This window comes from Anabaena sp. UHCC 0451, assembly GCF_034931405.1.
Taxonomy (GTDB): domain Bacteria; phylum Cyanobacteriota; class Cyanobacteriia; order Cyanobacteriales; family Nostocaceae; genus RDYJ01.
In genome coordinates, this window is the sequence record NZ_JAYGHA010000006.1 from 153,811 (window position 1) to 205,868 (window position 52,058).

A 52,058-nucleotide genomic window follows, 5' to 3' on the forward strand; every position below is an offset into this window, starting at 1 on the left:
ATTGATCTGATCCGGCTTCATTTCCATCTCGCGGCTGGTAATCTCTACCAGTTTCTTTTCTAACAACCCTTGATCTACTTCATCGGTTGTGGTTGTAATTGGATGTTTTATTTGTGGGGATGGCTTAGACGTGAGGCGATCGCTTGCTTGTTGATAAAATACAGGCTCATCGAATTGACGCTGGTTGAATGCGAGCAATTCCTCCTTGCTTTGATCAGGATCAGCCTTACCGATGCTTAAGAGCAGATAACGCAAAACTTTTTTCTTGATTCCCTGCCCAAAGCTATACCAACCACGGTATTCCTGTTCAAATTGTTTGATAATGGGGTTAACGGAACATAAATAAGCAAAATTATGCTCAAATTCAGGATCATCTAGGAAATTAGCGATTTCCACACTAATGTCTACACACTCAATCAGTTTCAGTCCTACATCGCTGAGGATTTTACTGTACTGAGGAGCGGTGCTAGTAAACATCGCTAATTTAGGCATATTGATTTCGGTCACGGTATTGGCGACACAATCCGCTAAAAGAATACGCCCATCCTGGTTGAGATGTCGATAAATGTTCTCAAAGGTTTTTTGTTTATGTTCGATATGGGGGAAAACCTCAAAGCCGATCACCAAATCATACAGACCCGGAAAGGGGTCTTTGCTACTGTCTTTACAGAAAACACGTAGGCGATTGTCCAAACCTTTGTTGAGAATTCGGTTAGCCCCTTCTTTAGCCTGGTTAGATGCGATCGTAAAACCATCACCAGTGATATGGGGATAGGTCATGGACAGGTCTATTAAATCTGTCGAAAAACCACAGCCAATATCCATTACCTGATGGACTTTGGAAAAATCTACACCATGATAAAGAATCTGTTTGGCTTCTTTTTGTTTAGAAGCGATAATCGCTGCGTGTTCGGGATGTTTTTCTGGTTCGTTATAAATCAATACCCAGGAAAAACCTGCTATCTTTTCCGCTAGAGGAGAAAAAATCAAATGGGGATCTTCCGTCCCTAATAGCTCCTTCATGTAAGGAGTCATTTTATTATAGAACTCAGCGACTAATTCCCCTGTTTCCATTGGTTGATCGGCTGCGGACAAGGTTTCTTGAGCTACCCAACAACGTTTGCGTTCAAATGGATAGGTGGGCAGAGAAATACGCCTAGCATCGGAATGTTGATTCAGTTGTTCCCAATCCACATTAATATGGTGTGTCCACCAAGCTGCTGCTAACCGTAAATCTTTGTTTTCGTATAGCTGTTTTTGTTCATCGGGTTTGACTTCTAAGCGATGTGGAGATTGTTGCTTTCCGCCTCTAAAAATGACAGAAGAAGTCGCCCCTGATTCTAGGTAAAGAGTGAGTAAATTTAAAAGCTCTGATTTGGTTTTGACTATAACTGCAAATCTTTCATCAAAACTCTCTCTACCTGTCTGTAAGGTGAAAGCGATATCAGCCAAAGAGGCTGGAGTTTGAGAAGACGATAAATAATCTCTTAAAGTCGTCAGATATACCCTAAGCTGTTCTTCTGTTTTAGCTGAAACTACAATTAGTTCTTCACCCATGGTCTTTCTCCTATATGTCTAAGTAGGTAGGCGTTGAAATTTATCGTTGAGGCAAGGCAAGAGGCAAAAGACTTTGAGGGATTTTACATTTTGTAACATACCTCGTTTTTTTCAGTAGGGGCGAAGCATTCGGACAGAATATCAATGGTTTCAGCGATAGGTTATCACCCGAATGCTTCGCCCTTACTAATCTGTGCAAACCTCTTTGAGTTATTGATATTCCTCAACGATCATATGGGAGAGCATTCCGCCGCCGCCGCCAGAACTGATAGCAGCGCGTCTAGGAATTTCCTGCCACGAGCCGTTTTTCTTGACCCGAATTTTCTGCCAATGGCTCAGTTCTCGTTGGAGATAAAAAGGAGAATTTTCCAATTCAATGGCTGGGTCGAGTGCTGAGGAAAAGCGGGTTGGTAATAATTGTTGGTGTTTCATTTGCAGCAGCACTTTGGTTAATTGTGCTATACCCGAAGCTGTCTCCAAATGGCCGATATTCGGTTTCACTGAGCCATAAGCACAGAATTTGGTTTTATCAGTTAAGGAACGATAAGCCCGACTGATCCCCGCCCATTCGGCAGAGTCTACCACAGCAGAACCCATGGCCTGACTTTCAAAGTAACTGATGCTTTCAGCACTGAAACCAGCATTTTTAATCACCTGTTTCACCAACGATTCTTGTGCCTGTGGTGAAGGCAGAAGAAAATCATTGCTGCGACCTTTATGAAGCATCGCAGAAGCCTTAATTACACCATAGATATGATCCTTATCTTGTTCAGCCTGACGCAACGATTTTAATAAAACTGCCCCGGCTCCTTCTCCTGGAATAAACCCATCTCCATCCTGGGAAAACAAGCTGTAAGACGGTTGGGATGATAATAGTTTAAACTGGCTGAGAATCATGTACTTTGATGGATGTAAGTATAAATTAATTCCTCCGGCAATGGCCGCGTTGCACTCCCCACGTCTGATACTCTCACAAGCCAGATGCACTGCTGTCAGAGAAGAGGAACAAGAGGTGTCTATTGCCATGCTTGGACCAGTGAAGTTGAAAAAATAGGAAATTCGATTGGGTAAATTGTACGTGGTCAAATCGATGGCAGTATTAGTATTACCATTTATTTTTGTCAGCGGATATCCCAGGGCGTTTGCTCCTATATATACACCAACTTTTTGCTGATTCAATGTCTGCCGCAGGTAGCCAGCATCTTCCAGGGTTGCCCAGACTACTTCTAACATAATCCGTTCTTCTGGATTCATTGTCTTGGCTTCCAGCGGTGTGATCCCAAAGAAAATAGGATCAAATTTGTCGATATCCGTCAAAAAGCCTCCACGCTTGCAGTATATTTTATTTTCACGCCCCTTTTCAATGTCGTAAAAATCTCGATAATCCCAACGTTCCCTGGGTATTTCCGTAATAGAAACAGTATTAGATTTTAAGTTATCCCAGAACTGATCCAGATTTTCCGCTTGTGGATAACGTCCGTTAAGCCCGACAATGGCAATATCCTCGCCAGTGACTGTATCTGCATGAAGAATATCCCTATTGTTGTGGATTGTTAAAGTTTTGTCTGGGGTTTTGTCTGGGGTTTTTTCTAGTTCTAAGTCTTGATGTGAGCCACCTATAGCTTTGACAAGTTCCGTCCGGCGATGAGATAACAGATAATCTGTCAAATCCCCAACTGTCTGATATTCCAAAAGTAGGCTTTTTGATAAAACCCCAATTTCTTGTTGTAAAACGTAGTTAAAACGGTTAAGCAAAATTGAATCCATCCCGTAATCCACAAAAGCTGTGTCAGCATCAATTTCTTCCCAGGGCATTTTCAGAATTTCAGCCATCATCTTTTGCAAAAACAGCTTTGTTCTGTTGGACAAATCCTTTTGTTCTTGTAACTCTTCTTTTTGCTCGTGCCTCTTAGTTAAAACTGGAGTCATTGATTGACTTGTTGCAGAGTGGGACTTACGCAAAAACCCTCTCAAACTCTTATTCCTCTGTGTTCTCTGCGTCCTCTGCGGTTCGTTATTCCGTAAATTGTGCGTAATTCCTACAGACAAAGGAATCAATTCAACATTGTTATTCCCTGCGACTCCATCACCAATCCGTTGTTTGATTAAACCGTTACTTTCAGAAATAATCAAATGCTGACGCAGGTTGGCAAAATCTTCTTTATCATTCAGGAAAATACATTTGTGAAAGCCCTCTTTCTCTAAAACATTTTCCCACATACTTGTGCTGAGTAATGGCGCTCCTGGCAATCTGAATGTTTCATCTTCATAAAGCCACCAACCTGATAATAGACCGAAAGTCAGGGTGGCAAAATCCTGAACAGTGGTAGCCTCGTTGAGTATGAGCCAACCATGTTTCTTCAACAGCACCTTAGTATGGGCAAGAGTCCGACGAATATTTTGGGTAGCGTGTAACACATTAGTCGCCAATACTACATCAACGCTGCCTATATTAAAGCCTTGGTTCGACACCTCTTTTTCAATGTTGAGAACGCGGAACTCTGCAAAAGGATATAGTGCCTCAAACTGTTCTCTTCCATAGTTGACAAAAGCTAAGGAAATGTCGGTGTAAATGTAGCGAATCAGATGACTGTAGGGGGCTATGGCTTTTAAGACAACAGCACTCGTTCCCCCTGTTCCTGCTCCTATTTCTAGGATAGTAATTTTCTCATCGCCCTTCCTTTGTTGGAGACGAGCCAGAATATAAGCCACCAAGCTGTCAGTAACCAATTGATTAAAATGATTGGCTATCGGATGCCCTTTATAAATACCCTCTACCAAATCCATAGAGGAACGAGGAAACATGACATCGGTGGCTAAACATTGTCCTGTCAAAATTTGCCCAAATTGGCTGAGACATTTTTCCAGTAGGCGTATGTGTGCTTTGAGATTGGGATAATTGGACAACAATTGTTGTTTTTCTGTTTCTAGATTGTAGAGTTCACCATGTTGGCCATTATCTTGTCTCAAAGAAATGTTGCCTTGAGGATCAATTTGCGTCAAGCCCGCTCTGGATAGGATATCTAATATACAGTCATATAAGCGATAATACTGGGGCAGAAGCCGCAGATTTGTTTGATCAAGTCCTCCCATCTCTTGCCAGACTTGGAGTAGAAATCGTGCCGCCCACTGCTCTAATTGGATGAGAGCCTGACGGAATTTTAGTACCTCTGCATCGAGTGTGACAGATTGTGTGATTGTTGGTGCTAGGGTGGCAATTAAAGACGGGATGGATTTGGATTCAGGCAAGAGTTCTACGTGATATTGGCAATCTACACCCAGACTCTGTGCAAATACATTGTCGCTCTTCATGGCGATCGCTTGATTAGCGGTTGCACCCAATAGCCGCCGGATAGCTTCCATCCCTTCATCGGGTTCAATGGAATATATACCTTGTTTAGCTAAACGCTGTTGATAGGATTTTTGGGCGACTATGCCCACACTTCCCCAATACCCCCAATTAATGATATAGACGGGACAGGTTTTTGTGGCATGAAGATAGTGAGCATAGGCATCCTTGAACGCACAAGCTGCACCATAATTACTCTGTCCTGGATTGCCCATAAAAGTCTGAATGGAAGAGAAAAACATCATAAAATCCAAATCTTCTTCTCTAACCACATCATGTAAAACGACACTTCCTTTTACTTTAGGTTCTAGAGCAACTCGGAAAGTATCTTCATCCATTGCTGCCAGACTTTTATCCTCCAATATCAGAGCCGAGTGGAAAACCCCATGAATCGAGCCGAAACGAGCCTTAGCTTGGGCAATAACCTGTTTCATTCCATCTAGGTCAGTAGCATCTGCTTGTCCGTAAAATACACTACCCCCTCTAGATTCAATATCCACAATCTGGGCTTTTTTCTGGTCATCCAGCTGGCTTCTGCCGATCAGAATTAACCGGGCTTGATAGTTTGCTGCTAAATATTGACTTAAGGTTAATCCGATTCCTCCCATTCCCCCTAAAATTACATATACACCGTTTGTTCTCAGATGGTCATCTGCAAGGCTCGGCAGCACCAGTGGATGGAGGGTACGTACATATCGTTGTCCGGCTCTGAGGACTATCTCTTGCCCACGTTCATGAGCCGGCTCTGCCAAAATCGCTTGCAGGATAAACTCTCTTTGTTTCTGGGGGTAATTTTCGTCTAGAGCATGGGGGTCAATATCAAAACAGCTGACCTTGAGTGACGGATATTCTCTGGCAATTGTCATACCCATGCCATTCATACTAGCTGCGAAGGGATAGATATTGGTATCAGGTGGTATGCAGTGAACACCACAAGTAATCACTTTTAGGGACAGAGCCGAGCTACCCATTAACCGCCCCTGCAATGCTTTGAGCAGTCGGAATAAAGAAAAAACGCCCAACTCTTGGCTTTGCTCCAACTGGTCTAGATCATCACCAGGTCCAAAGTGTTGTATCCCACCGAGGAAATAAATAGTATCGAGATGATCAAGACGACCGAGACGGTTCAACCACTCCTGGGGGCTGTGAATGTCCCCTAATTTTATCAACAGGATTTCATCTTGAGTATGGGCTTGAGCTAACAGACTTTCGAGCCAGACACCTCCGGGCGGAGTTACCACGAGTATTTTTTTGCTAGTAACTTGCGAAGGTCTAGCTGCAACTGCATCTTTTAATTGTTGAACTTCTAAAGATTGTGGTATCCATTCTGGTCGATACAACTTCAAAAAGCGCGTCTCGACTTCCTGATTGCTGATGGTAGCAGATGGGGATTGATTTTCTTCTTGATCACCAGTAGGAAGCCAATAACGTGTTTTAGCAAAGGGATAGGTCGGTAGTTCAATCCGCTGTGGAGGTTGTGGATACAATAAGTTCCAATTAATCTGACTACCCGAAATCCAGAGTTGAGCCACTTTTTCCAGTGCTTTTTGCTGGACAGCTGGCTGAACTAAACTGCTATTGGTGGATATTTCTGATTTGCTCTCCAGTTTTGTGGGTGAGGGCTTGGCGATGCCATGAAATACTCCGGCTATGGGTGAAACTCCCTTTTGATAGGCATCTAATTTTTTGATTAAATCCTCGATGTTGGAAACGACTAAAGCCAATCTTTCCGGCATCCCTTCCCTGCCAACCTGGAGTGTATAAGCGATATCTGAGATGGCAACCCTGGAGTGAGTTTGAAGTTTGGCTGCTGTCAGATAATTAAACAGGTTTTTGACTACTTCTCCTAAACGCTCTTTGTTTTTTGCCGAAAGCACGATTAAATAATCTTGATTTTGGTGCGGATTCGTTAGCGCACTAGAGGGTTTTTTCTCCTGATACTCTTCCAAAACGACGTGTGCATTTACCCCGCCAAAGCCGAAAGAACTTACCCCTGCTCGTCGCAGTAGTGGCTGTCCGTCAATATTGCGTAGACGTTCCCAGTTTCTGGTCTGGTCAACAATATAAAACGGACTGTTGGTGAGGTTAATGAAAGGATTGAGTTTTTGGAAATGAAGAATACCAGGTAATTTCCCATATTTCATGGAAAGAACGACTTTTAAGATGCCGGCGATACCTGCGGCTGCTTCTAAATGACCGGTTTGAGTTTTTACAGAACCAATTCCGCAATAAACTGGCTGGGGAATTGGTGTTCCCCACCGTTTTTGCAATTCGGTAAATGACTTTTTCAAACCATTAATTTCAATCGGATCTCCTAAACTTGTCCCAGTGCCATGTGCTTCGATATAACTAACGGTTGCAGGATCAATACCTGCTTTTTCATAGGCATCAATTAATACCTGAGCCTGGGAATTAGGGTCAGGGGCAGTCAGTGAATTGGCATGACCTCCATGATTTACGGCTGTACTACGAATTACGGCATGGATGATATTGCCATCGGCCTCTGCCTGTTTTAACGGTTTTAACAAAATTGCCCCAACACCTTCGCCCCGAGCATAACCATCTGCTCTACTGTCGAAGGTTTTGCAGCGGCCATCTTCACTCAGCATACCGGACTTACTGAAGGAGAGGGTGAAATGCGGTGTGAGGATAATATTTACTCCTCCGGCGATCGCCATATCGCAACTCCCATTACGGATGGATTCAACAGCGTAATTCACCGCTACCAGTGAACTAGAACAGGCTGTATCTACCGGTAAACTCGGTCCGCGTAAATTAAACAAATAGGAAATCCGATTGGCTAATACCGAGGGACAAGTCCCTGTTGATGTATGGGCTTCTACGGATGGAGCATGAGCTTTGAGCAAATCGCCGTAATCAGTATTGGCTACACCCACAAAAACCCCGGTTTTTGTCCCCGATAACGCAGACATCTGTAACCCAGCATTCTCAACCATTTTCCATACAGCTTGTAAGAAAAATCTCTGTTGTGGGTCCATTAATCTGGCTTCGTGTGGTGAAATCCCAAAAAAAGCAGCATCAAAAGCATCTACCCCGGTCATGAATCCGCCCCATTTGGACTTAGTTTTGTTGTCCTCTGTCATGGGGTCGCCATAATAGGTCTGCCAATCCCAGCGACTGGGAGGTATTTCCACAATCCAATCTTTCCCTTCTACTAGTCCCTGCCAAAAAGACTCTAAATCCTGAGCGCCGGCGATTATACCACTGATGCCAATGATGGCGATTGGTTCGTTTGGGTTCTGCAATTCCCTGGTGTTAGGGTAAATCCGCTCCTGATTAATCTCTGCGTTTACATGATCGGGTTGTAATAATTCTGGTGTTGATCCCAGCTGATAATGTGCAATTAATTGACTGCGGAATTCCTGACATAGATGCTTGGCCAGTTGGTCTAATGAAGAATGCTCGAAAAACAGATCCGGTGTAATCTCTAGTCCAAATGTGGCGTTAATCGGATTCACTAATTCCATAAAACTGATGGAATCAAATCCGTAATCGCTCATATTTTTGGTAATGACAACTGTCTCTTCTGGCATTTTCAAGATAGCAGCAGCCATCCCTACCAAATCTTTAATTGTTGCATCTAATAAAGCCTGGTCATCTAAAACATAAGACGCTGCCACCGACGGTTTATTTTCATATTTAAAAGATGGTAATAATTCCGGTTCTGATCCCAGCTGATAATGTGCAATTAATTGACTGCGGAATTCCTGACATAGATGCTTGGCCAGTTGGTCTAATGAAGAATGCTCGAAAAACAGATCCGGTGTAATCTCTAGTCCAAATGTGGCGTTAATCGGATTCACTAATTCCATAAAACTGATGGAATCAAATCCGTAATCGCTCATATTTTTGGTAATAACAATTGTCTCATTTGGCATTTTCAAGATAGCAGCAGCCATCCCTACCAAATCTTTGATTGTCGCATCTAATAAAGCCTGGTCATCTAAAACATAAGACGCTGCCACCGACGGTTTATTTTCATATTTAAAAGGTCGTAATAGGAAATTTTTGATTCTGACGAGTTCCTTTCCCGTCTGATCGAGAATATAGGCATCATAGCGATCGCCAAACCCCCGATTATTCGTAGCTGTCCCTTGTTCTGAAGAAACCGCATATACATAACAGGATTGAGCTACCGATCCGAAAATTTCTACCTCGCCAATGGTATAGGGAATATGCAATGCAGAAGAAGTTAAACCCCATGGACCGCCAAGCACTGTCTGCAAAGCCCCATCCATTAAAGAAGGATGCAGCATAAACTTGTTTGCGTCTTCTTCTAAGGCAGGAGGTAATTGGAGGGTAGACAAAGCCTCTGTGCCGTTACTAAATAGCTCTTGCAGTGGTTGAAATCCGCTGCCTAATTCAAGCCCAAATATACGTAATTTAGCGTATATTTCCTCACCTTTTATATTTTGGGAACAGCGTTGTCTAATTGCATCAATATCTATGCTCCGGGCAGGATTTGCTTCTGCAAGTTCTTCTTCGTAAACTACCTTTCCCTGGGTATAAATCGCCCCCTTGTTTTGATCCCGAATCTCAAACATCACAGCCTGATCAGTCCGTCGCCAATGTAATTCCACATTCAAAGTGGCATCATTAACTAGGATTGGTCTTGCCCAAATAATTTGGCGAATTTTCCTGACTTTTTTGTCTGCGGCCATCTCTGCGGCGATGCGTGCCATTTCTATGGTAGCAACCCCAGGTAAAACTTTTTCTCCGTCAACAATATGATCACTTAAGTAAAAAGCGTCGGCTCTCAATATACTCGTAAAAATCTGTCCCCCATCTGTTGAAACCTGACCTTGAATTAAGGGATGGGAGTCAGGATGATTTCGCACCGGGCTGATATTTGGCAGTTTTAGATTTTGTGGTGTGATATTTGGCAACCAATAGCTGTCTTTCGCAAAGGGATAGGTAGGTAAATGTAACCGTTGTGGATCATCTTCTGGGGGATATAAAATTTCCCAGTTGATTAGACATCCCAGTACCCATAAGCAAGCTATATCCTGCCAAAGTTGCCCTTTTGCCAAATTTTGAATAAATGCGACTCCTTCTTTGCCCTCAAAGGTCGGGACTTTTTTACCAGACTCCGAATTTCCCCGAATACAAAGGTCTTCTTGTTTACCTTGAGCATAAGCCGAAAGTCGATCCCTTAACTCTTCTATTCCCGATACCACCCAAGCGGCTTTTTCTGTCATCGACTCTCGGCCTACTTGCAACGTGTAGGTTATGTCTCTCAGATTGAGCCTTTCTAAATCATGATTCTCGGTTTGATTGTTGAGGAAATCAGCCAATTTTTGGGCATAGGCTTTTAGTTGCTGCTCATTTTTTGCCGACAACACCGCCAAACAGGATTGGGAATTATTGATTCCGGGTTGTGGGTGGTGGCTCGATTGTTCGTGTAAATATTCCTCAAGCACAAGATGTACATTTGCGCCTCCAAACCCAAAAGAACTTACTCCCGCTCGTCTGGGTAATTCTCGACCCGCATCATCTTGGGGACGTTGCCAATTTTCATGATCTTTAATGATATGAAATGGACTTTGTTGTAAATCTATATAGGGATTTTGTTCTTGAAAATGTAGTGATTTAGGCAAGCGCCCAGATTTCATCGCCAATACAACCTTGAGTAAACTGGCGATTCCGGCGGCGCTCTCCAGGTGTCCAATATTTGTTTTTAATGCTCCCAGACCGCAGTGATGATTCTTCCCTTTTCCCTCTTTCCCCCATTTTTGATAAATGGTTTGGAACGCTTCTTTGAGGGCATTGATTTCTATCGGGTCGCCTAAACTAGTACCTGTGCCATGAACTTCGATATAACCCAAGGAATCGGGATCAATATTAGCCTGTTCATAAGCTGCAATTAACAAATCTTTTTGGGAGTCCACACTAGGCGCAGTTAAAGAATTAGTCCGACCGCTGTGGTTTTCCGCCGAGCCGCGAATCACAGCATACACTGGGTCTCCATCTGCCAATGCCTGATTTAGAGGGCGAAGCAAGACCATCCCCACGCCTTCTCCTCGAACATATCCGTTAGCTGATCGGTCAAATGTTTTGCAGCGGCCATCCTCACTCAAGTAACCTCCCTTGGCCAATGCCATCTGAAACAGGGGACTCAGCATCAGATTGACCCCTCCCGCCAGCGCCAATTTACAGGAGTTTGTTTTGAGTGCCTGTATGGCTCTATGGACTGCCATTAAGGAGCTTGAACAAGCAGTGTCTATTACAAGGCTTGGTCCTTTAAAGTTGAACAAATAAGAAATCCGGTTGGCAATTACTGAAGTTGAATAGCCAGAAAGGGTATAGCCGTCGATATTTTGCTTGCGTTGTTGCTGTAATTCCCAATAATCTGAGCCAGTTGTGCCAATAAACACTCCCATTTCTTGACCGGAAAAATCCGCAGGTTTATGGCCTGAGTCCTCGATGGTTTCCCAGACTGTTTGCAATAATAGCCGCTGACGCGGGTCCATCAATTCGGCTTCCCTGGGTGACAATCCAAAGAAAGCAGCGTCAAATTGATCAACATTGTCAATGAAGCCTCCCAAAACCTGATTGACCCCAATTTCTTGCATTTTCTGCCGATAATAATCGCCATCGTATCTGTCTGGCGGCAATTCTCGGATCATATCTTTGCCCTGGAGTAAGGAATCCCAGAATGCTGTTAATGTATTTCCCCCAGGCAGAATTCCGCCTATGCCGATGATGGCGATAGCATCATCAATAATTATACTGGGAGTTGGCTGTTGCTCCTGGTCAGACAAAGTTAAAACCTGCTTTTTGACTACGGATGGTGCTGAGTCAGGAGTCGATGTTTGCAGATATTGCTGATAATATGCCGTTAAAGTTTCTCGAAAATTATCTTCTAAATATTTGGCAATTTTTTTTATAGATGAATGCTGATAAAACATCGTTGGATTTGTCTGAATCTTGTATGTTTTATTCAGCTGCACACTTAAATTAGTAAAACGTAATGAATTATAACCATACTCTCCCATATTCAGATTTGCGTCTAAGGATGTAGGTTCGAGTTTTAAAACTCTGGCGGCGATTTGACGCAGGTCTTGTTCCAATACATGACTAAAAGACTTTTCTGCAAGTCCGTAATCTTCTTTGAGCTTATTAAGAGGATCTGTAGATAAGCATTTCCGATCTATTTTGCGATTCAGCGTTTGTGGGAAGGATTTCAAAACAATGAAGCTTGAGGGAATCATGTATTCGGGCAACCATGCTTTTAATTCTGTTGCCCATTCCCTGGTACGCGGTAAGAGACATCCGGGTTTATAGAGGACAAAGGCTACCAGTCGTTGGTCAAGTCCATCTTCTCTCAGCACGACTACGGCATCGTCTACATTTTCCAACTTTCTGAGCGTGCTTTCGATTTCTCCTAATTCAATCCGAAACCCTCTCAGCTTGACTTGAAAATCAATGCGTCCGGCATAGATAATCCGTTCATCAGGCAATCGTTTAACTAAATCACCAGTTCGATACAAGCGTGGCAAACCTGCTGGAGTAAAGGGATTGCTGACAAATTTCTTTTCGGTTTCCTCTGGTCGTCCCAGATACCCTCTAGCGACTCCTTCACCGCCAATATACAACTCTCCCAATTCCCCATCAGCAACAGGGTTTTGGTTCTCATCCAGGATATAACATTGGGTATTGGCTATGGGGCGGCCAATCGTGACTTGCTCTCCAGGATTTATCCGGGTTAAGGTAGACCAAATAGTTGTTTCCGTAGGTCCATACAGGTTCCATAATTGTATTTCTGATATTTCTGGCTTCAATAGCTGCTGTGTTAATTCTGCGCTCAGAGCTTCCCCACCGCACAAAAGTTTTAGAGGTTTTTTTGGTTCCCATCCCGCTGCCAGTAACATCTGCCAACTGGCCGGCGTTGCTTGCATGATGGTAATAGAATCACTGCTTTCTATTTTTTCTCGTAAGCGCAGTCCATCCCGTGGGACTTCGCTAGGCAATACTTCCAGACAACCTCCGCTAATCAGTGGCAAATATAGCTCCAACGCTGAGATATCAAAACAAAAGGTAGTCAGCGCCAACAAATAATCGTCCTGTCCACAATTGAATTCAGCCGCCATTGAATATAAAAAATTAGTCAAACTATGATGTTCAATTGCGACTCCCTTGGGTTTGCCAGTAGAACCGGAGGTATAAATAACATAGGCTAAGGAATCTCCGTGATTATAGGGCGGATTTTCTTCCTGTTCTAATTGCTGCTCAGGTTGGTCTGTGTGGTTTCTATCTTCTACGTATAAGGTTCTACTGTTACTAGGAGGGAGATTTTCTGCCAGTTCTTTTTGGGTGATTACCCAAGGTACTTGGGCATCCTCAAGTATATATGTAATGCGTTCCTGGGGATAGGAAGGGTCTAATGGTAAGTATGCGGCTCCGGCTTTCATGACACCCAGCAAGACTATCAGCATTTCTGGAGAAGGTTGCACAAACAGACCAATCAAGTCTCCTGCTTTTACGCCTTGGCTACGGATATAAATTGCTAACTGCTCAGTCTCTTCCGCTAACTCTTGATAAGTCAATTTCTGGTTTTTGTAAACCAAGGCCGTAGCGTTTGGTTGTTTTTGGACTTGTTCTGCAAACAAATCCACCGTCCTTTTGTCCCTGGGATAGTCGGTAGAGATAGTATATTCTTTGACGGGGTACACGTATTTTTCCTCTAGGGTGACTGTACTTTGAGATACTGTTCTGAAATTATTAATATTAGTTTTTTTAACTGTAGGTAATCTAAAAATTACATTAAAGTCGCCCAGAGTATTGGTTGGCAACCAATTCAGAGCCACAGTATAATCTTCTTCTTGAGCAAGAAGTTGCCAGTCCTGGGGGTCTTCTCCGGTTGTTTCTTGTTCTTTGAGCAGATGACGTAAATCTTCAACTGTTTGATCATTTGCAGATTTTATATAATTCAAGGCCATTACGTCTTTTGCAAGGCGACTATTGGGAATACTGGCAATTCCCAAATACTGTGGTCGTTGATGACGTAGGATGTGCTGAACTCGTTGCCGATTTAGGTTTTCCTTTCGCCAATCGAGCCAGGGAATCTCAACGGATGTTGTCTTTTTTTCTCCCAAGTGAATAACAACATCATACCGGAACTTGGTTAATTCATTGGCACTATTTCCTGTTTTTAACAAAACTTCAACATGATTAACTTCGGGGAACTCCTCAGCGATTTTGAGAAAAAATTCCGGCTTGACACAGAGTTCCTCTTCCTGAGTTTCGCGGATTTGTATTTGTTTACGCAATTGCTCCAAAGTAGTTTCTTTTGATGCTTTAAATAAAGCTACAGCAGAATGATAGACGGGCAATAAAAGGGCATTGCGAACATCGCCAATAAAACACTTTCCTTCTGAGTCTAGTTTTTCTACCACCCCTTTGATGACTTTCTTTAAATAAGCAAGACTAGGAAAATATTGAATAACGGAATTTAAAATTGCGGTGTCAAAGCTTTGTTCTGGCCATGCAGAAAAATCATCAGCTGTCCTGTGTGAGAGTTCTAAATGCTGGATATTATCCCTGTATTGATGGTAGGATTCTTGAATATAAGCGATCGCATTTTCGGAAAAATCTGTTCCGTAGTAATAGACAGCTTCAGGAAGAAGACGTGACAAAAGCATCCCTGTCCCACAACCAATCTCCAGGATGCGGGAAGGACTACATTCTGTTTGAATTCTTTGAATTGTACAATCAACCCATTCTCTCATTTCGTCATCGGAAATATTATTTCCGGTATAACTATCTTTCCAGCACTTGATGTTAAAGAATGGGTCTTGTCCTGGATCATTTCTATCTTCTTCATATACCTGATTATAAACAAGCCTCCATTTATCAACTTGGTCTTGATCTGATTCATTTTCTGCGGATGCTTTGTTAAGTAGCGAAATATGATTGTTTATCAAGTTATTGATGAGAAACAATTCAAAATTCCGCACAAATTTTTCTGCTTCGGGTCGTTCTAATACCTTGAGATTGAACTTAAAATAACCAGAGAGTTTTTGATTGTCGATGAGAAAAATAGCATTTCCTGCTGCTGGTTGATAATCTTCTGGATTGTTTATTTGTAGGACAACAATGGGGAAAGCTAATGATTTGGAGGCTGTTTGAAACTGAAGAGAATGATATCGGCTGCGAATATCTCGTGTGTAAGTATATTTTTGTCTAATCGATTTTAGGGTTGTCTGACAATGGGAGAGAAATTCGGCAAAGGTTTTGTTAAAATTGTCTACCCGGAGAGGAACATAGGGAACGAAGAAACCCATTGATTGATTAAAGGTTTCAATTAGCTTTTGATCCCCATAGCCGATATCAAAACATGATTGTTGGCTAATCTCAGCTAGGTAGTAAAAGAAGGCAATTGCTAAAAAATCACCATAATTTTCGGAATGATGATTATCTAAAAAAGCCGCTAATTTTGGGGGAATTTTTAGGGGTAAAGTTTCATAAATGATAGTGCGATCGCTAAAATTAATAAGTGTATTTTTAGGATCATGCCAATTTAACCTCAGCGGTTGATAATTTTCCCATTGTTTTAACCAAGCGGTTTCCTGTGGTGTGATCTTCTTTAGAACAACATCTATCTTATTAGTAATCTGGGCATCTAATTCCGTCAGCCCCATACCTTTATGAAGGCCAACACGGGCAACAAAATCTCCTATTGATAATATTTCTCCCTCAATTGTCAGGATTTTTTCTAGCAGAATATCCCCATTTTCTGTAGCGACTTGAATACCATGATCGTTTATATTCACAACCTCTCCGGGCTGCGCTTTTTTCTCCGATGGTATTAAGGAACAGGCTTTAATAATAAAAAACTCTTCTTTAACAAGGAATTTAGCAACACCAAGGGCATTGGGGTAAGGACCAAAGTCCAAAGCCCGGATTAAATTATGAATTTCTTCTGCGTTTGTTTTCCATGAAACAATTCCTCCTCGTGGCAGACGTTTATAACGGGAAAAATAGCTTCTCAGTGCTGGATTTTGCTCCTTAATATCTACAGTCCCAAGAACAAAATCATCTATTAGTTCCGCAAAGGATTGTATACCAGCCTGATAGCACTTCATATTAATTTCCAGTGCTGTTTCATTTTGACCAATATCAATAACCTGTTGTTTAATAATTCCTCCAGCATCTGCCTTTGGTGTCATCAGATGCCAACTTACTCCATGTTGCTTTTCTCCTTTAATAATTGCCCATGAGGTTGCATAAAAGCCAGCATATTTAGGTAGTAAAGAGTCGTGAAAATTAACAGCTTGTCTCCTTGGTAATAACAAAACCTCATCAGGTATTAAGGAAAAGCTGTAAATACTAAATAAATAATCGAAAGGAACTTTTTTTAAGGTTTCTATCCAATTCTCACCAGGATCGGTCAGAGTGATTTTTTGTTCTCCCGCCCACTGAGCAATTAACGGGTTTGCAGAGATGATCCCACAAATTTCGTGTCCTTGTTCAATCAAGTATTCACTACATGAAAGTAATAATGTTCCCTCTCCGATCAGATAACAGCGGAGCTTTTGAGTATTATTTTCAGATCGGATACGCAAAGGTATTGACGAAGTCTCTGCAATGTGCTTATCACTCATGTTATTCTGACGCATAGCATAGCATAGTAATCTGTAATCCGGTTTTAACGAGAATTTAATTTTAGTGTAAAAAATTGTGGTTATTTTTTTTTACCACAAAATGAAACTATTTAAGGTATTGTCAAAAAATGAAGTATTAGATTTAAATAACAAAAACCTAGTCAGATATAGTCAAATCTTAACATCTGTGGTACAAAAATATCATTAATTTTTGCCTATATGTTATGTTATGTGATGCAAGATGTGAATGTGATATACTTAGTCTGGAGTTCAAGAAGCGTAGATCCTTGAGAAGTGGTGAAAGTCCTGATCTGAGAGTGCGGAGAGTCAGAATTAACCTGACCATAGCTCCTGTGTGACAGGAAATCCTATAAATCAGACGAAATAAAACATTTTCAAGAGTAGCTAATTAAATCAGAACTGAAAAACGAGAAGTCGGAAAAAAGTATTTTACGTAAAGTAGTACCGACAGCTTTTAGTTTAGGGATAGGGTAGCCACTGCTTTGGGCGGGTTTCCCGACTTGTAGCAAGTGGCGTGGCGTTGTAGTTCACCCCGTCGGGGTTATTCCCGGCCAACAAAAGGCATGAGATATTTGTCTATGTTTTTTGGAACTATACTTGCATCGTAAATTGTCTCATTAAAAACGTAGCAATAGTAGCAATATGAGTAATTCTTTAGACCTATTGAACACAGAAAATATTCAAGTCGGCAAGATTGTTGTTAACTGTGACGAATGGACTTTAAGTAATAATGGCTTTCAACAAGCCCCAGACACGACAATTTTTGTCAGCAACATTGCTAAATGGTTTACTGGGGGACGTAATACAGGCAAATTCCATGCCTACTCCACTAACCTTGGCTTAACCGAATCTGTGTTAGCACAGACAATGGCTAAAGCTGGTTACACTTGGACTGTTGGTAAAAATATTAAATTTGACCTGCCAACTTTGTTAACGTTTGATGGCATCTTTCTCTGTGGAGACTTGGCTGATAATCAGGTATTAATTGATTATGTCAAAGCTGGGGGTAACGTTTATCTGGGTGCAGGAACAGGCGCTGGTGGACCTCAACAGGAAGCCGACCGTTGGAATACCTTTCTGGGTGTCTTTGGTTTCAAATTTTTGGGCGAATATAACGGTATTAGTGGGAATCAAACCATTAATAATACCCATCCAATTTTTGCGGGAGTGAAAGCGATTTATCTGAATAATGGTAACTCCATTGTTGATTTAGAACCAGCTTCTTCAGCCAATCAGGTTGTTCTTACCCATACAAATGGACAAGGGTTAATTGCTACGTTTGCGGGTAGCAAAAAGACAAATAAACTACAATGCGTACTATCATTTGACGGTAAAGACGATTATGTAGCCTTACCCGCAGCAAACACCGATTATTCTCAGGGATTCACCGTTGAAGCCTGGGCGCGGTACAGCAGCTTTCAACAATCGTGGTCAAGAATTATTGACTTCGGCAATGGAGCAGGACAAAATAGCATTGTTTTGGGTCATGTGGGAACATCTAACGCTCTGGGATTCCATCTGTATTCTAGTGCAGGGACATATTCCATTGAAGCGGTGAATGCCCTGGAAATTGGTAAGTGGATGCACTTGGTTGCAACCATTGACAAATCTGGTCTAGCTAAACTTTATAAAGATGGTCAATTAATCCAAAGTAAACCATTCCATCTTCCAGATAACGTCAACCGGACGCTGAACTTTATAGCGAAGAGTAACTGGTCAAATGATGGTTACTTTGAAGGTCAAATGGCGGACGTAAGAGTGTGGAATATTGCCCGTAGCCAAGAAGAAATTCAAAAGCGCATGAGCAGTCGTCTGGTAGGGAATGAATCTGGTTTAGTGGGTTACTGGCCTTTAAATGATTGTGCTGGGATTACAGTTGCCGACAAGATCGGTAAAGGCAACAATGGTACAATTAATGGTGCTATTTGGAAGCAAGAAGAATTGCCTTTAACATCAGAACCAGCAATTACTTCTAACACAGCATCAATCTTACAATTTGATGGTAAAGATGATTATGTAGAAATTCCTTATAGCCAGTCCCTTAATCCCGGTTTATTTACTGTTTCGGCTTGGGTAAAAGTTGCCGGAGGACAAGGAAGCTTTCGTTCTGTGATTACCAGCCGTGATCACTTTAAAGGTTATATTATCTACGCAGGAGATAATAATAAATGGCAAACTTGGGTAGGTAGCGGCAAAGCTTGGGAAGTTGTGAATAATAATGATATTCCTGTCGTTCTCAATGTTTGGACTCATGTAGCAAGTACCTTTGATGGTAAGCAACTAAAACTTTATATCAATGGCACAGAAGTTGGTAGCAAAAATGTGGGTTACACATTAAATACCCAATCGCCTCTGCGAATTGGTGCTGGTTTTACCGAAGCAAAACCACAATATTTCTTTTCTGGTCAAATTGCGGAAGTTAGTGTGTGGAATAAAGCCCTGACAGGGGCAGAAATTCAAGCAAAAATGAATCAGCGTCTGACTGGAAAAGAAGAGGGTTTAGTTGCTTATTTGCCATTAAATGAAGGTTCTGGAAATCTAGTGAATGACCAGAAAGGTAACGGCAACAACGGCACGATTAATGGCGCGATTTGGCAACAAGAGGAACTCCCTTTCAAATTAGAACCTGCAAAGGTTTCCCAACCTGTAGCCAAAAATATTCAATCCGTGTTAATGTTTGACGGCATAGATGATAATCTTACCCTTCCTAAAGGATTTCACACAATTGAGAAGGCAATCACCATCGAATTTTGGGCTAAAGGAGAAAATAGTCTTAGTCAACAAACCAGTGTAATTGAGGCTCATAATTCCCAAAATAATCGCGTTTTAAATGTTCATTTCCCTTGGCAGCATATCGCAGATTCACGCATTTTTTGGGATGCTGGTAACGAGAATGGGTATGATCGCATCGACAAAGGAGTGAAACTAGAAGAATACAATGTGTGGACACATTGGGCATTTGTCAAAGATGCTACCACCGGAAAAATGTACGTTTATCGCAATGGAGAAATCTGGCATCAAGGCGATGGAAATACCAAAAAATTAAGCGGAATTCAAAAATTTGTGATTGCTTCTTACGTCAATGGAGGTCACTATTGGAAAGGCTCTCTGACGGAATTACGAATTTGGAATGCTGCCCGCACTCCAGAAGAAATTAAGCAAAATATGAACTTCCGTTTGACGGGAGATGAAGCAGGATTAGTGGGTTATTATCCTTTAAATGGAGATAGTGATGATAAAACTGGTAACGGCAATAACGGTATAATTAAGGGCGCGATTTGGCAGCAAGAAGAACTACCAATTGAATCAGCAATATCTGATGGAATTGAGATCAATTTAATTACAGGTGGTAATACTCTCACTAAATATGGAATCTCGGATGGAGCCACCAATTTTTACTTAGTAGATACTAACAATGCTGTCAATGGCGATGGCGAATTAACTGAGTGGGAAATTTGTTCAGAAAAGACCTTACCTGTGCAACTAATTATTTACAGAAAAGAGGCAAATGTTTGGTCAGTTGTGGGGAAAAGTGAGCTTCAAACCCCTGTTGTGGGATTAAACCATTTTTCACTTCCTACACCGCTTAAAGTTAACAACGGTGACTTTGTTGGTTTATACCATCCACAAGCAGGTTCTGTGAGTTTCTTTCTAGCTGCTAATAGTCCTTCGTCTCTGGGCAACTTCAGTGGGACAGTTTTGTATACAGCATCAGGCGCTGCCCCGACAGCATTTTCTAATTCAACTAATCGCATTTATTCATTAAAAGTCAAGGGAAATTTAGTATCATTTCCTTCACAAGAGCAAACAACTCAAGTCATCCCTGAAGACGATGACACACAAATACTCTGGCAAATCGGCTACCCTGGTAAAATTGCTAAGGAGTCTTCACAACCAGGTGGATGGAAAAAGGAAGTTAACTATGTCGTCGGCTCAGATGGAGACTCGGTAAATAACTCTACTATGCCCTTCTTGTTAGTAAAACCAGGGTTAAAGAGGAAACCTAAGCTCAACGGGAAATCGCTTGCTGCAACCGATAAGCTAAATATTCGCTTCATGCTAGAGCGTAATTATGACGATGGGGAACTGATACTCGGCTACGATTTCTTTGGCTCAGAAACAGATACCCTATCTCTGGATGGAAATAACCTGACCAATATTGTAGGAGCCGGTGAAGGGATACTCAAACAAAACCAAATCCCTTTAGGTGCGCTTGATCAGGGTGAACATACGTTGACAATAACCACCGATGGGGGTGATGGTTTCCATTGGATTGATTATTTGCGGTTGCTATTTAAGAACGGAAGTCAGCAACATCCTGAAATAGAAGCGACTGAAGTAGAACCAACTGAAGTAGAACCGACTGATGATGAAGAATTAACTGATGATGAAGAATTAACTGATGATGAAGAATTGACTGATGATGAAGAATTGACTGATGATGAAGAATTAACTGATGATGAAGAATTGACTGATGATGAAGAACTGACTGATGATGATGAAGAATCGACTGATGATGAAGAACTGACTGATGATGAAGAACTGACTGATGATGAAGAACTGACACCACCTACAAGCTATACATTCCATCTGGTAGCCTTTAAAGTTCCTAACGGACAATATTTAGTAGCAGAAAATGGTGGCGGTGGTTCACTGTTAGCGAATAGTTCTCAAATTAGCGACTGTGAGGTATTCCAATTAATTAACCTGGAAAATGGCAAATTTGCCTTGAAAGCTCCCCTTCAAGAACAGTACCTCAGCATACATCCAGATGGTAACTTTACCTGGGTTGATTACATTCAAGAATGGGAAATGCTGGAATTGGTTGAATTGGGAGATAACAAGGTAGCAATCAAGGGTTGTCACGGTAAATACATCTCTATTCAACAAGGTGGCGGTGGCATAATTCTTGCTAACGGGCTAGGAATTAATGAGTGGGAAATACTGGAGTTAATCGCACTAGAAGCTGGGAAATCTAAGCAGAAGGATAAGAAGGACAAGAAGGACAAGAAGGACAAGAAGGATAAGAAGGACAAGAAGGATAAGAAGGACAAGAAGGACAAGAAGGATAAGCAGGATAAGAAGGACAAGAAGGATAAAGGAATCAAGAGTCAAAAAAGTAGACGTAAAAAAGCCAACACTATTATTCTTGAATTCGGCAAACAGAAAAAGGATGATAACCGCGATTTTACACAAGGCAGAGGTAGGCTTTTTAGAAAAGTAGCACAAACAATTTCGGCTCTAAAGGAAGTAAGGGAAATAGATAATTATGTACAGCCAGTGATTGTAATTATCCGTCCCAAAAAATCTAGGAGAAGAAGACTTTTTGACTAGTAACGCCAGGCTGTAATTAAAGCCGTGTGGAGTTATCCTATCCTCAGTGAGAAGTGATATTTGATGTTATCCTGCTGTTGTCACTTTCCGAGAACAACAATCGAATGCAATTTTAAACCTCTCACTGGGAATGGGTTTATGGTTTTATTTTCTAATGTGATGTATACAATCTAGGACTTACGCATTGACAGGAACAACCAAATATGAGGTATGGGTTTCGGGCATTTTAACGTGATTTTTTGATTATTTTTGAGCGATCGCTATTGATCGTAAGTTAATCGCCAAAAGCCTGAAACGACGGATTTTCGTTCATTCACATCATGGTGAATTTGTACAGTGCGTAAGTCCTACAATCATTAATTGGGAATAAAACTATTTTGTGAACAGGGTTAGGTCACTTTATTTAGTCAGGGAAAGTGACAGAAAAGGGATATGGTATTAAAAAGTTTCTGCACTCAGAGTAAGGGTTTGAGATGAATCAAAATTCCCAAAAAGATCAAGAGAATTTTTCTTCCAACCACGAGGAAGTTGAATTCCAAAAGCAAGCAAGCAACCAAACTGAAGAAATAGAGCAATATAAGAGTGAAGCTATCGCTATTATAGGTATTGGTTGTCGCTTTCCTGGAGCTAATAATTACGAGGAATTTTGGCTCAACCTGGAAGCAGGAGTCAATAGCATTACCGAGATTCCTCCCCAGAGGTGGGATGTTCAAAAGTATTATTCTCCCAATCCTCAAGAGCGAAATAAAACTATTAGTAAGTGGTCTGGATTTATTGAAGCTTCAGACCAATTTGATACCCAATTTTTTGGCATCTCCCCTCGTGAAGCTAAAATGCTCGACCCGCAGCAGAGATTGATGTTGGAATTAAGTTGGTCTTGTTTGGAAGACGCTGGATATTCACCATCTCAACTATCGGGAAGCCCAGTTGGGGTTTTTATTGGAGCTTGTAATTATGATTCAATTCTTAATTTTAATCAAGATCAAGAAAACATAGAAGGACATATTGGTACAGGAACTTGGACTTGCATGATTCCTAACCGCATTTCTCACTTCTTTGATTTTCGCGGTCCAAGTATTCCTGTAGACACAGCTTGCTCAAGTTCACTAGTAGCAATCCATCTGGCTATTAATGCTCTGAAAGAAAAGGAATGTGAAATAGCACTGGTGGGTGGAATTAGTGTTTTAAATATACCAACAATCTACATCCAGATGAGTCAATTAGGGATGTTGTCCCCCACAGGACAGTGTCACAGTTTTGATAGTCATGCGGATGGCTATGTGAGGGGGGAAGGAGCAGGGATAATTTTATTAAAACCTCTGGCAAAAGCTATTGAAGATCAAGATCATATCTATGGTGTGATTAAAGGAAGTGCTATCAATCATGGCGGAAAATCACGGACGCTGACTTCTCCGAATATTTATGCCCAAGCTCAAGTGCTGCGTACTGCCTATACCAAAGCTAATATCGCTCCTAATACAGTTTCCTATATTGAAGCTCATGGCACTGGAACTCCTTTGGGAGACCCAATTGAAATTAATGCCTTGAAACGAGCGTTTAGACAACTGTATCAACAGTATAAGCTGCCTGGATCTGCAAAACCTTATTGTGGAATAGGGACAGTTAAAACCAATATTGGACATTTGGAAGGAGCAGCAGGAATTGCTGGGGTGATTAAAGTCCTGTTGGCAATGAAGCAGAAAAAACTCCCTAAAATTCTCAATTTTCAGCAATTAAATCCACGCATTGAATTAGAGAATAGCCCCTTTTATATAGTCGCTGAAACTCAAGAATGGCAGCAGTTAAAGACAGAAGCGGGGGAAGTCGTACCTCGGCGAGCAGGTGTAAGTTCCTTTGGTGCCGGGGGTGTGAATGTTCATGTTGTTCTAGAAGAGGCACCACAATTAGAAATTCAGCGGGTAGGAGTTGATCGTCCTTTGCACATTTTAACTCTTGCTGCCAAGAATGAGCAAGCTTTGAGGGAACTGGTCAAAAAATATCAAGGATATTTGCAGTCACATCAAGAAGTATCAACAGCAAATATTTGCTTCACAGCTAATACGGGACGTAACCATTTTCAACAAAGATTAGCTGTAATAGGTGAATCTAATGTTGAATTACAGCAACAACTGTCAGCTTTTATCAAGGTTAATCAGACAACTCAACTGATGAGAGGACAAGCTAGAGGCGAAAGTCCGAAAGTAGCTTTTCTGTTTACAGGAGAAGGTTCTGAGTATGTAAATATGGGTTGGCAACTATACCAAACTCAACCTACTTTTAGGCAAGTTTTGGAGCAATGCGACCAAATTCTACGCTCATACTTAGATCAGTCTTTGTTATCTGTGCTTTATCCACAGTCAACAGCAATGGCAGAAAATTCCTCACTTCTAGACCAAAAAGCCTACAGTCAACCTGCGCTTTTTGCTATAGAATACGCTTTGGCTAAATTATGGCAATCTTGGGGTATCCAACCAGATGTGGTGATGGGTGATGGTGTGGGTGAATATGTAGTGGCAACTGTTGCTGGAGTATTCAGCTTAGAGGATGCAATAAAACTGATTACGACTAGGACAAGACTCGTAGAATCTAGACCAGGAGAATTGGCAGCGGTAGCTAAGGAAGTTAATTACAGCCAGCCTCAGATCCCGATAATCTCCCATTTAACTGGAGAAAAAGCCACATCAGAAATCGCCACTCCTGAATATTGGATTGACATCAAACAACCTATACATTTTGCTCAGAGTATACAAACTCTGCATCAGTCAGAATATAAACTGTTTTTGGAAATTAGTCCGAAGCCAATACTCATCAAAAAGGATGTGGGATTATATTTGCCTTCATTGAATCCTGATCAAGAAGATTGGCAACAGATGCTCTCTAGTTTAGGGCAATTATATGTGCAAGGAGTAAAGGTGGATTGGTTAGAGTTTGATAAAAATTATCCCCGTCGCAAATTAGCACTGCCTACTTATCCATTTCAAAGACAACGCTATTGGCCGGAAACTTCTGAAAAAAGAAATCAAGAAAATGGACATCAACAAGATATTCTGGAAAATGACCTAAATACAATTGCTGAATTCCTGAAAAAAATTAATACGGAGCAACTAGCAGATGAGTTGAATGTCCAGGAACAACTGACAGAGCAAGAGCAAAAATTGCTACCTAAAATCTTGAAGATTTTAACGGCTCGGTTTCAAGAATATAGTCAAGTTTCAGAACAAGTCGGGGGAATTTTACAACAACTTGAGAAAACACCCCAGAGAGAACGCCAGCAGTTAATGATACATTACCTGCAAGGTGTGGTTAGTCAATTGTTAGGATTTGATGATTCCCAAAGCCCAGATTCACAGTTAGGATTCTTTGATATGGGCATGAACTATGCAATCATGATTGAATTTAGGAATCTGTTAGAAACAAGTTTCAATTGTTCTATTGCAGTGACTACATTGTCTGAGCATTTTAATATTCAAAAGCTGGGCAAGTATTTAATAACCAAGATTTTCGGAGGGGAATTAGAGCAGAAATTGGAAATTGATAGCAATGAGAATCAACAAACTGTTGTTGATAGGGAACTCAAAGCATTAGATGAGGAGGCGATCGCAAGTGCCATGCAAGAGCAACTAATTGCGACTGCTCTTCAAGATGAACTGAAAGAAATTCAACTTTTACTTTACCAGGAAATATAAAATGACTAATAATTCAGAGACAGAACAACAACTTGTTTCCTCTCAACAAGTGCTTCAAACTATCAAAGAAATGCGAAATAGACTGGAAGCAGTCAACAAAGAAAAAACTGAACCTATTGCCATTATTGGATTAGGTTGCAGATTTCCCGGTAATGCTAATGATTCTTCCTCATTCTGGCGTTTATTGCATGAAGGTATTGATGGTGTAACAGAAGTTCCACCTGGTCGATGGGATGTTGATGCTTACTATGATCCCAAACCCGATACACCAGGGAAAACATACACCAAACAAGGTGGTTTTATCGAAAAAGTGGATCAGTTCGATCCTGTATTTTTTGGTATTTCTCCCAGAGAAGCAGTGAGTTTAGACCCTCAACAAAGACTGCTTTTAGAAGTTACTTGGGAAGCCTTAGAAAACGCCGGACAAACACCAACAAAACTGAGAAATAGCCAAACAGGTGTATATGTAGGTATTTGCACAGATGACTATGGCGAACGGTATAGAAATATTGATAAACCCCACTTATCTGAAACTCATGCTGGGACAGGTAATGCCCGCAGTATGGCTGTAGGTCGTATTTCTCACTTCCTTGGCTTACAAGGTCCGAATATTCAGTTAGATACTGCCTGTTCTTCTTCATTACTAACAATACATCTAGCTTGCCAGAGTTTGCGTTCCAAAGAATCTAATCTTGCCCTTGCCGGTGGAGTCAATTTGATTCTCTGGCCTATCAGCACTATTGGTCGTTGCCAATTGAAAGCCTTAGCTCCTGATGGTCGCTGCAAAACATTTGATGTTGCGGCAGATGGTTATGGACAGGGAGAAGGATGTGGAATGGTAGTCCTGAAACGTCTTTCTGATGCTATAGCTGATGGTGATAACGTTTTAGCGGTGATTCGAGGTTCGGCTGTCAACCATGATGGACCTAGCAGCGGTCTGACAGTTCCCAACAAAATGGCGCAGAAAGAAGTAATTCAGCAAGCCCTCCAAAATGCAAGAGTAGAGCCGCATCAAGTCAGTTATGTGGAAGCTCACGGCACAGGAACATCCCTGGGAGACCCCATTGAATTAGAATCTTTAGCCGCAGTTTATGGCAAAAATCGCCCCATAAATCAACCTTTGGTCGTTGGTTCAGTAAAAACCAATTTTGGGCATTTGGAAGCAGCAGCAGGGATTTCCGGGTTGATTAAGGTGGTTTTATCCCTTCAAAATCAAGAAATACCACCTCATTTGCACTTAAACAAACCCAATCCCCATATTCCTTGGCATCAACTTCCTTTGGTAATTCCTACTTCAGCAATTCCTTGGAATGTCGGTAATCAGTCCAGAATTGCAGGTATCAGTGCCTTCGGAATTAGTGGGACAAACGTGCATATAATTTTGGAAGAAGCACCAGCACAAGTTCCACCTGAAGAATCTTTAGAACGTAAATTAGATATATTATCTCTCTCCGCAAAAACTCCCAAGGCTTTGGAAGAGTTAGTTCGTAATTATTCCCATCATCTGGAAAATCATCCAGAATTAGAACTAAAGGATATTTGTTATACCGCAAATACAGGGCGATCGCATTTTAATCATCGCCTGGCAATCATTACCCAGGATAAAGCTGAACTAGCTACAAAACTCAGCAATCTGACAGCAGGTAAAGAAGTTGCCGGACTATTTTCTGGTCAAATCTCAACTAGCACAAGTTCACCTAAAGTAGCTTTTCTGTTTACAGGTCAGGGTAGCCAGTATGTAAATATGGGTTGGGAACTATACCAAACTCAACCCACTTTTAGGCAAGTTTTGGAGGAATGCGACCAAATTCTGCGCCCCTACCTAGAGAAACCATTGTTATCTGTGCTTTATCCACAGCCAACAGCACTGGTAGAAAAATCCGCACTTTTAGATCAAACTGCATACACTCAACCTGCGCTTTTTGCCATAGAGTATGCTTTGGCTAAATTGTGGCAATCTTGGGGGATCAAACCAGATGTAGTTATGGGTCATAGCGTGGGCGAATATGTAGCAGCAACTATCGCCAGCGTATTCAGTCTAGAGGATGGACTAAAACTGATTGCAGCTAGGGGAAGGTTAATGCAGCAGTTACCTAGCGGTGGCGAGATGGTATCAGTGTTGGCATCAGAGTCGCAGGTAAAGGACGCAATTGCCACTTATGCAGACAAGGTAGCTATTGCAGCCATCAATGGTCCCGACAGTATTGTTATTTCCGGTGTTGGTGAAGCAATAGCAGCAATTTGTCAGAATTTCGCAGATATAGGAATCAAGACCAAACCCCTACAAGTGTCTCACGCTTTCCACTCCCCACTCATGGAACCAATGTTAGGGGAGTTTGCAGCCGTAGCCCAAGAAATTACCTATAATCAGCCGCAAATCCCCATAATTTCCAATGTCACTGGAAAACAGGCCACAGAAGCCATAACCACCCCAGAATATTGGGTAAACCATGTCCGACAACCTGTGCATTTTGCCCAGAGTATGCAAACTTTGCATCGGGAAGGATATAAACTCTTCTTGGAAATCGGACCTAAGCCCATACTCCTGGGAATGGGTCGTCAATGTTTACCAGAAGAAGTAGGTACTTGGTTGCCTTCATTACGTCCACCGCAAGCAGATTGGCAACAAATTCTCTCCAGTTTAGGGCAACTATATACAAAAGGAGTAGCTGTAGATTGGTCAGGATTTGACCATGATTATCCCCGTCGCAAAGTCGCATTACCAAGCTATCCATTTCAAAGGCAACGCTATTGGCAGGAAGTGGAACAAAACAATGATCAAACTGTTTCCACGCCAATTGTACAATTGCTCAACCAAGGTGCAACGGACGGGTTAGCTCAGGAATTAGAATTAGCTGGGGAATTGACCGCACAAGAGCGAGAATTACTGCCAAAATTACTGGGACTTCTGGTAAAAAGACAGCAAAATTATCTGGAATTCAAAGGTGGTGTAGTTCACGAATATTACAATGCTGTCGCCATTTTGGGTCAAGAACAAGCAGGAAATCAGGCAGATGCAAAATCAGACTCCGCATTCTTAACCTTTGGGTTATTCCCGGAAAAAGTACCTGATTTTTCTTGGATTAAATGTCTCACCGAACCGAATCAAGAAAAATCACGTCAGATGATTGTTGATTCTCAAAGAGAGTTGAGAAAATTATTATTTGCTCAAGTTGATTTTTCCGCTTGTCAAAAAGTTTTAGACTTTGGCTGTGGATACGCTTCCGATTTAATTCAGTTAGCCAAAAATCATGAACATCTGCAATTGAATGGCTACACAATTTCCAGTGAACAAGCCAAACTTGGTAGCACAAAAGCAGATGAAAATCAACTCCAAGAACGGGTAAAAATCTTTAATCGAGATAGTGCCAAAGATGAGTTTCCCGACAACTATGATTTAGTATTTGGGTTTGAAGTTGCCCACCACATTCTCGATAAAAAAGCCTTATTTGCTAATATCGGCAATCATTTGAATCAAGAAGGATATTTAGTGTTAGCAGATTTCATCTCTAACAGCGAATTGTCAATTGATCACCAAGAAACATCTTCCTACTTTATTACTAAATCAGAATGGGTAGAGTTACTATCTGAACATCAACTCCAGTTAGTAGCAGCCATTGATGTCAGTCCAGAAATATCTAACTTTTTGTACGATGCAGACTTTGAGGAACGTTTGGAGCAGTTGTATCAAAGAAATCGTGATGATAACGTCAGGTCTGGTTTCAAATCCTACTATCAATTAGGTAAAGTTCTCAGCAAAGGAATAGCCAGCTATGTATTGCTAACGGCTCAAAAGCAACAACAGTTATCCAAAGAAAAAATAGCTGAATGGAATCAACAAATACTGGCTCAACTATCATCTTATTCAGAGGTAACACCACAGCGTTGGCTTTATGAACTAGAATGGCAAGCCCAAAAACCCTCAACTTCTTCGCCACAAACAACAGGAAACTGGTTAGTATTTAGAGAACCTGGGACTTTGTCACAAGGATTAGTGCAAAAATTGGGTACAGGATGTATTTTTGTATCGCCTGGTTTAAGTTATCAAAAGATAGATGAAAAACACTATCAACTTAATCCCACTGCTCCCGAAGAATTTAAACGTCTGTTAGGTGAAATCACTGCTCAAAACTCACAACTTCAGGGAATTGTCCATCTGTGGAATGTGTCAACAACTGATATTCAGTTAGAAACAGCCATAGAATCTGGTTGTTCTAGTTTGTTACATCTGGTACAAGCTTTGGTACAGACTAAACAGCAACAGGTAGCTCCTTTGTGGGTAGTAACCCAAGGGGCGATGAGTGTGGGTACAAACTGGGAAGCAGTGCAAGTGCAACAAACACCAGTGTGGGGATTAGGTCGGGTAGTCAGTCTCGAACATCCAGAACTGCAATGTCGGTTACTTGACTTGGAAGCGAACACCACAGAAGAAGAACTGGTGCAACAGTTACATCAAGAACTCTGCTCAAAAGCAGACGAAAATCAGATTGCTTACCGTCAAGGAGAACGTCGGGTAGCGCGACTGGTACGCCAAAAACAGGCAATTAGTGAAGAACAGCCAGAAATTACTATTATCCCTGAAGGTAGTTATCTAATTACTGGTGGACTGGGGGCGTTAGGATTACAGTTGGCTAAGTGGCTGGCAGATAAGGGTGCTAAACATTTGGTATTGACTGGACGGCGGAAACCCTCAGAAACAGCACAACAAACCATCACCCAAATAGAACAAACTGGAGTTCAAGTTTCAGTGTTGTTGGGAGATATTGCTGTTAAACAAGATGCAGCCAGGATTGTAGAACAGATCAAGGCATCCTTACCACCATTGCGGGGTGTGATTCATGCCGCCGGAGTCTTGGATGATGGGGTTCTACAGCAGATGAACTGGGAACGGTTTACAAAAGTCATGGCTCCGAAAATTCAAGGGGGATGGTATCTGCACCAGTTAACACAGGAGTTACCGTTGGACTTCTTTGTTTGTTTTTCCTCAGCAGCATCTTTGTTAGGTTCAACTGGTCAAGGTAATTATGCAGCCGCTAACGCTTTTCTGGATGGCTTGGCACAGCATCGGCGATCGCTCGGTTTACCAGGATTAAGCGTCAACTGGGGTGCTTGGGCAGCAGGAGGTATGGCAAGTCGGTTAGCAGATCAGTTCCAAAGCCGGATTCGTTCTCTAGGTATGGGTAGCATTCCTCCAGAACAGGGGTTGGAAATTTTAGATCGGTTGTTGGGTCAATCAGCAACTTCAGTAGGGGTGTTTCCTGTTAACTGGCCTCAATTTGTCACACAATTGCCAGCAGGAATGAAGATGCCAGTATTGGAGGCGTTTATTGATTCCCAATCTGTAGTCCAAGAAACTCAGACTAACGAGTTTTTGGCAGAACTAAAGGCAGCTAAAACGAGCGATCGCTCCCAAATAATGACCAATTACCTCCAGGGTGTCGTCGGTAAGTTACTAGGATTCCCTGACACTCAACTGCTAGACCCACAGCTAGGATTTTTTGATATGGGGATGGATTCTTTGCTGGCTTTAGAGTTAAGAAATTTGCTACAAAGCAGTTTGGGTTGTGCGGTTTCTTCAACAATTTTGTTTGAATACTCGAATATTGAATCCTTGGCTGAGTATCTAGTCACAGAGGTTTTGGCAGAAAAACTAGCAGCGACGGTTGAAATTGCCAACAATGGTAAGCAACAACCACCAGCAGTTGTTTCTGGAGACAAACAAGCAACTTCCCCAGAACCAGCAACAGACGCGATTACTGAAAAACTCAAACAGATCCAAAACCTACTTAACAAGGAGGTATAACGTGAATCAACCTCTTTCATCCCAGCAGTTGTTTGAGCTTCTAGAGCAAGTTCACAATAAACTAGAAGCAGTTGATCGGGAAAAAACAGAACCAATTGCAATTATTGGCATGGGTTGTCGATTTCCTGGTAACGCTAACGACCCCGCTTCACTGTGGCGTTTATTGCATGACGGTGTAGATGCTGTTAGCGAAATACCATCAGATCGCTGGGATGTTGAGGCATTCTACGACCCAGATCCCGAAGCTCCTGCCAAGGCATACACCCGACATGGTAGTTTTATTCAAAAAGTTGACCAGTTTGATCCCCAGTTTTTTGGGATGTCGCCTCGGGAAGCAGCCAGTTTAGACCCTCAACAAAGGCTGCTGTTAGAAGTGACCTGGGAAGCTCTAGAAAACGCCGGGCTGGCAGCAAATAAGCTGAGAAACAGCCGAACAGGTGTATATGTGGGCATTTGCACAGACGATCATGTTGCTAACCAAACAGTTAACGGCGTTATCAAATTCTTGACCCCATCGAGTCAAAATCAAGAGGTTGATGGCTACACTGGTATAGGTGCTGCCCGTAGCGTTGCCGTGGGTCGTATTTCCCATCTGCTGGGTTTGCAAGGACCAAATATTCAGTTAGATACTGCCTGTTCCTCCTCTCTAGTAGCTGTGCATCTGGCTTGCCAAAGTTTGCGTTTAAAAGAATGCAATCTCGCTCTTGTAGGCGGAGTCAATTTGATTCTGTCCCCAGGGAATACTATAGCTCGCTGTAAAATGAAAGCTCTGGCTGCTGATGGTCGTTGTAAAACCTTCGCTGCTTCCGCAGATGGTTATGGTCAGGGAGAAGGATGTGGCATGGTTGTTCTCAAACGTCTTTCTGATGCCATAGCTGATGGTAATTCAGTTTTAGCAGTCATTCGCGGTTCGGCTACCAACCACGATGGACCTAGTGGTGGTTTAACTGTGCCTAACAAGAAAGCTCAAAAGCAAGTCATCCAGGAAGCACTACAAAATGCCAAAGTAGAGCCGCATCAAGTCAGCTATGTGGAAGCCCACGGCACAGGTACTACCCTTGGCGACCCGATTGAGCTAGAATCCTTAGCAGCAGTTTATGGTAAAAATCGTCCTGACAATGAACCGTTGGTAGTTGGTTCGGTCAAGACCAACTTCGGACACCTGGAGGCGGCGGCTGGCGTTTCATCTTTAATGAAAGTTGTGCTGGCACTTTACCATCAGGAAATACCACCTCATTTGCATTTTACTGAGCCTAATCCTTACATACCTTGGCATAAAATTCCTGTGGTTATTCCCACTTCAGGAAGGCCTTGGATTAGGGAAAAAAAGCCCCGCATCGCAGGAGTGAGTTCCTTTGGGATGAGTGGTAGCAACGTTCATCTAATTTTGGAAGAAGCTCCAAAACAGGTTAAAAATAAACAGTCACAAGAACGTCCTGTCCATTTACTAACGCTATCAGCGAAAACTCAACAGGCTCTGGAAGATTTAGCCAGTTCTTATCAGCATCATTTGCAGATTCATCCAGCACAAAGTCTGGCCGATATTTGTTATACGGCTAATACGGGACGCTCTCATTTTCAGTATCGTCTGGCGGTGCTGGCTACTTCGGGAGCAGAATTGCAGGAAAAATTGGGGCGGTTACAAGATCCCCGACTTCTTCAAGAAGTCGGGGATCTGACGTTCTCTGGTCAACTCCACAGTACCAGTAGTCAATCAAAAATAGCTTTCTTGTTTACAGGTCAAGGCTCTCAGTATGTAAGAATGGGATGGGAATTATACCAGACTCAACCGATTTTTCGTGAAGCTTTAACGCAATGCGATCGCATTCTCCAACCTTACTTAAAAATCCCTCTACTAGAGGTGCTTTATCCCTCTACAGAAGGAGGAGAAAAATCTCATCTTCTCAATGAAACTGCATACACTCAACCGGCTTTGTTTGCTCTAGAATATGCCTTAGTGCAGTTGTGGAAATCCTGGGGAATCGAGCCAAATGTGGTGATGGGTCACAGTGTGGGGGAATATGTCGCTGCAACTATAGCCGGAGTTTTTAGTCTCGAAGATGGTCTCAAGCTGATTGCCACTAGGGGACGGTTAATGCAACAGTTACCCGCAGGTGGGGCAATGGTGTCGGTTCTAGCATCGGAATCTCAGGTCAGAGAAGAGATCGCACATTATACTTCACAAGTGGCAATTGCTGCTGTTAATGGTACTGAAAGTATCGTAATTTCCGGTGACAGTCAAGCAATTGGGACAATTTGTAGTAAATTAGAATCCCAAGGAGTCAAGGTCAAACCCTTACAAGTATCCCACGCTTTCCACTCACCACTGATGGATGCAATGCTAGGGGAATTTGAAAAGGTAGCTCAACAAGTCACTTACCATCAGCCTCAAATTCCGCTAATATCTAATGTAACTGGCAAACGATATGATGAAAGCATTGCTACACATCAATACTGGGTGCGTCATATTAGACAACCTGTCAGGTTTGCTCAGGGTATGGAGACGCTACATCGGCAAGGGTATAGAATTTTCTTGGAAATAGGACCTAAGCCCATACTTTTGGGAATGGGTCGTCAATGTCTGCCAGAAATTCAAGCGATATGGCTGCCTTCTTTGCGTTATCAAAAATCAGACTGGGAACAAATGCTTTCTAGTTTGGCAGAGTTGTATGTGCGGGGAGTTAAGGTAGATTGGGATGGGTTTGACCGTGATTATGCTCATTCTCAGGTAATGTTGCCAACCTATCCATTCCAGAGGCAACTTTATCCGAGAGAAACCATCCAAAGTCTGCAAAAACTCCCATCTGTGGCGATCAAGTCAGAAAATACTCCTATTCTTAACCTCCTCAGCCAAGGATCTACCGCAGAGTTAGGGCAACAACTAGAAAAAGTTGGTAATTTTTCACCAGAACAACTAAAATTATTACCCGATTTATTAGCAGTATTAACTGAAAAACATCAGCAACAATTAGTAACAGCAACTATTAAAGATTGGCTCTATAAAGTCCAGTGGAAACCTTTAAATATTAGCCAGCAAAAGCCGAATTTTCAACTCAGTCACTGGTTGATTTTTGCTGACTCGACGGGGTTAGGAGAAGCTCTAAAAAGTCAATTGCAACAACAAGGACATGAATGTAGTTTAGTTTATCGAGGCGATACTTATTACAGTCATGAGAGAGGCATTTATCATATTAATCCTGAGCATCCCCAGGAATTTGCACAACTTTATCAAGAAATTATAGAAACAAGTATATTACCTGTACAAAGGGTAATTCATCTGTGGAGTTTAGACGCTACTTGTAAACAAGATTTAACGATTTCTGCCTTAGACTCAGCGCAACTTTGGGGGTGTGGGAGTGTACTGCATTTGTTACAGGCTCTAGTTAAAAACCCCAAGACTACTTTACCCAAATTGTGGCTAATTACTAGAGGATCTCAGCCAGTTTTATCAAACACAAACCAAATAGCAATTACTCAATCATCTTTGTGGGGGTTAGGTCGAGTTATCTCTTTTGAACACCCGCAAATGTGGGGCGGTTTGATAGATTTAGATCCACAAAGTTCAGAAGATGAAGCAGAAATGTTACTGCAACTTTTAGCAGATTATCACAAAGAAGATCATCTAGCTGTGCGCGATCGCCAACCTTATGTAGCTCGTTTAGTCAAACAATCTCTGCAAGAGTTTGAACCTTTGTCATTGCGTTCTGATGCAACTTATCTGATTACTGGAGGTTTGGGAGCTTTAGGATTACATACAGCAGAGTGGATGGTATCCAAAGGAGCTAAACATTTAGTTTTAATCAGTCGTCACCAACCTTCTGAGCAAGTGCGGACAAAAATTGAACGTTTAGAACAAGCAGGAGCTAACATTCATATTTTGTGTGCAGATATCTCTAACAAACAAGAGGTTTTGAAAATTATAGAGCAGGTTGAGACATCCCTACCGCCATTGCTGGGCGTGATTCATGCAGCTGGAGTTTTGGATGATGGGATGATGCAGCATCAGAGTTGGGAACGTTTTACTCAGGTCATGAGACCCAAGGTAAACGGTGCTTGGTATTTGCATCAATTCACGCAACATCTCTTTTTAGATTTCTTTGTTTGCTTCTCCTCAACGGCTTCCTTATTGGGTTCACCAGGCCAAGGAAACTATGCTGCTGCTAATGCGTTTATGGATGGGTTGGCTCATTATCGTCGCCAGATGGGATTACCTGGATTAAGTATTAACTGGGGAGCATGGTCCCAAAGTGGAATGGCTACTCGTGTAGCTAGTCAGTATCAAAACCGGATGAAAGCATCTGGGATAGGTGCTATTTCTCCAGTACAAGGACTACAAGTATTAGAGCAACTTTTACTCAACCAATCTCAATCACAGGTGGGGATAATACCCGCAGATTGGTCAGTTTTGGCAGAACAATGGAATTTAGAAAATTCAAATTCATTGCTTTTGGAACTGTTAGAGCCGGAAAAATTACAACAGCAACCTGCATTAAAACGGCAGAATGAAAAAGCAATTTTAGAGAAATTAAAAGCAGCACCAGAAACTGAACATCAAGAGATTTTAAAGATTTATCTGCAATCTCTAGTAGCAAAGACTTTAAGAATCCAATTATCAGAAATTCCTACTGATGCTAATCTCATAGAACTGGGTATGGATTCTCTGATGACTATGGAAGTTGTCAATCAACTTAGTCGCGATTTAGACTTTATAATTTACCCCAGAGAATTTTATGAACGACCTAGAATTGATTCTCTAACTGAGTATTTAAGTGCTGAACTGGGAAACAAAGCCATTACCCTGAACTCGAATCCAGCATCTTCAACAACTTTAGAATTGTTTGAGACAAAATCAATCTTCAATTCTTCTCCTTTAACTTCAAGTTCAGAACGTCTTCCTGGGATTATTTTTATTCTTTCCAGTCCTCGGTCTGGTTCTACTTTGCTAAGGGTAATGCTGGCTGGTCATCCTGCTTTATTCTCACCACCAGAGTTGCATCTTTTAGCTTTTAATAATATGAGAGAGAGGGGGGAACAACTTAATGTTTCGCACTTGGGTGAAGGGTTACAGAAAGCTTTAATGGAAATTCTCAATCTAGATGCAACAGCTAGTCAGGCTGTAGTTAAAGATATGGAGTTGCAGAATTTGTCTATTCAGCAAGTATATCAACAGCTTCAGGAAAATATAGCTCCCCTTTTGCTAGTAGATAAATCTCCTGCTTATGCTGTAAATCGTGCCATTTTAGAACGAGGAGAAGCTATATTTGCTAACTCCAAATACATTCACATAGTTCGCCATCCTTATTCAGTTATTGAGTCTTTTGTGCGGATGCGGATGCAAAAAATGGCAGGGTTAGGTGATGAAAATCCTTACCAAGTTGCAGAGCAAGTATGGACAAATAGTAATCAGAATATACTGGATTTTTTAACACAGATAGAACCAGAGCGTTGTCATCAGATTCTTTATGAAGACTTGGTAAAAGAACCGTCTAAGATAGGATCACAACTTTGCGATTTTTTGAATATTGATTTTGATCCGGCAATTTTGCAACCTTATGAGGGCGATCGCATGACTGAGGGTATTCATGAAAGTTCTTTGTCAATCAGCGATCCCAACTTTCTCAAACACAATTTTGTAGATGCGAGTTTAGGAGACAAGTGGAAAACTATTGAATTACCTCATCGGTTAGGGGAAAAAACACGACAGCTTGTCAATCAATTCAATTATGAATTACCTAACCCAATGGACGCTATCTCAAATATTGCCAGCAAGGAACAGTCACAAGGACAAGTTTCTTTAACTGCATCCAACAAAGAGCAGTCTATGGATGAAGAGTTCTTGGAGTTCAAAGGAAATCAAATTTGTGTATGTAGTTGGGGTTCACAAAATAATCCTATAGTTCTTTGTATTCATGGAATTTTGGAACAAGGATTGGCTTGGCAAGAAGTAGCACAACCTCTGGTGGAAAAAGGTTTTCGGGTAGTAGCTCCCGATCTATTTGGTCATGGACGTTCAACTCATTTAGAAATGGTAACTGCTTATAATGCTTTAACATTTTTGGCTCAAATAGATCGAGTGATTCAGGAATTACCAGACCAACCTTTGTTTCTTGTAGGTCATTCTATGGGAGCAATGTTAGCGGCCATGATTGCTACTGTACGACCTGAGAAAGTGAAAGCCTTGATGTTAGTTGAACCTCCCTTACCTACTGACGAGAACAAACAAGAACCAATTAATCAGCTAACGACTTTTTTAGAATATTTTGCTTCTTGTCCTCAACATCCCATATTCCCAGATGTAGAAACTGCTGCTAGGAGATTGCGTCAAGCTACACCTGCTTTGTCACAAGAATTTTCCTATATCCTCGCTCAAAGGACAACAAAACCCTCTGAAGGTGGGTTAATCTGGAGTTGGGACCCGATTCTTAGGACTCGTTCTACTCTAAATTTCAATAGCTTTAATGGAGGTCGATCCCAATATCTAGAAATGCTCAAACATATTCAAATTCCCACCACATTAGTCTATGGAGATAGGAGTCAACTAAATCGTCCAGAAGATTTGCAACAACAGCAAATAGCTATGGCTCAAGCAAAACGAGTTTTTGTTTCTGGAGGACACAATCTCCACATCGAAGCTGCTTCTGCTTTAGCATTAATGATTGAACGTAATTATTGTGGCTATGATTAAGTAGGTGAACAGAAAAATTTAAAGGTATGTGAAGAAAAGTAAAATCGCCCAAAACTCTCTTCCTGTTCCCTGTTCCCTTGCCCCAACGACAATTTTTAACGCCAACCTACTTAAACCAGAAGGTAATTAATAAATGAGAAATAGCAAAAACCTTTTAGATATAGAACTTTTGTGGGAAATCCCACTGGCTTTTTTATCTTGGATATTCTTTAAAACTGTGAGGTTTTTAATACGTACTCTTGTAAATATCAATGCTAATTTTAACAAAAAAACAGTTTTTAAATGGCTATTATACTCTGATGAACTACTAAGAAAGCCTTTAATATTACCATCTATTCTAGTTACTGGTCCCCGTTGGAATCCCCATGTAATTGCCGCTGGTGCTGGACCATTTGATGTCAAAGAATCCTTAGCTATAGATGTAAAAACTTGTCTAGATTCAGCCCAATCATGGACTATCGGTGTTTATAGTTTCCCTAGTGCAAAAGCTATTACACATATAGCATCTGATGGTTCAAGTTTTCAGGAACAATGGCATCAATTAAAGCTTAATCCTGGAAAATATACTTTAGGAATCAGATACTATCGTTGGTCTGATCAGGTTGATTTACCAGCTATCAATGTAGATGGAAATCAAATTATTAATACTCAATCAATTAACAATGATGATATCAACGGTTACCTCAAGAATTTAACAGCACGAGATAATATTTTTTACCGCTGCCTTAATTATTACATATTCACTCTACTCATTTGCCAAAAATGGATATCACAAAAATGGGTTCAGCAAGAATATTTACCTGTTGGAGATACAAATAACGAGTTTTTCTATGGAGTGATTTATCAGGGTTGCTCTTTAAACTTCCAAATAAATCCGTTATTACTGAATAACTATGATATCTATTTAACAATATATAATCGTTCTAGTCTTCCAGTTATTTGGTATCAGATCAAGGAAGAAAAACACACAACTCCTGTGGTAGAAAAAGATGGATTCTATTTAATTCGGCTTCGTTCCCAACCATCTTCTGATGATTCAAGAATAATTCCTAATCATGAAAACTTAAAGATTAATATCTTGAATACATTTTAGTCAACCGTTGGATTTTAGAAAATGCCTTTTCCTTCATATTCCTTTTGCTCTAAAATAACTGAACAAGTTGATAAGGTGCGGAAAATCATTGTTATTCCTATAAAGATCAAAATCCATTCCATGTATAGTATTGGCGGAATCTGTTTGGCAATTTCATCAAACAGCTGATTATGAATAAGTTTAATGATGGCAAAATGATGCTGAAACAGGAAAGCATAAGCTAAGACAACTCCACCAATCAGTGTTGCATAGGATAACATACGTAAAACGAAGGCAAGAGAAATAGCAAACTTGTTAAGACTGCCATCATAAGGTATAGTTTGTTCCCGTATTTTGGGAAGAATCAAAGTATTATATTCATCCACAGTTTCCAAAAATCCGGTTATCGATGCCATAATACTCTTAGAATTAAGATTCTGAGCTAAAGCACGACGCGCCGCCTGTTTGCTATATTTGTTAATCAGTTCTATAGAATTCATATTTGGCGTGAGGTACTGGAGCGAACCATCCAATGTCAGGAGAGATCTAGTTACCTTCAAAAATGACCAGTTGCTTGGCACTTCATATTTAGCAGTTATCTTGCTCAGTTCAGCACTAGCTCCACCTATAGATTTTTCCTTAAATGATAACCCATCGAGCCGAGATTTAGCCGACCAATTGCCAACTGCACGTGCCATTTCTGCACGTAATCTAGGTATATCGGCTCTAGGAATACCTACAGCAAAGCGGATCAGATAGTCGGCTGCTTTCGGAAAATCCTCTTTTCCCATGGCCGCAGTATAGTTTGAGTAATTAGTCTTCAAATCTTTGTCTAGGGAGCCAACACTTCCTAAGTCAATCAAAACAAACTTGCTATCACGCAACAAAAATATGTTACCAGGATGTAGATCTGCATGATATAAATTATCTTCATATATTTGTCGAAATAAGGACAAAGATAATTTTTCTCCCACTTTTTCACGGTCTACATTATTTTCCTCATCCCATTTCTTAACTTTGGCAGGATCGTTATTTAAAACCTTGATGTAGTCAGACATCAATACACCGGGAATATACTCCATCACCAAAACCCGACGTTTGGAATATTTTCTATATACGGAGGGAGTGTAAACGCCATGTTTTTTGAGAGTCTTTTTCATCCGACGCATATTGGATGCCTCATAGCGGTAATCTAGCTCCTCATTGAAAATTCTCTCCACTTCTAATACAGCGTCATCCAAACGCAGATAAGTGCCAATATTGAATGATTTTAACAAATTGGTGAAAAGTTTAATAACTTCTAAATCCCGCTGGAAAGCTGACTCTAAGCCGGGACGTTGAACTTTTACCACTACAGTGGTTTTGTTTTTAGACAAAACTGCGCTGTGAATTTGAGCAATAGAGGCGGCTGCTATGGGTTCCTCATCAAAAGCTGCAAAGATTTTATCCATGGGAACACCTAATTCTGACTCAATAGTTGATCGTACTATCTCCATTGGAAATCCAATAGCGCCATATTGCAAGCGTAGTAATTGATCACATACTTCTTCAGGAAACAGGTCTGTTCGTAATGCTAGTAACTGGCCTGTTTTAACCCATAGACCACCTAACTCTTCAAATATTTCTCGCAACCCGTTGGCCGTTTTTTGCATATCCGGCTTTTTGATAAATCGGCGGAATGATATACCTAAAAAATAAACTACAAATCGCCATATCACATAAGCAATTGAAAAACGACGATTATTAAGTTCCTCAACTATTTCTACTTTTTTTCGCTGTTTTTTTTCCACAAGTGGCGTGGGAATATCTTTTTCGTTGAGCATGAAATTAACAGAATTAATTGGTTATGTTTATGAGGGAAGTCATGATTTTAAGTGCTGGGTTTTGTCACTCAAACCAACCTACACATTTTTGTTTTTTAGCCTTAACCGAGTAGTATTGAGACTTCATTTTGAGACGCTTATTTTCACTAACAGAATATTTTTATCAACATATTTTTCATAAATTGCTATTTTATTTGATAAATTTAGCAACAGCAAAGGCGGTTAGGAAGGTTGACGAAACACATATCCCATAGCATCCCGAAAACGGTCACATTGAATTAAAATATTCCCACGAAAAAATGATCCAAAAGTTCAGTCAATTTGACAAGAGATTTTAGGAAACCATTTTATCAAAGTGGGTAAGTGGTAAATCTGCGCTTCGATTTGCGTCATTACTTGCTGTGTAAGCTTAACTCCTGTATGATATATTTCCTCAACCAAAATAATCACAGGATTTTTGTTCTAGAAATTCTCAATGTTGTTGAGTTATCATCCGCTTGCTGATTGATACGATTAACTTCTTTAAATACGCCTTCTGTTTTTGGTATCTGTTTGATTGGTTTTGTTTTAGCCACTTTTTTTTCAGCCATAATCAAGTTTTGATTCAATACTAAATTAGGCTGGAGTTACCTCATCAAGCGCAAAGTACCCATTGTATCCTTTCATATAGATGGCAGCTCGATGTCCAAACAGAATTATGGCTTCTGTTCTAGTTTCCAGTTGGCTTTTATATCCAATTACAGAAACCTTTGCACCAATCGGGTGAGTTGAATTCCATAAATCTACCTTTTCCTGAACAGTCCAATTATCAGACATTTTTTTAATTTCAAGCGGTTTTTCCTGAGCTTTAATATAAGTTATTAACTTAGTCAAAACGTTTCCCACTCCCATCTCCTCAAACTCAAAATTACCCTGAGTCAAAAGGTAACGTATGCTTTCAGTCCATTTAATTGAATGGGTTATCTGTTTAGCTAGATTTGCGGCGATTTCGCTTTGGACATAAGGCCGTGCAGTGACATTAGAAATTACTGGGATTTGGAGTTTGGAAAAGGAAAAACCTTGAAGAAATTTTTCAAACTGGACTTTTGAAGACTCCATATAACGAGAGTGAAAAGCACCACTTGTATTTAAAATTATGTATTGTTTCCCAGCTTCTTGAAAAATTTGACTGGCATTCAGGATATCATCTCTTAAACCGGAGATAACTATCTGCGCTGGAGAGTTGAAGTTAGCCACATCTATGGCATCAAAACCGGATTTTTTTAGAAGCTGTTCAACTTCTTCTCCAGTTGCACCGAGAACGGCAGCCATGCTTCCTAAAGGAGCTTGGCTCATTAGTAACCCTCTTCGTTGAACCAGCTTTAGTCCATCTTCAAAACTAATTCCGCCTGAAGCTTCCAAAGCATTATATTCTCCCAAACTGTGACCCACTACAAAGTCGGGCTTTTTACCAGTCTGCTGAATTTTGTGCCGATAAGATAGGGCATTCACAACATAGAGAGCCGGTTGGGTGAATTGAGTTTGATTCAACTCTTTTTGCCGATCATGCAAACAAATATCTTCAATTGAGTATCCTAAAATTGAATCAGCTTTTTGCGTCAGTTCGGGAAATTTACTAAATATATTCTCCCCCATCCCTTTGATCTGAGAGCCTTGTCCCGGAAACATATAAGTGATCATAGCCCCATCCTTTTGTTAATTTACGCTCTCTTTTGAGCAGTCACCAGCTTATACTCCAGGCTATCGGATATATCCTGGAGCATTTGAGCATCCTTTTGTTAATTTACGCTCTCTTTTGAGCAGTCACCAGCGCATACCCCAGGTTGTCAGACATATCCTGGAGCATTTGAATCCAATAGTTGATCGCTTCATCTTCGACATATTCTATGCCACGCCTATTTTGGTCTAATTTCAGCCAATCTTTCATCTGATCACTATTGAGATATTTCAAGAACTCGGACTCATGTTGTTGGCACGCAATCTTCATATTGGGTACAAGAGGAGTAATCACGAATTCGGTTACATCATCAATTTCGATCAGGTCAAAACCGGCCTGATCAAGCAGTTCTGGATAGTCTTCTTTGGAGATAATAAACGAATGACTATGTTCCTCGCAAAGTGCTTTAAATTCTTCGGTCATTGTCGGTTTTGCTGGAAGGTCTGCAATTACTAAGATTGCTCCCGGCTTCAAGATACGAGAAGCTTCTTGCAGAGCTTGACGATGACCTATATGAAAAATAGATTCCAAGAACCAGCCACCATCATAGGTTGCGTCCTCGCAAGGCATTGCTAAGGCATCACCCAGTATAAACTTTGTCTGCTCAGATAGACCTGCTTCGGCAGCTAATTGCTGTGCCTTTTCTTGCTGGGATTGGCTAATCGTAATTCCATCAACGAAACATCCTGTCGCTTGTGCAAGCTGTATCCCTGGCATACCAACCCCGCATCCAAGATCACAAAAGCGTTCCCCTTGCTGAATAGTCACTTTGCCGATCATGATCTCAGTGAGACGATTAGCAGCTTCAGTAATACTTGCATTCGGATTTGTCTCGTCCCAATAGCCCAAATGATATTGGTCTATAAGGATGGAAGTCTCTCCTTGATCTTGGAGTGAATCGTATATCTGTGCTACTTTTTCTGGCTGATAATTGCTCATTGTTCTCCTAATTTATTCCATGCCTAATTATACCGAAACTTGGTTAGCTCAGATATTGCACCGGTAGCTACGCCAAAAAGTGTACTGGTGAAAAAAAGTGGGGAGAGAAAAATATTTTGCTCGTATTTACAAGGCTTCTACAGCCGTTGACTCCTTGTAATTTGGCTCAGGCATTGCTAATGAAATCTTATTGCTCCTATGGTCGGTTGCCAAAATCTGCAAAATATCTGAGGCGACCCGATACCAGCTATAATTAGTCTCACTCAGATAACGCCCTTTCCGACCCATTTCTTCAGTCACATCTGGTCTAGATAAAAGGTAGTTGATTTGAGTAGCAAAAGCATGAGGGTTTTCGTAATCGTTGATGAGAAGACCATTTCCGTCTGGAACAATTACCTCAGCATTGCCACCTCTAGCAGTAGTAATAATTGGTAGCCCCGTTGCCATCGCCTCATAGTGGACTCGAGCTAACGGCTCCTGCCATTGAGAGGCGCAAACAAATATGTCCCCTAAAAGGAAGTAATCTGGAACCTTAACTGGTGAAACGAAACCGCTGAGGCGCACAGAATCACCCAAGCTTTTTGCCTGCTCTTTGAGTTTAAGCACGTAGTTATCTTCTTCGTCTTTTCCGTACCATTTACTGCCAACTAGCAAGATTACAGCCGATGGATGTTGCTCAATTACTTCAGAGAAAGCAGATAGCAAAATATGCGGTCCTTTTTTCTTGGACAGCCGTCCCACACTTAAAACTACTTTTCTGTCCTTTAAGTCATGTGCATCTAGTAGATTCGCTCGTCTTTCAGCAGCATCTGATACCCATTTTGGTTGGAATCGTTGTAGGTTTACCCCAGCATAAACTGGTTGTAGCTTGTGTCGGTATTCAGGAAACAGATCAGCAATCCCATGAGCAATAAACTCACTAACTGTCACCACCTTATCAACTAGCTGTAGGCAATGCCGAGCTACTTCAGGAGCAATCTTGTTGTCTCCAAACATCTCGTTGTGCATACTGAGCAGAAAACGACTTTGAGGAGATGCCGCCGCCACCAGGGGAAGATACTTAGGTCGATTGTAAATAATAATCCAATCAAATATCTCCTCAGCAACAAAATCGGCTACCGCCTGATAGTACGCTTCCGTATCGCCTCCAGCCCGCTCGTAGCATATACCATCTCGAATTTCATGTTCAGGTAGGTCTGGGTCAGTTACTGAGAAAACTGTGATTTCATGTTCTCGACTTATATAAGGCAATATCTCATTTATGTAAGTCTGAATAGCCCCACCTCGGATAAAAGGAACAGGCAACTTTTCTGTACAGACTAATAATATCTTCACGTGATTAATTTGACCTCTTGACCTACAGTGATTAATTAATTTCTGCGTCTCTATTTATACTATATTTTGTTCATTTTCTCACAGGAACTTTTTACTACTTACTACTTTGCTTAAAAAATCGTCCATGAAAAACACAGCAACCCCTAATTAGGGTTTGCTGAAGAAAGCAAAAGTATTGCTAAATAAAGGATTGCAGATTTGTCTAGCTAAACACAAAAATTACGGTTTGGACTGTCAAAATGACCCACACATAAGCTTCCTGCTTGCAAGACAGCCTCGCGCGAAAGCGTGCTTTGTTTGCAATAGTCCAAACTGTAAATAAAAGGGAATTAATAATTTAGAAACAACATAAACCTACCCTCGTAAATTGGCGAAGGTCTTGGTTTTGTAGTTATAGTTTTAAAATCACCCCTAGTCTAATATTCCCTTGTCAGATTTCTTTTGCTGAACAATGACAATCACTGGCTGCACACAATCACCTAATTCCCCTGTTTCCTGTAGCTGATCAATTGTGTCTTGTATTTTTCTAAACAGCTTACCCTCACCTGCTCGAAGATCGCGGAGATCATCCTTTTTCGCGCTGTTGAATTCAAGAATAATAGTATTTGCTTCTTGAATTCTATTGCTTTCAGCGGTATTTCCTGGTACTACCATAACTAACCTCGGTATTTCTCTTGTATCCTGAGATAAATAACTACACAATTCCCCATATCAGAATATAGCTATCCTATTTTCGACTGAGGGTTTCTACTGGTTGAAAATGTACAGTTTGAGATTGTTTTTTACTGCTATTGAGTAAAAAATAATTGTCTCAGCTTGATTCCTTAGGTAAGGATGTTTTAAAAGTTACATGAAGCATGGATCTATTGTTCCAAGTATTAGCAGTTATATCAAACAACCAATATTTTCTTGGTATACTCGCATACTTTGCTTTATTGACTATCAAAGCTAAAGAATCTTTTAAAACATCCTCTGTGATGCAAATAGTCTGCTTAAGAACAGTTGATTGATCCTCTGTGCTGGAAATACTGCTTAAGGACACAACTAAAATAGTTTCAGACCTCCCGCCTTCGACAAAGCTTTGCTCAAATTCTTAGGATAATCACGAACCCAGCCATTTTTCTTCTTTTTATTCGATGCTGAATGCCGATCTCGGTACTCTGTAGTGGCTTTGTCTAAACGTTTAGCCATACCAAAAACCATCTTTTCCGTAGGACTCAAAAGTTTCGATTGCTTCTTTCTGCTCTTTTTCTTTCTCTTCCCTTGGCTATGACCGTAAATGGTATCCGGCTCGCCACCAAAAGAATCATCACTACGTAGGACTACAACCCGTTTAAGGCCATCTTGATTACTCATGGTCGTTTTTTTTTGACAGAGTTAACTTTATGCTCCAACTAAATAATAACATGATGACGGTAGGTTTGCTGATTAAAAAAACTTGAAGAAAAAGTTTTCTGGTATCCGCTCAATAAGTAGGGGCTGAATACTTATTCGGGAATAAAACTTAAGCTGGAGATTATAGGATGTTAAATTTGATTCACTGGTTAATGTTTCTTAATATATTTTTCTTGACTTCATTTACATAAACTTGCATAATATTCAGAATGGAGACAATTTTAGAAAGCTGAAAAGCCTACTAGTTCAAAGTTAAGGACGTATAGCTCAGTTGGTTAGAGTACATCGTTGACATCGATGGGGTCACTGGTTCGAATCCAGTTACGTCCACTTTATTAGTCATTAGCTGTAGTAACCTGCAATCAACGGATTTATAATTGTAGGTCGCTACGAGTAGAGATAAATCTTGATTAAATGCGAGCATCTGTTAGCTTTTGTTAGGAAAACACTAACTAGCTGTTAACCTCACGGAAACTCTTCAGATCAGTACCCAATAAGTATACCCTAGATCATTAAGGCAACCAGGGAAAGTCTCGAAAATTGGGAGGACGTTTTTCCAGAAAAGCTTGTTTGCCCTCAGCGCCTTCTTCTGTCATGTAATAAAGTAGGGTAGCATTGCCAGCAAGTTCTTGTAAACCTGCTTGTCCATCACAGTCAGCGTTAAATGCTGCCTTTAAACAACGAATCGCAATCGGACTTTTTTCTAATATTTCTTGCGCCCATTTTATCCCCTCTGCTTCTAGTTCTTCCACAGGAACTACAGTATTCACTAATCCCATTTCTAAAGCTTGTTGGGCATTATATTGACGACAGAGAAACCAAATTTCTCGCGCTTTTTTTTGTCCGACTATGCGCGCTAGGTAACTTGCACCAAAACCACCATCAAAACTACCAACTTTGGGTCCTGTTTGTCCAAAAATGGCGTTATCCGCAGCTATGGTTAGGTCACAAATTAAATGTAAAACATGACCTCCACCAATAGCATAGCCAGCTACTAAGGCAATTACCACCTTTGGCATAGAACGAATCAGACGTTGTAAGTCTAAAACATTTAAGCGGGGTATACCAGCATCATCAACATAACCAGCTTGTCCGCGTACACTTTGATCACCTCCCGAACAGAAAGCATATTTACCGTCTGTGTGGGGACCTGCACCCGTAAACAGCACTACACCAATATTTGTATCTTCACGGGCATCCCAAAAAGCTTCATATAGTTCAAAGACAGTTTTCGGGCGGAAAGCATTACGTTTATGGGGACGGTTAATGGTTATTTTAGCGATACCGTCGATTTTTTGATACAGAATATCTTCGTAAGATTTAACAGTTTTCCAGTCAGTTAGCATAGGGATGAAAGGGCTGTAGTGCTTGAGAATTTTATCAGGAATTGGGGACTGGGGACTGGGGATTGGGGACTGGGAACAGGGAACAGGTGACAGGGAACAGGGGACTGGGAACAGGGAACAGGTGAGAAAATTCTTTACCAATTACCCATTACCAATTACCAATTACCCCTTACCAAACCTTAAAATATGCCAGTTAAATCGGCTTTATGTCTTTTGTAACTGTAAGAATCAGCTAAGTCAGATTAGAATTAACCCGGCCAATTATCCTTGGTTGCATCTCTACAAACAGCAGGAGGTTAAATTTTGGCGAAGTTGAAGGTTGGTATTAACGGTTTTGGACGTATCGGCCGACTGGTATTGCGGGCGGGCATTAATAACCCTAATATTGAGTTTGTAGGCATTAATGACTTAGTTCCACCCGATAATCTTGCTTATCTTTTAAAGTACGACTCTACACACGGTAAGTTAAAAGCTAAGGTAGAAGCTAGAGCAGATGGCATGGTGATTGATGGTCATTTTATCCCTTGTGTGTCGGTGAGAAATCCGGCAGAATTGCCTTGGGGTAAATTGGGTGTAGATTATGTGGTTGAATCTACGGGACTTTTCACCGATTATGCTGGGGCTGAAAATCACCTCAAAGCAGGTGCAAAAAGAGTTGTGATTTCTGCACCCACCAAAGAACCAGACAAGGTAAAGACAATGGTGATGGGTGTAAATCATCACTTATTTGATCCTGCAAAGGATTTAATTGTTTCCAATGCTAGTTGCACTACAAATTGTTTAGCCCCGATTGCTAAAGTTATCAATGACAACTTTGGTTTAACCGAAGGGTTGATGACTACAGTTCACGCGATGACAGCTACCCAACCCACGGTAGATGGACCCAGTAAAAAAGATTGGCGCGGTGGACGGGGTGCGGCTCAAAATATTATTCCCTCTTCCACTGGTGCGGCTAAAGCTGTGGCTTTGGTGTTACCGGAGTTGAAAGGTAAGTTAACTGGTATGGCTTTTAGAGTTCCTACACCGGATGTCTCTGTGGTTGACTTGACTTTCAAAACTGCCAAAGCTACCAGTTACAAAGAAATTTGTGCAGCCATGAAAAAAGCTGCTGAGGGTGAGTTAGCAGGAGTTTTGGGTTACACCGATGAAAATGTAGTATCTACTGATTTTCAAGGTGATGCTCACTCTAGCATTTTTGATGCTGGTGCTGGAATTGAATTGAATTCCAATTTTTTCAAGGTTGTCTCTTGGTATGACAATGAATGGGGTTATTCCAACCGTGTCATTGATTTAATGTTGTCAATGGCACAGAAATAGGGAATAGGGAATAGGGAACAGGGAATAGGTGACAGGGAACAGGGAACAGGTGACAGAGAAGAGGAAAGGGAGCGGGGAGCAGAGGGGCAGGGGATAACAAGTTTCTATCTTCATCTATCCCCAATCCCCAATCCCCAATCCCCAATCCCCAGTCCCCAATCCCCAATCCCCAATCCCCAATCCCCAATCCCCAATCCCCAGTCCCCAATCCCCAATTCCCAATCCCCAGTCCCCAGTCAGGGCTTAACGAGGTTGCACTACCTGGACCGTTACCCCCTACTTTTTATGATGCGTCGAACTAAAATTATCTGTACTATTGGTCCTGCTACTTCTGCACCTGAAAAGCTGCAAGCTTTGGTAGAAGCGGGAATGAATGTAGCAAGGTTGAATTTTTCACATGGGGCTTATGATGTTCACGCCCAAACTTTTCATCATTTACGACGCATTAGTGATGAGTTACAAAGACCAGTTGCTATTCTGCAAGATTTGTGTGGTCCGAAAATTCGGTTGGGGAAATTACCACCGGAAGGATTGATGCTGGAAGCTGGTAGTGAGGTGACTTTTCTGTTACAAGACAAGGGTGAAAGTATTGATGAAATACCCCTACCGCTACCAACTTTATTCGCGATGATGCGACCTGGTGAACCGATTTTAATTAATGATGGTCGTGTCAAGTTGACGGTGACGAGTCGTGATGCTGATAAAATTCGCGCTCATGTGAATATTGGGGGATTGATTTCTACTCATAAAGGTGTGAATTTACCTGCAACTCCTTTACCGGTAAGTTCGATTACGGAAAAAGATTTGATGGATTTGCGGTTTGGGATTCAGTTGGGTGTAGACTGGGTAGCAGTTTCCTTTGTGCGATCGCCCCAAGACTTAGAACCCGCACAACGCATGATTGAAGCTGCTGGGGCAAAAATTCGCATTATTGCCAAAATTGAACGGGCAGAAGCGGTAGAACAGCTAGATCATATCCTCAAAGTTGCCGATGCAATTATGATTGCACGTGGTGATTTGGGGGTAGAAGTACCAATTCATAAAGTTCCTCTGATTCAAAAAGATATCACTCGTCGCTGTAATCATGCTGGTAAGCCAGTTATTACGGCTACGCAAATGCTAGAGTCGATGATTAGCGCCCCTGACCCTACCCGCGCTGAAGCTACTGACGTTGCTAATTCCATCTTAGATGGTACGGATGCGGTGATGCTGTCTGGAGAAACTGCTGTGGGAGAATATCCGATTGCGGCTGTACAGACAATGCACAATATCGCTGTACAAACAGAAACGGCTCTTACAGCAGGTGCTAGACATACTTGGAATCATGAAGCCGGTCGTCTGAGTGTGACGGAATCTGTTGCTCAAGCGGTGTGTCGGATTGCTTATGAAACAGGTTCTAAGGCTATTCTCTGTAACACCACTTCTGGGAATACAGCGAGACTGATTTCTAAATATCGTCCTCTGACTCCGATTATTACTCTCACTTCTGAGGCTATTGCTTATCGTCAGTTAGCATTATCTTGGGGTGTGGAACCTTTACTAATTCCACCTGTTCATCATGCAGAGGAAATGTTTACAAATGTGGTAAACACTGTTGTTGATAGGGGTTTTGCCAAAAAAGGTGACAAGGTGGTAATTACTTCTGGTGTCCCAGTTGGTCAATCAGGAACAACTAGTTTAATTAAAGTGCATTCTATTGGACAGCCAATTACAGCTTGAGACATCTAAAATGGGGCTTGAAGCCTAAGCCAAGTCAGGAAAATTAGGCAATCGTTAAGAAAAATTGCCAGAATCGGAATTGTGTGGAAGATCAAAGAGTTTAAATAAATGGGGATTGGGTAAATCCTAAACCAAAAAAATTCACGGAGTATTTTATGTCTAAGAATTTACTGGAACAGTTACGGGCAGTAACAGTAGTAGTAGCGGATACAGGCGATATCCAATCTATTGGCAAGTTTAAGCCCCAAGATGCTACCACCAATCCCTCACTGATTACCGCTGCGGCACAAATGCCGGAATATCAGGAAATCGTTGATCAAACTTTATTAACAGCGAAGAAAGATGCAGGTGCTAAGGCTACCCAAGCAGAGGTAGTAACTTTAGCTTTTGACCGTTTAGCGGTATCTTTTGGTTTGAAGATTTTGCAAATTATCCCTGGACGTGTTTCTACTGAAGTAGATGCTCGTTTATCTTATGATACTGAGGCTACCATAGCTAAGGCACGGGATTTAATTGCTCAGTATAAGGCTGCTGGTGTAGCTAAAGAGCGGGTTTTAATTAAAATTGCTGCAACTTGGGAAGGTATCAAGGCTGCGGAAGTTTTGGAAAAAGAAGGTATTCACTGTAATCTAACTTTACTATTTGGTGTTCATCAAGCGATCGCTTGTGCAGAAGCTGGTATCACTCTCATTTCTCCTTTCGTTGGTCGCATTCTTGACTGGTACAAGAAAGATACTGGAAAAGATAGCTATCCTGCTGCGGAAGACCCCGGTGTATTGTCTGTCACCAAAATCTATAACTACTACAAGAAGTTTGGTTATAAGACTGAAGTTATGGGTGCTAGTTTCCGTAACATCGGCGAAATTACTGAACTTGCTGGTTGTGATTTGTTGACTATTTCTCCTGGTCTATTGACAGAGTTGCAAAATACTGTTGGTGAATTACCACGCAAACTTGATCCCGCTAAGGTAGCAGGTTTGTCGCTTGAAAAAATCTCTGTTGATAAAGCTACTTTTGATCAGATGCACGCTGCTGACCGGATGGCATCTGATAAATTAGCAGAAGGTATTGATGGTTTCACTAAGGCTTTGATTTCTTTGGAGAAACTACTAGCTGAAAGATTAGCTCGTTTGGAAAGTGAAAAGGTGGCTGTTGGTTAAGGGATAATAACATTTATTATCTTATCGGTGATTTGAGATCCCCGACTTCTTGAATAAGTCGGGGATCTTGTTTTTTGTCAGAATCAGGATTTACAGGATTTAAGGATTTTCAGGATGGAAACAGTGCTTGAGATCCCCGACTTCTATGAGCAGAAAGGATTATAGCCTAAGAGGAT

At 41.3% G+C, this 52,058-nt stretch carries 18 protein-coding genes and 1 tRNA gene; 9 read left to right on the top strand and 10 right to left on the bottom strand.

Going from position 1 to position 52,058, the window contains the following annotated elements; genetic code table 11:
• Positions 1-1,557, bottom strand: a 1,557-nt coding sequence (locus VB694_RS06330; protein WP_323359466.1) for a methyltransferase, incomplete at its 3' end; no start/stop codon positions are given.
• Positions 1,558-1,767: 210 nt separating this feature from the next.
• The gene (locus VB694_RS06335; protein WP_323359467.1) at positions 1,768-16,530 is read right to left on the bottom strand and encodes an amino acid adenylation domain-containing protein; all 14,763 of its coding nucleotides are present in this window, start codon (positions 16,528-16,530) and stop codon (positions 1,768-1,770) included.
• Between the two features lie 663 nt (positions 16,531-17,193).
• Between VB694_RS06335 and VB694_RS06340 the strand changes: the two genes are divergently transcribed.
• The 5 genes from VB694_RS06340 to VB694_RS06360 all read left to right on the top strand — a co-directional run bounded on the left by VB694_RS06340 (position 17,194) and on the right by VB694_RS06360 (position 39,152).
• Positions 17,194-21,885 carry a LamG-like jellyroll fold domain-containing protein gene (locus VB694_RS06340; protein ID WP_323359468.1) on the top strand — a complete coding sequence of 1,564 codons (4,692 nt, stop codon included), beginning with the start codon at positions 17,194-17,196 and terminating at the stop codon, positions 21,883-21,885.
• A gap of 473 nt (positions 21,886-22,358) precedes the next feature.
• The gene (locus VB694_RS06345) at positions 22,359-25,571 is read left to right on the top strand and encodes a type I polyketide synthase (RefSeq protein ID WP_323359469.1); all 3,213 of its coding nucleotides are present in this window, start codon (positions 22,359-22,361) and stop codon (positions 25,569-25,571) included.
• A 1-nt stretch (position 25,572) separates the two neighbouring features.
• Positions 25,573-31,374 (top strand): type I polyketide synthase, encoded by a 5,802-nt coding sequence (locus VB694_RS06350; RefSeq protein ID WP_323359470.1) that lies wholly within the window; start codon positions 25,573-25,575, stop codon positions 31,372-31,374.
• A gap of 1 nt (position 31,375) precedes the next feature.
• On the top strand, positions 31,376-38,059 hold the full coding sequence (locus tag VB694_RS06355) for a type I polyketide synthase (RefSeq protein ID WP_323359471.1): 6,684 nt from the start codon (positions 31,376-31,378) through the stop codon (positions 38,057-38,059).
• Positions 38,060-38,192: 133 nt separating this feature from the next.
• Positions 38,193-39,152 (top strand): DUF6208 family protein, encoded by a 960-nt coding sequence (locus VB694_RS06360; protein ID WP_323359472.1) that lies wholly within the window; start codon positions 38,193-38,195, stop codon positions 39,150-39,152.
• 14 nt (positions 39,153-39,166) lie between these two features.
• Here VB694_RS06360 and VB694_RS06365 read toward each other — a convergent pair whose 3' ends face one another.
• The 7 genes from VB694_RS06365 to VB694_RS06395 form a co-directional block, all read right to left on the bottom strand.
• Positions 39,167-40,954: an ABC1 kinase family protein gene (locus VB694_RS06365; protein ID WP_323359473.1), complete on the bottom strand. Its 1,788-nt coding sequence runs from the start codon at positions 40,952-40,954 to the stop codon at positions 39,167-39,169.
• Between the two features lie 446 nt (positions 40,955-41,400).
• Complete coding sequence (locus VB694_RS06370; protein WP_323359474.1) at positions 41,401-41,544, bottom strand: hypothetical protein; 144 nt, start codon at positions 41,542-41,544, stop codon at positions 41,401-41,403.
• Positions 41,545-41,569: 25 nt separating this feature from the next.
• Positions 41,570-42,634, bottom strand: coding sequence for an ACP S-malonyltransferase (gene fabD, locus VB694_RS06375; RefSeq protein WP_323359475.1), 1,065 nt, complete (start codon positions 42,632-42,634; stop codon positions 41,570-41,572).
• 103 nt (positions 42,635-42,737) lie between these two features.
• A complete protein-coding gene (locus VB694_RS06380) occupies positions 42,738-43,610 on the bottom strand; it encodes an SAM-dependent methyltransferase (RefSeq protein WP_323359476.1) in 873 nt (290 codons plus the stop codon).
• Positions 43,611-43,736: 126 nt separating this feature from the next.
• The gene (locus VB694_RS06385; protein WP_323359477.1) at positions 43,737-44,945 is read right to left on the bottom strand and encodes a glycosyltransferase family 4 protein; all 1,209 of its coding nucleotides are present in this window, start codon (positions 44,943-44,945) and stop codon (positions 43,737-43,739) included.
• A 411-nt stretch (positions 44,946-45,356) separates the two neighbouring features.
• The gene (locus tag VB694_RS06390) at positions 45,357-45,599 is read right to left on the bottom strand and encodes a hypothetical protein (protein WP_323359478.1); all 243 of its coding nucleotides are present in this window, start codon (positions 45,597-45,599) and stop codon (positions 45,357-45,359) included.
• Positions 45,600-45,989: 390 nt separating this feature from the next.
• Positions 45,990-46,301: a hypothetical protein gene (locus VB694_RS06395; RefSeq protein WP_323359479.1), complete on the bottom strand. Its 312-nt coding sequence runs from the start codon at positions 46,299-46,301 to the stop codon at positions 45,990-45,992.
• Between the two features lie 295 nt (positions 46,302-46,596).
• Here VB694_RS06395 and VB694_RS06400 point away from each other — a divergent pair.
• Positions 46,597-46,670 (top strand) — tRNA-Val (locus VB694_RS06400).
• A 182-nt stretch (positions 46,671-46,852) separates the two neighbouring features.
• Here the strand turns inward: VB694_RS06400 and menB are convergent.
• Positions 46,853-47,686 carry a 1,4-dihydroxy-2-naphthoyl-CoA synthase gene (gene menB, locus VB694_RS06405; protein WP_323359480.1) on the bottom strand — a complete coding sequence of 278 codons (834 nt, stop codon included), beginning with the start codon at positions 47,684-47,686 and terminating at the stop codon, positions 46,853-46,855.
• Between the two features lie 303 nt (positions 47,687-47,989).
• Here menB and gap point away from each other — a divergent pair, with 303 nt between their 5' ends.
• The 3 genes from gap to VB694_RS06420 all read left to right on the top strand — a co-directional run bounded on the left by gap (position 47,990) and on the right by VB694_RS06420 (position 51,882).
• Positions 47,990-49,003, top strand: coding sequence for a type I glyceraldehyde-3-phosphate dehydrogenase (gene gap / locus VB694_RS06410; RefSeq protein WP_323359481.1), 1,014 nt, complete (start codon positions 47,990-47,992; stop codon positions 49,001-49,003).
• Positions 49,004-49,291: 288 nt separating this feature from the next.
• A complete protein-coding gene (gene pyk, locus VB694_RS06415; protein ID WP_323359483.1) occupies positions 49,292-50,722 on the top strand; it encodes a pyruvate kinase in 1,431 nt (476 codons plus the stop codon).
• Between the two features lie 155 nt (positions 50,723-50,877).
• Positions 50,878-51,882 carry a transaldolase gene (locus VB694_RS06420; RefSeq protein WP_323359482.1) on the top strand — a complete coding sequence of 335 codons (1,005 nt, stop codon included), beginning with the start codon at positions 50,878-50,880 and terminating at the stop codon, positions 51,880-51,882.
• The last annotated feature ends 176 nt before the right edge of the window (positions 51,883-52,058 follow it).

Excerpts from the sequence above, each read along its gene's own strand:
- VB694_RS06335 (WP_323359467.1), bottom strand. The coding sequence starts at position 16,530 with ATGAGTGATAAGCACATTGCAGAGACTTCGTCAATACCTTTGCGTATC.
- VB694_RS06340 (WP_323359468.1), top strand. The coding sequence starts at position 17,194 with ATGAGTAATTCTTTAGACCTATTGAACACAGAAAATATTCAAGTCGGC.
- VB694_RS06345 (WP_323359469.1), top strand. The coding sequence starts at position 22,359 with ATGAATCAAAATTCCCAAAAAGATCAAGAGAATTTTTCTTCCAACCAC.
- VB694_RS06350 (WP_323359470.1), top strand. The coding sequence starts at position 25,573 with ATGACTAATAATTCAGAGACAGAACAACAACTTGTTTCCTCTCAACAA.
- VB694_RS06360 (WP_323359472.1), top strand. The coding sequence starts at position 38,193 with ATGAGAAATAGCAAAAACCTTTTAGATATAGAACTTTTGTGGGAAATC.
- VB694_RS06365 (WP_323359473.1), bottom strand. The coding sequence starts at position 40,954 with ATGCTCAACGAAAAAGATATTCCCACGCCACTTGTGGAAAAAAAACAG.
- VB694_RS06370 (WP_323359474.1), bottom strand. The coding sequence starts at position 41,544 with ATGGCTGAAAAAAAAGTGGCTAAAACAAAACCAATCAAACAGATACCA.
- fabD (WP_323359475.1), bottom strand. The coding sequence starts at position 42,634 with ATGATCACTTATATGTTTCCGGGACAAGGCTCTCAGATCAAAGGGATG.
- VB694_RS06380 (WP_323359476.1), bottom strand. The coding sequence starts at position 43,610 with ATGAGCAATTATCAGCCAGAAAAAGTAGCACAGATATACGATTCACTC.
- VB694_RS06390 (WP_323359478.1), bottom strand. The coding sequence starts at position 45,599 with ATGGTAGTACCAGGAAATACCGCTGAAAGCAATAGAATTCAAGAAGCA.
- VB694_RS06395 (WP_323359479.1), bottom strand. The coding sequence starts at position 46,301 with ATGAGTAATCAAGATGGCCTTAAACGGGTTGTAGTCCTACGTAGTGAT.
- menB (WP_323359480.1), bottom strand. The coding sequence starts at position 47,686 with ATGCTAACTGACTGGAAAACTGTTAAATCTTACGAAGATATTCTGTAT.
- pyk (WP_323359483.1), top strand. The coding sequence starts at position 49,292 with ATGCGTCGAACTAAAATTATCTGTACTATTGGTCCTGCTACTTCTGCA.
- VB694_RS06420 (WP_323359482.1), top strand. The coding sequence starts at position 50,878 with ATGTCTAAGAATTTACTGGAACAGTTACGGGCAGTAACAGTAGTAGTA.